This is a genomic window from Streptomyces sp. NPDC001270, from assembly GCF_042896695.1.
In the GTDB taxonomy this organism is placed as follows: Bacteria; Actinomycetota; Actinomycetes; order Streptomycetales; family Streptomycetaceae; genus Streptomyces.
The window spans coordinates 507,871-564,413 of record NZ_JBIAXM010000001.1 but is presented as its reverse complement, the minus strand read 5'-3'; the positions used below and the strand labels follow the sequence as shown (position 1 = coordinate 564,413).

Below are 56,543 nucleotides of genomic sequence, written 5' to 3'. Positions count from 1 at the left end.
TCTCCCCGCGCGGGGCGGCCCGGCTGGACGAGGTGCGCTCCTCCAGGCGCCAGTTGATGGCCGAGCTGACACACGACTGGGCGGCGGAGGAGCGCGAGTCGTTCTGTGCGCTCCTGACGCGCTTCAACAGCGCTCTCTCCGCCCGGACGGCGGTACCGGGCGTCGCAACGGAGGAGACTCCCCCGGTCTCCTGACGACCGGAGTCTTGACCTTGGGCCGCCGCTGTCCTCATATGAGACCGGGGTCCCGCGGCGTATCCGGCGCCACATCCCGCCGTACCGGGTGGGGCCCCGTACGGGGGGAGGCACGGTGCGCGAACGGCAGGCGTCGCAGGGCGCCCGCCGGGCCCGGGAGTTCGAGGCGTTCGTCGCGGGCGCGGCAGGGCGGCTGCTGCATGCCGCGACCCTGCTCACCGCCGAGGACCCCGGCGACAACCCGCGCGCGCGGCGCCTGCTGACGCTGGCGCTCGCGCACACGTACGCGTGCTGGCACCGGCTGCGCGGCGAGGACCCCTACGACCGGGCCCGCCAGTACCTCGCCCTGCGCTTCGCGCGCACGGCCTGGCACCAGTACGGCGGTTTGGGGCGTGCCCGCGCGCATCCCGCGAGCCCGATGGCCGTGCTCGCTCCCCAGGAGCGTCTGATCCTCGTCCTCAGGCTGTACGAGGGCGTCGCCGAGGAGCAGGCGGCGGCCCTGCTCGGGCTTCCGGTCGAACGGGTCCACGCGATCTGCGAGCGGGCGACGGCCACGCTGCTGCATCCGCCGCGGGTGGCCACGGCGGGTGCCGTGGCGGAGCCGGCGCCGTCCTGAGGCGGGGGCCGGTGCGGAGGTGAGAGGGACGAGCGGGGGGAGAGACGGGTGAACCGGCCGGAACGGGAGGCCGCCGCACGGCGGATCATGGAGCGGGTGCCGCCGCCGGTGCCGCCCGACCTGTACCCGGAGGCCGTACGGCGCGGGAGGCGCGAGCTGCGGCGCAGGACCGCCGCCCGGCGCCTGCTGTGGCTGGTCCTGTGCGCCGGGGCCGTGGCGTTCGCGGTCTGGGCGGTGACGGCGCGCCCCTGGGTGGAGCCGCCGTCCCGGACGACTCCACCGCTGACCGGCTGGTGAGCCCCTTCAGGGTGCCGCCGAACCGCGGCGGCCCTCGCCCGGCCGGGTCAGCCCAGCGCCTGCTTCAGGTCCTCCAGGAGGTCGTCGACGTTCTCGATGCCCACGGAGAGCCGGACCAGGTCGCCCGGGACCTCCAGGGCCGAGCCGACCACCGAGGCGTGCGTCATCCGGCCGGGGTGCTCGATCAGTGATTCGACCCCGCCCAGCGACTCGCCGAGGGTGAACACCTTGGTGCGGTTGCAGACCTCGACGGCCGCCTCCTCGCCGCCCTCGACCTGGAAGGAGACCATGCCGCCGAACGCCTTCATCTGCTTCGCGGCGACCTCGTGACCGGGGTGCTCGGGCAGGCCCGGGTACAGAACGCGCGTCACGCGCGCGTGCCGGCCCAGCATGTCGGCGATCTTGGTGGCGTTCTCGGTGTGCCGGTCCATGCGCACCGCGAGCGTCTTGGCGCCGCGCAGCACCAGCCAGGAGTCGAAGGGTCCGGCGACCGCGCCCATGGCGTTCTGGTGGAAGGCCAGCTCCTCGCCCAGCGCCCGGTCGGCCGCGATCAGCGCGCCGCCGACGACGTCCGAGTGCCCGCCCATGTACTTGGTGAGCGAGTGCACGACGACGTCGGCGCCGAGCGCCAGCGGCTGCTGGAGGTAGGGGGTGGCGAAGGTGTTGTCGACGACGAGCCGCGCACCGGCGTCGTGGGCGACCTGAGCGACGGCGGCGATGTCGGTGATGCCGAGCAGCGGGTTGGAGGGGGTCTCCACCCATACGGCCTTGGTCCGCGGGGTGAGGGCGGCCCGCACCGCTGCCGGATCGCTGGTGTCGGCGACGGACCATTCCACCCCCCACCGGGCGACGACCTTGGAGAAGAGACGGAACGTACCGCCGTACGCGTCGTTCGGGATGACCACGTGGTCGCCGGGGCTGAGCAGCGTACGCAGCAGGGCGTCCTCGGCGGCCAGGCCGGACGCGAAGGCCAGACCGCGGCGGCCGCCCTCCAGCGCGGCGAGGTTCTCCTCCAGCGCGGTCCTGGTGGGGTTGGCGCTGCGGCTGTACTCGTACCCCTCGCGCAGACCGCCCACGCCGTCCTGTTTGTACGTCGAGACCTGGTAGATCGGCGGGACGACCGCCCCGGTGCGGGGATCGGCGGTGTTGCCCGCGTGGATCGCGAGTGTCTCGAAGTGCTGACTGATGTGCCTGTCGCTCATGGGCCCCGAGCGTAGTGCGCCGAGGGGCCCGCCGCCGGGTCATGGCTCGCCCGGTCCTGACGGAAGGGTTCTCCCGGTTCGCGGGTGGGTGGTCCTGCGGTTCGCGGGTGAGTCGTCGTGCGGGCCCCGCGGGGGGTGCGGTGCCGGGGCGCGGGTGGTTTTCCACAGGGGATCGAACGGGTTCGCCAATTGTCGGCGGCGTCTGGTTCGCTTGAGGCATGTCGATTCTCTGGGTCCTGATGGCGCTGCTCTTGCTGAGCTTCGTGGCGATTCCGTTCCTGCGGCGCAGGCGCGCCGGGATCGAGCGCGTCTCCCCGGACCACCCGGACGCGGCGGACCCGGCGACCTACGGCTTCGTGCGCCAGGAGGACCTGGACATCCGGATGCCCGGCCCCGACCAGGACCTCCTCGACGTCCTCGACCTGGTGCAGCGCACCCAGGACTACCGGGCGGCGGCGCAGTTGCTGGCCGGCACCGAGACGGCGGGCGAGCTGCGCTGGCAGCGCGTCCAGGCGTTCGCGGGCGCGGCGGCCCTGGAGTTGCAGCAGCGGCCGGGCGGGGTCCACGAGACGCCGGGCGGCCAGTGGCTGCGGGTGTGGCGGGCCGAGCAGCCCAAGGACGCGGGCGGCGCCGCGGTGCACGCGGAGTTCCTGGTGCAGCAGGCGTGGCGCACGTCCACACCGGGGACGGACGAATTCCGGATCATCATGGAGGAGGCCGGAAACGCCTGTGGGCAGGCTGCGCTGCTGGCGCCCGGTGACCCGGTCCCGTACATCGTCGAGCTGTCGGTGGCCCGCGGACTGGCGTATCCGCGCGCGGAGTTCGAGCAGCTGTGGCTGAAGATCCTGGACCGCGCCCCGGCCCACATGGGCGCCCACCTCGCGGCGCTGCACTACTGGTGCGAGAAGTGGCACGGCTCGCGCGAGCTGGCGTACTCGTTCGCCGAGGCCGCCGCCGCCCGCGCCCCGCAGGGCTCCCTGCTGGCCGCCATGCCCCTGTTCGCGGTCTTCGAGCACCTGCCCGAGGTGAACCTGGTCAGCAGCTTCTACCAGAGCGAGGTCGTCACGAAGGCGATGCACGGCGCGCTGTACGCGGTGCACGCGGCCCGCTCCGACGACCCGATGCTGGCGCACGTCCGCCATCTGCTGGTGTTCTTCCTGGTCCGCGCCGAGCGCTGGGCGGAGGCAATGAGCCAGCTGGTGCACGTGGACGGCCATGTCGGCGCGCTCCCCTGGACGCTGTCCGCCGAGCCGGCCGCGGAGTTCGCCGTCTACCGCGCCCTGGCGGTCGCGGGTTTCGAGGCGAACGGCGGCAGCCCGGCGTCGCTGCTCAACTGACGCCCCCGGACGGGGAGTCGGCGGGCGGGCGGCAGCGGTGCCAGGGGCCGGGGGCGCTGCCTGCCGGAGTGATCCGCCCGAGTCCGTGCCCGGCGCGGACCGGGGCGACGGACAGGCTCGCCGCATGGACCTCGGGACAGACATGGACATCCGCGTGGACATCGCCCGGGAAGCGAGTCAGGAACTCGTCGACGCGTTCGCCCGGTTGCTGCCCCAGCTGTCCTCGACGGCCAGGCCCCTCGACCACGAAGCGATCGACCGCATGGTGACGTCGGACGCGACCACGGTGCTGCTCGCGCGGATGTCCGACGCGATCGTCGGCACCCTGACCCTGGTGCTGCTGCCCCTGCCGGCCGGGCTGCGGGGCCGCGTCGAGGACGTCGTCGTCGACGAGGCCGCGCGGGGCCGGGGAATCGCGGGGCTCCTGCTGCGGGAGGCGGTGCGCATCGCCACGGAGGCGGGTGCCCGGACGGTCGATCTCACCTCCCGGCCGGACCGCGCGGCGGCGAACCGCCTCTACGAGCGCCTCGGCTTCCAGCCCCGGCACTCGACGGTCTACCGCTTCCCGGTCGACCGGTAGGAGATCACCGGCCGCCGCCGGGCCCGCGGCGGCCGGGGCGGGTTCAGCGCGACTGGAGTGCGTCCAGCGCCACGGCCTGCGCGAGCACCAGCCGCCGGTCGTAGCGGTCGTCGTCCATCCGTACGACGTAGTGGTCGCGGAAGCGGGTCTTCTTCTCGAAGGAGCCCACCTTGCGGCCGTCCGCGTCGATGAAGTCGAAGTGGTACTTCCAGATGAACGGCAGGTCCCCGATGTACGGGAGCACCCCCCACACCCGCCGGAAGACGGCGAGCGCGGCGTTGCGTTCCTGAACCGTGACGGTGGGCAGCCCCGGCTGGTCGAGCTGCCAGGTGGAGCGCAGCAGCGACTTGCCGAACTTCTTGCCGAACACGCCGATGGGCCCGCCCTCGCCGGTGACGTCGTAGGCGCTGGCGAGGTCGACGACCTTGCGGGCCTTGAACGCGGCGACGACGGACTGCTTCGACTCGTCGGTGTAGAGGGTGACCTCTTCCTTGAGCTTCATGCGCTTCTGCTCGATGAAGGCGACCTGCGTGCCGGGTGCGCCGGCGCCGTCGTCGGCGAACACCTCGTAGCGGTTGATCATCATGGTCACCCGCTGGTGGATGTGGAACTGTCTCTGGGTCTGTATCGCGACGGCGTTCATGGTCCCCTCCCTGGGATAGAGCGGCGTCAGCGTAGCGGGCGGCGTCCGCCGCGTCACTTCGGTGCCCATCCGGGCGCCGGGGCCCGGTGGGCGGACCCGGCCGACGCCCTTCGACGGCCGCCCGACCAGCGGCGTCACCGTGCGGGGTGAACGGTGCGCCCGCGCCCCCACATCACCGCGTCCGGCCCACCGCGCAGAGCTGACCGCACGCTCCGCTGGACGGGCCGGGACACGACCTGTGGGCGGGCCGTGACCCGGAGCACCCCCGCTGAAGGCCACCGGGAACTCCGCTAACCCAGCCGCTCCGCCAGGAAGTCCTCCCAGGTGCGCTTGCCCGTGTCCGCGTTCTGCGGGGCGAGGTTCGCCCCGGCCCGGTAGGCGCGGCCCGCCTTCCCGGGGATGCGGACCGGCAGGGTCGGGCGCCGGCGCCTGCCGCGCAGGTCGAGGTAGGGGCGGGCGAGCGCGCCGAGGTCGTACGGGCGCGGGCCCGCCAGGTCCGGGACCAGGCCCGCGGGGGCGCCGAGGGCCAGGTCCACCAGGCGGGCCGCCACCTCGCGGGAGTCGACCGGCTGGAGGCGCAGGCCGCCGGGGACCGGCAGGACGGGCAGTTTCGTCATCTTCTCGACCACGGTGAACGCCAGGTCGTGGAACTGGGCCGCGCGCAGCGTCGTCCACGGGATGCCGGACTCGGCGACCGCCCGTTCCGCGGCCAGCTTCGCGCGCAGCCAGGCCAGCGGCACCCGGTCCGCGCCGATGACGGAGATGTACACGAGGTGGCGTACGCCGGCCGCTGTCGCCGCCCGCACCAGGGTCCGGGTGGCCGTGTCGTCGCCTTTGGGGCCGCCCGCCAGGTGCAGCACGGTGCGGGTGCCGGCGACCGCCGCCGCCACTCCCTTGTCGGCCAGCAGATCGCCGGTGACGTGGGTGATGCCGGGCACGGACGGCCGGGGCCCGCGGCTGAGGATCCGCACCTCGTGGCCGGCCGCCCGCAGCAGCGGGACGACATGGCCGCCCAGGGTGCCCGTGCCGCCCGTGACCAGGATCGGTGATGCCGAGGACGTCGTCATGGCTGCTCCCTCGTCGGGTCGAGTGGGGCCTCCTGCGGGCCCCTCCTGCCGCTATGAACCGGCCTGACGAGGGAATGTGACAGCCCGTCCGCGTCTTTTCGCGTTTCTCTTCGCTGTCTTGTCGCGCTTCTCTTCGCTTCGTTCTATGACTGAATGCGCCGGTCTACGGTTTCTGCCCGGTTCAGCTCCCGCTGCCGTACGGCCGGGTGAGGATCTCCAGGTTGTGGCCGTTGGGATCCTCGAAGTACGCCCCGCGGCCGCCGTCGTTGGTGTTGATCTCGCCGGGCCGGCTGTGCGCCGGGTCCGCCCAGAAGGTGAGCCCGGCGTCCTTGATACGGGCGAATATCGCGTCGAAGTCCTCCTCGGAGACGAGGAAGGCGTAGTGCTGGCTGGTAACGGCGTCGGCCGTCTCCATGTAGTCCAGCGTCACGCCGTTGGGAATCTCGACCGGCGCGAACGGACCGAATTGTGGGCTGACTTGGAGCCCCAGGATGTCAGCGAGGAACTTGGCCGATGCCTGCTTGTCCCGCGCGGAGACGATGGTGTGGTTCAGGTTCACGGTCATCGTTGAGACCTCCTTGTAATCCAAGATACTCCGACACCAGTTAAGGTAAGGCTTACCTTATTTGGTGAACGGAGTGCTGGTCGTGCGTATGTTGGGGTCGAAGGCCGTCCTGGCCGTGTGCATAGCCGGAGGTCTGCTGGCCGGTTGTTCCTCGACGGGCGGCGGCAAGGGGGACGCCGGGGGCGGCGGGTCGCGCAACCTCGTCGCGGGCGCCTCCCAGGGCCCCTCGGCCGCGCCGGGCACGCTCGCCGACGGGATGGGCGCGGACCCCGCCGAGGACGGGGTGTTCCCGCGCACGCTCACCCACTTCGAGGGCAGCACCGTCCTGAAGACCGCGCCCGCGAAGATCGCCGCGTTGAGCACCGGGCAACTCGACGACCTGCTCTCCCTCGGCATCGTCCCGTCCGTCACCACCCGCGCCGAGAACGCCGGACTCGTCCCGGACTACCTGTCCGACGCGTTCCCGCAGTACGAGAAGCAGCTCGCCGCGATGTCCGACGCGGGCACCAGAGCCGCGCCCAACCTGGAGTCCCTGGCCGCCGCCAAGCCCGATCTGATCCTGGTCAACGACTCGCTCGCCGACCTCTACCCCAAGCTGTCGAAGATCGCGCCGACCGTCGTCACCGCGGGCCAGGGCATCAACTGGAAGCGGGACCTGCTGCTCGTCGGCGCGGCGGTCGGCAAGGGGCAGCAGGCCCGGAAACTGCTCGACGGGATCGCCGGCGAAGCCGTCGCCGCGGGCCAGGGCCCCGGGAGCACGACGGTCTCGATGGTGCGCTTCACCCCGGACCGCACCCGGATGTTCGGCGTGTCCTCCTTCACCGGTTCGCTCGCCGTCGACATGGGGCTCGCACGGCCCGCCTCCCAGCGGTTCACGGCCATTTCCGAGGACATCGGCGCCGAGAGCATCGACACCGCGGACGCCGACTGGATCTTCTACTCCGTGCAGGGCGACCCCGGCGGGACCGACGCCGGGGCCACCCTCGCCGGGCCGCTGTGGAAGTCGATGAAGGCCGTGCGGGCCGGGCACGCGGTCAAGGTCGACGACGACCCGTGGTACCTCAACGCCGGTCCCACGGCCGCACGTCTGGTCGTACGACAGCTCGCCGGGCACCTCGGCAAGTGAGCCTCCGTACGGCCCTTCCGCTGGCCGCCGTCACCGTCGCCGCCGCCGCGCTGCTCAGCCTCGCCGTCGGCACCCGGCCGGTACCGCCCGCCGCCGTGCTGGACGCGCTGCTGCACGGCGGGAGTTCACCCGACGCCCTGGTCGTCCGGTCGCTCAGGCTGCCGCGCACCGAGATCGGACTCACCGCGGGCGCCGCGCTCGGGCTGGCCGGGGCGGCGCTCCAGGCGGTCACCCGCAACCCGCTGGCCGACCCGGGCGTCCTCGGGCTCAGCCAGGGCGCGGCGGCCGGCGTGGTGCTCGCCGTCTCGCTCGGTCTCGCCGACGGCTTCGGCGGCTACGTCTGGTACGCCTTCGCCGGTGCCGTGGCCGCCGCGTGCCTGGTGTACGGCATCGCCGCCCGCGGCCGGGGCGGGGCCGCACCGGTGAAACTGGCGCTGGCCGGGACCGCGCTGGCCGCGATGACCACGGGCGCCACCACCGTCGTCCTCACCTCGTCCGCCGCCACGCTCGACCAGTTCCGCTTCTGGCAGGTGGGCGCGCTGAGCGGACGGGACGCGGGCGCCGTCGCCCGGATGCTGCCGTTCCTGGCGGCGGGCGCGGTCCTGGTGCTGTGCTGTGCACGCGGTCTCGACGCGCTGGCGCTCGGCGACGAGACGGCCCGGACGCTCGGGCACCGGGTCCCGCTGGTACGGGCGTCCGCGGCGCTCGGCGCGACGCTGCTGACCGCCGCCGCGGTCGCCGCGGCGGGCCCGATCGTCTTCGTCGGACTCGCGGTCCCCCAACTGGCCGGGCGGCTCGTACGCGGCTCCGGGCACCGGGTGCTGCTGCCGCTGTCCGCCCTGCTCGGCGCGGCGCTGCTGCTCGCCGCCGATGTGGCGGGCCGGGTGGTGCGCGCCCCGGCGGAAGTACCGGCCGGGGTGATGACGGCACTGATCGGGGTGCCGGTCCTGGTGGTGCTGGTGCGGCGGACGTACGGACGGAAGGGGACGGTGGGATGAGGCTTCGGCCCGCCGCGGCACCCGGTGCGGCTCCCTCCGGGGTCACCGTCCTGCGCGCCCGGCCACGCGTCTCGATCCTGGTGCACCGGCGGTCGGCCGCGGTGGCCTGCGTGCTGGCGCTGGTGCTGGCGGCCGTGCTGGTCACCTCGGCCTGCGCCGGCCAGACCTGGGTCTCGCCGGGCGAGGTGTGGCGCACGCTGCACGGCGCCGACACGCCCGACCGGCTGGTCGTCGCCGAGTTGCGGGTGCCGCGCATCGTCCTGGGCGCGCTGGTCGGCGCCGCGCTCGGGCTGTCCGGCGCGCTCGTGCAGACGGTCACCCGCAATCCGCTGGCCAGTCCCGACGTCATCGGCGTCGGGCACGGGGCCGCCGCGGCGACCGTCCTCGCGCTGGCCGGCGGCACGGTCACCGCCCCCGGTGCCCTGCCGGCCGTCTCGGTGGCGGGCGGTCTCGCCGCCGCCGCGCTGGTCTACGTGCTGGCCTGGCGGCGCGGCATGCAGCCCGGCCGGTTCGTACTCACCGGCGTCGGCATCGGCGTCGCCCTGTCCGCGATCGTGCAGCTGTACCTCACCGGCAGCGAACTCGACGCCGCCGAGCAGCTGAAACTGTGGCTGACCGGCAGCCTCAACGGGCGCGGCTGGGACCAGGCGGTGCCGCTCGCGGCCGTCCTGGCGGTCTGTCTGCCGGGGCTGGTGTGGGCGAGCCGGACGGCCCGGCCGCTCGGTCTCGATCCGGAGACGGCGGCCGGGCTCGGCCTGCGGGTCGAGCGGGCCCGGCTCACGCTGACGGTGCTCGGGGTCGTCCTGGCCGCGACCGCGACGGGCGCGGCCGGACCGATCGGGTTCGTCGCCCTGACCGCGCCCCAGCTGGCCCGCCGCCTCACCCGCACCGCGCAGCTGCCCCTGCTCTGCTCGGCCCTGACCGGCGCGGCGGTGCTGGTGGGCGCCGATCTCGCGGCGCGCACCCTGCTGCCGCCACTGGAGATCCCGGTGGGCGCGCTGACCTCGCTGGTCGGCGCGCCGTACCTGCTGTGGCTGCTGGGGCGGTCCGGGATCAGGCAGTGATCAGGTACTGACCGGACAGTGGTCAGATGGTGGCGGCGTCGATCACGAAGCGGTAGCGGACGTCGCTGGCGACGACCCGGTCCCAGGCCTCGTTGACCTGCTCGGCGCGGATCAGTTCGATCTCGGCGCCGAGGGCGTGCTCGGCGCAGAAGTCGAGCATCTCCTGCGTCTCGGCGATCCCGCCGATCAGGGACCCGGCCAGCTTCTTGTTGCCCATGATCAGCGAGAAGAGGTTGACGGAGACGGGGTGCTCGGGAGCGCCCACGTTCATGAGCACTCCGCCGGTCTTCAGCAGCGACAGGTAGTCGTCGAAGTCCAGCGCCACCGAGACCGTCGACAGGATCACGTCGAAACTGCCCGCCAGCTGGTCGAAGGTCTTCTGGTCGCTGGTGGCGTAGTAGTGGTCGGCGCCCAGCTTGAGGCCGTCGTTCTTCTTGCGCAGGGACTGCGACAGGACGGTCACCTCGGCGCCCATGGCGTGCGCGATCTTGACGGCCATGTGGCCGAGGCCGCCCATGCCGAGCACCGCGACCTTCTTGCCGGGGCCGACGCCCGCGCTCCGCAGCGGGGAGTAGGTGGTGATGCCGGCGCACAGCAGCGGCGCCGCCACGTCCAGCGACAGTCCGTCGGGGATGCGCAGCACGTAGTTCTCGTCGACGACGATCTTCTGCGCGTACCCGCCGTAGGTGGGCTCGCCGTCCCGGCCGCGCGCGTTGTACGTGCCGACCATGCCGAGGGACCCGGTGCAGTGCTGCTCCAGACCAGCCTTGCAGTTGCCGCACTCGCGGCAGGAGTCGACCATGCAGCCGACGCCGACGTGGTCGCCGACCGCGAACCGCGTCACGCCCGGACCCACCTCGGCGACCACACCGGCGATCTCGTGGCCGGGGACCAGCGGGAAGAGGGCCGTGCCCCACTCCTCGCGGCCCGTGTGGATGTCCGAGTGGCAGATGCCCGCGTACTTGATGTCGATCAGCACGTCGTACTCGCCGACCTCGCGGCGCTCGATCGTGGTCCGCTCCAGCGGAGCCTTCGGTGCGGGGGCGGCGTATGCAGCAACGGTGGTCATGCCGAATATCTCCTTGCGGGGGGAGTGCCCGGTTGCCTTCCGACCGGGAACGCGTCCCAGCGTGCTGCGCGGCAGGCATTTCACCCAGACCACCGTTTTGCCTACGTCCGCTGTTCCTACTACTGACCGGGTCAGCCTCCTGTGCGTAGCACTGCGGATTACGACCGATACTGGGCCCATGGACGTACCGCCCGAATCCCCAGGCCGTCCGCTGGACCGGCGTGCCGAACTCAGCGAGTTCCTGCGCACCAGGCGGGCCCGGCTGAAGCCGCAGGACGTGGGACTGCCCGACTTCGGCCGGCACCGCCGCGTGCCCGGACTGCGCCGCGAGGAGCTGGCCCAGCTGGCCGGGGTGTCGGTGGCCTACTACACGCGCCTGGAGCAGGGCAACGGGCGCAACGTCTCGGTGGAGGTGCTGGACTCGATCGCCCGCGCGCTGCGCCTCGACGACGCCGAACAGGCGCATCTGGTCCACCTCGCCAAGGGCAAGCAGCACAAGAAGAAGGCGCTCGGCCGGCCCCAGCAGGTGCGGCCCGCGCTGACCCAGCTGCTGGAGACGATGGAGGGCGTACCGGCGTACGTCATCGGGCGGCGCTCGGAGATCCTGGCGTGGAACCGGATGGCGGCGGCGGTCTTCGGTGACTGGGCGGAACTGCCGCCCGGCGAGCGCAACTGGGCCCGGCTGGTGTTCCTGCGGCCCGACTACCGCAGTCTGTTCATCGACTGGGAGCAGAAGGCGATCGACATCGTGTGCACCCTGCGGATGGACGCGGGCTGCTATCCCGACGACCCGCGGCTGTCCGCGCTGATCGGTGAGCTGTCGGTGAAGAGCCCGGACTTCCGGCGGCTGTGGGCGAGGCACGACGTCAAGGAGAAGAGCCACGGCGTCAAGCGGCTGCACCATCCGCTGGTCGGGGAGCTGTCCCTGCGGTACGAGACGTTCCGGATGCCCGCCGACGGTGACCAGTCGATGGTCGCCTACCACGCGGAGCCGGACTCCGCGTCGGCGGAGGGCCTGCGGCTGCTGGCCAGCTGGGGCACGGACGCGACCCGGGTGGCGTCGTCCTCGTCCCCGTGAGGCGCGTTCCGCCGAGGTTCCCGTGCGGCGCGTACTCGTGCGGCGCGTTCCCGTGAGGTAGTTCCCGTTCCGTGACGGCGGAGAGGGGCGTGGCGGACCGGATCCGCCACGCCCCTCGGGCCTACCGAGTACCTGTCGTCGGCGCTCGGCTACTTGCCGTAGTACGCGTTGTAGATCGACAACGCCGACTTGTTGCCCTTCTTGTCCGTGATGTCGGCGCGGAAGGAGATCGCCTTCGCCTTCGCCGGGTTCTTCACGGTGATCTTGCCCTGCCTGACGGTCGTCTTCTTCCAGGTCCTGCCGGAGTCGTACGACACGTACACCGTCAGCGACTTGAGGTTGGCGCCCGCGGCGGCACCCTCGACGGTGACCGGGAAGGTGACCGTGCGGCCCGCCGGGACCTTGCTGTCCAGCCCGGTCCTGGCCTTGAAGCGGAGGGTGGAGACCGGGAGCCTGGCCGCCTCGTTGACGGTCGGCTTCTTCGAGCGGAAGGTCCAGCTCGCCGTGATCCGGGTGGAGGCCGCCGCGACCTTGGTGCTGCGCTGCACCGAGGTGGTCAGCTTGTACGCGGCGTCACCCGCGGGCACCTTGAACGTCTCCAGGCCGAACAGCGGGTCGTGGTTGGAACCCACCTTGGTGCTGCCCCGGTACAGGGTCGTGGTCACCGCGGTGAAGTCCGAGGAACCGGCGTTCCCGGCGCCGTCGGTGAACAGCGGCACCATGCCGTAGATCTCGTTGCCGTCGCGGAACACGCCGTAGTCGGCGTTGAGGTGCGGCCCGAAGACCGCGGTGTTGACGGTCTTCGTGTAGGTCTGGCCGGCCTTGAACGTCTGCGCCTGGCCCAGCGTGACCAGGGCGTCCGTGATCGGGAAGCCGTCCGCGTCGACGCCGCTGATCTGGTCGAAGCCCAGTTCCCACTTGGCGCCGCCCACCGCGGACAGGTGCAGGGTACGGGTGCCCGGAGTGCGCTGCGGCACGCCGATGGTGAAGGCGTCGGAGCTGCCGGGCAGCCAGCCGTACGCGCTGACCGCGCCCTTCTTGCCGCTCGCCGACGCGCCCATGCCGATCTTCACCGTGGCCAGCTCGGCGGCCTTGTAGTGCTTGGTGTAGCCGGTGGCGAACTGCTTGACGGTGCTGCCGGCGGTGACGTCGTACTGCTCCGTGCCGCCTTTGCTCCAGTGCGCTTCCCAGTGCTGGTAGAGCGAGCCGTCGGTGATCTGCGGGCCCAGACCGGCGGTGCGGAAGTTGTCGTACGAGTCCAGGATCCAGCCGTAGGCGTAGTCGCCGCCGCCCGTCATGATGTCGAACGAGCCCACGGCGAGTTCCGGCTTGACGGTGGCGGGCACGGTGATGTTCACCGGCTTGGCCGTGCGCGCGTCCAGGGTGATCGTCTGGTCCTTGGTGACGCTCAGCTTCGGCTGGGCGATCCAGTCGACGCCCTTGGTGAAGTCCTCCGGGTTCACGTAGACCGCGGAGTTGAGGATGTACGTGCCCTTGGGCACGCGCACCGTCACCGTGCCGGAGGCGTCGTACGGGTGGAACGACTTCTGCGCGGCCAGACCGGCGACGCCGTCCAGGCCCGCCTCGTAGTACGGGGCCGGCTTGCCGTCCCGTCCGACGGCCTTCAGCGTGACGTCGTACGACTCGACCTCGCGCTGCACCGCGGCGGCCGTGCGTACGTTCTGGCCGCCGCCGGTCGCCGTCACATAGGCCGAGTAGGCGCCGTCGAGGGTGCCGCCCAGCTTGGTGTTCACGGTGAGGTCGACGGATGCCTTGCCGCCCGCCGGGACGGTCACCTGGGTCGCGCCGAGGGTGAAGAAGCCCGCCGGGGCCGGCCGGCCCTTGGGGTCGAGGCCGGTGGCGGCGAGGTCGAGGGTGACGTCCTGGTCGCCGAGGTTGCGGTACGTCACCTGCTGGGTGACCGGCTGGTCGTCGGTGTGCGGCCACTGCTGGGTGGGGAAGCTCACCGACACCGGGTCGGCGACCACCGACTGCCCGATGGCCTTGTCCACCTGGATGCGGCCCGAACCCTGCTCGAACGGCGTGTAGTTGCCGCCCTTGGTGGAGCCGGTCAGGGCGCCCTTCAGCTCGGCGTAGCCCCAGTCGGGGTGCTGCTGCTTGAGGAGCGCGGCGGCGCCCGCGACGTGCGGGGTGGCCATCGACGTACCGGAGATGGTCAGGTAGCCCGGCGGCTTCTCGCCGACCTCCTTGTCGATGACGCTGCCCGGGGCCGCGGCGGCGGTGATGTCGACGCCGGGCGCGGTGACGTCGGGCTTGATGGCGCCGTCGCCGACCCGCGGCCCGGTGGAGGAGAAGTCGGCCAGGGCGTCCTTGTCGTCGACGGCGCCGACGGTGAGCGCGGCGTCCGCGCTGCCCGGCGAGCCGATGGACTCGGGGCCCTCGTTGCCCGCGGCGATCGCGAACAGGATGCCCTTCTGCTCGGAGAGCTTGTTGACCTCGGCTTCGAGCGGGTCGATGCCGGGGCTGTCGGGGCCGCCGAGGCTCAGGTTGACGATGTCGGCGCCCTGCTGGGCCGCCCACTCCATGCCGGCCAGGATGCCGGAGTCGTCGCCGAAGCCGCTGTCGTCGAGCACCTTGCCGTTGAGGATCCGGGCGTCGGGCGCGACACCCTTGTACGTGCCGCCGGACTTGGCGCCGGTGCCGGCCACGATGGACGCGACGTGCGTGCCGTGGCCGAAGTGGTCGGTGGCGTCGGCGGCGGCGCTGAAGTTGGCGGACGTGACGACCTGGCTCTTGAGGTCCGGGTGGCTGGTGTCGACGCCGGTGTCCAGGACGGCGACCTTGACGCCCTTGCCGGTGTAGCCGGCCGCCCACGCGGTGGGGGCGCCGATCTGCGGCACGGACTTGTCGAGGCTGGCCTCGCGGACGCCGTCGAGCCAGACGTGGGAGATGCCGGCGGCGGACCGGTCGCCGTCGGTGATCGCGTCCCACAGCCGCGGGACGGCCGCGAGCGTGGTCTGCACGGCGTCCGCGTCGAGGGCCGTGAGGCGGTGGCGCAGGGTGCCCGCGTCACGGACGTCGGCCTTGGCGGCGGTTGCCGCGCCGCGGTAGCCGACGATGACCTTCAGGCCCTTCCGCTGCGCCTTGCGGGTGGCGGCCTTGTCGAGTTCGGTCACGTCGAACAGCCGCTGGTCCAGCGTGCCGGAGGCGATCAGGCGGGCCGCGTCGGCGGGCACGACGAGGGTGTGCCCGGCGGCCTTGCGGATCTCGTACGGTATGTGCTCGCGTCCCTTGGCCCGGTCCAGGCCGACGACCCGGCCCTTGGCGTCGAGGGCGACCCGGTCGCCGGTGATCAGGGTGACGCGGTGCTCGGCCGTGAACGAGCCGGCGGCGGCCCGCTGCTGACCGGGCTTCGCCGACGCCGGGGTGGTCATTCCCGCGGCTAGGGCGACGGCGGCGGCGGTGGCCACGGTGGCCACCGCCGCCCTTTTCATGTGTCTGCGCAAGACTCCCCCTGGGAGATGGAGTACCGGGTGAATTCCCCGTTCACCCGTCCGGGGGTATTTCCGTACGCATGCGCGTCGCCCCCCGGCATACGGAGTATGACGGGGGGTGATCAGCGCGCTCAAGAGATGAGAGAAGGGTGAGAAAACCGCGCGGAAAATGTTACGCCGCGGCCGGAACACCGTTACGAAACCGCGTGGTTGACGGGCCGTCATCGGTGCTAGGCGGCCACCGTGCGGTCAGGCGCCGGCATTCTCCTTGACGGTGATCTTCCCCTTGCGGATGGTCGCCAGGCGCGGGGCCTTCTTCGCGATCGACGAGTCGTGGGTGACCATGATGAAGGTCAGCCCGTGCTCCTTCCACGTGCGTTCGAGCACGTCCATGATCTCGTCGCGCATGCTCTCGTCGAGGTTGCCGGTGGGCTCGTCGGCGAGCAGCACCTTGGGCTGCTTGACGAGCGCACGGGCGATGGCGACGCGCTGCTGCTGGCCGCCGGACATCTCGGAGGGCAGATGGCCGCGCCGTTCGCCGAGGCCGACCGACGCCAGCGCCTCGGCGGCCCGCTCCCGCCGGTCCTTCGTGTTCACGCCGAGCGGGACGAGGGCGGTCTCGACGTTCTCCTGGGCGGTCAGCGTCGGGATCAGGTTGAACGCCTGGAAGACGAAGCCGATGTTCTCGCTGCGCACCTTCGTCAGCTTGGCCTCGGACAGCTTGCCGAGGTCGACGCCGTCCAGGATCACCTCGCCCGAGGTGGGCCGGTCGAGGGCGCCGAGCATCTGCAGCAGCGTCGACTTGCCGCCGCCGGTGGGGCCCTGGATGACCAGGCGGTCTCCGTCCCCGATGGTCAGGTCGACGCCCTGGAGGGCGTGCACGGTGTCCTTGCCGCGCGTGTAGCGCTTGGTGACGTCTCTGAGTTCGTACATGGTGGAACAACTCCTGGAAAACGGGTGGGGGTTGGGTCGGTGGCGGGGCGCCGGCCGGCGGTTCGCCTACTCGACCCGGCGCAGCGCGTCCGCGGGACGCAGCCGCGACGCCCGCCATCCGCCGAACCCGCCCGCGATCAGTCCGCCGGCCACGGCGAGGCCGACCGCGACGACGATGGTGGTGACGCTGACCGGCGCGGTCAGGGCGACCTCCAGGGACTTCGAGGCGGTCTGCCGGGCCTGCCCGAAGCCACCGCCGCCACCGCCGGGACCGCCGCCCGCGTTGCCGGCGGTGCTGCCGAGCTGGGCCTTCAGGGTCGGGCTGATCGCGTTGACCACCTCGGCACCCGCGATACCGATCACGATGCCGAGGACACCGCCGACCAGTCCGTTGACGATGGCCTCGCCGACCACCTGCCGGGTCACCCGGCTCGACTTCCAGCCCAGCGCCTTCAGCGTGCCGAACTCGCGCACCCGCCGCGAGACGGCGGACGAGGTGAGCAGACCGGCCACCAGGAACGCCGCGATGAGCACGGCGATCGACAGCCACTTGCCGACGCTGGTGGCGAGGCTGGAGGCGGTGGACAGCGAACCGGAGACGGTCTTGGCCATGTCGGCGGAGGTGGTGACCGTCGTACCCGAGACGTTCTTCTGGATGTCGCTCTTGACGGCGTCGATCTGCTGGGAGTCGGCCGACTTGACGTAGATCGTGGTGACCTTGTCCTTCTCGTCGGACAGCGTCTGGGCCTGCTTGAGCGGGATGTACAGGTTGGCAGCCGAGTCGCCGCTGTCGGCGGTGGCGATGCCGATGATCTCGTACTTGGTGTCCTTGACGGTGACGGTGCTGCCGACCTTGTAGTCCTTCTCCTTGGCGTAGGCCGAGTCGGCCACGGCCACCTTGGCATCGGTCTCGGAGGTCTTGAAGGTCCGGCCGCTGGTGATCTTCGAGGAGGTCAGCGGGCCGAGAGCGGTCTGGGTGACGTCGGTGCCGTAGACCGAGTACGAGTTGATGTCGAAGTTGGCTCCGCCGCCCTGGACCGAGCCGCCACCGCCGCCCATGCCGCCGCGCATGCCGCCACCGCCGCCGCCGTTCTCCTGGAACTGGCCGCGCGTGAACTGGCCGCTGACCTTCATCACGTTGAGGTTGAGACCGCCCACGGCGTTCGAGACGCCCTTCTGGTCCTTGACCTTGGTGATGGTCGAGTCGGACAGGGTGGTGAAGCCCTGCACCATGACCCGGTCACTGCTCTGGGTCTTGTCGGAGCCGCTGTCCTGGGCGTCGAAGTTGAAGCGCGGGCGCTGCGAGTCGCCGGTGCTGGGGTCCGATGCCTTGGTGACGGTCATGTCGGTGCCGAGGCCGTAGAGCGACTGGAGCACCTTGTCCTGTGCCTTCCCCATGCCGTTGGACACGGAGTTGACCACGATGACGAGCGCGATGCCCAGCGCGAGCCCGGAGGCGACGACGAGGGCCGCCTTTCTGCGGCGGCGCAGTTCGCGCCTCAGGTAGGTGAAGAACATGCCCGCAAAGTAGGGACGGACCGTGATGGCAGCATAAGGCCGAAATAAAAGAAGGATGAGAAGACCGCCGCCGCGGTTCCAAACCCCTTGACTTTGCCCGGACATGACCGATGCCACCCCGGAGGGTGGCATCGGTCACGGAACGGTCGGCTGCCGCGGAGCCCGGCCTCAGACGGCCGAGCCCGCCTTCCACTGCGCCCAGTCCATGTTCCAGCCGTTCAGGCCGTTGTCCGGGGCGACCGTCTTGTCGCCGGTGTTCTGGACGACCACGACGTCACCGAGGATCGAGTGGTTGTAGAACCACGAAGCGGGCGTGTTCGGGTCGTTCGCGCCCTTGGTGTCGGACAGGCCGACACAGCCGTGGCTGGTGTTCACCGAGCCGAAGATCGACTTCGCGCCCCAGTAGTTGCCGTGCACGAAGGTGCCGGAGTTGGTGAGCCGGATGGCGTGCGGCACGTCCTTGATGTCGTACTCGCCCTTGCCGTCGTCGTCGGTGAAGCCCACGGTCGCGCCGTTCATGCGCGTTTCCTTGTACTTCTCCGACATCACCATGATGCCTTCGTACGTCTTGTTGTCGGGCGAACCGGCGGAGATCGGGATGGTCTTGACGGTCTTGCCGTCCTGCGTGATCTTCATCTGCTTCGTCTGCGCGTCGACGTAGGTGATCTGGTTGCGGCCGACGTGGAAGGTGACCGTCTTCTGCTGCACGCCGAAGACGCCGTTCGCGCCCTCGACGCCGTCGAGGGCGAGCTTCAGGGTGACGGTGGAGTTCTCGGCCCAGTAGTCCTGCGGGCGGCAGTCCATGCGGTTGGCGTTGAACCAGTGGCAGGCGACCTCCTGGCCGCTGCTGGTGGAGACCGTGATGCCCTTCTGGACGGCGGCCTCGTTGGTGATCGCCTTGTCGAAGTTGATCGACACGGGCATGCCGACACCGACGGTGGAGCCGTTCTCCGGGGTAAAGCTTCCTATGAAGCTGTTGCCCGGGGAGACCGTGGTGAAGGAGCCGTTCTCGTGGGCGACGCGGCCCTCGGAGTCCTTGGCCGTGGCGGCGACCTTGTAGGTGGTGGAGCGCTCCAGCTGGGCGCTGGGCTGCCAGCTCGTCCGGTCGGCGGAGAGCTTGCCCTGGACGGCCGCGCCGTCGGCCGTCGTCACCGTCACATCGCTGAGCGTGCCCTTGGCCACCTTGACGATGCCGGAGTTGTTGATGGAGGCGTTGTTCGAGCCGTCCTTGGGCGTGATCGCGATCTGGGCCTCGGACGTCTTCTTGGCCGCGGCCTCGTCGACCTTGGCCTGCGAGGTGTCCTGGTTGCCGTCGGCGCTGGCGTCGCTGCCGGAGCATCCCGAGAGCACCAGCACACTGCCCAGCAGAGCGGACGCGGCCATCAGGCCCCTGCGCCGCTTACTGTCCGTCATCACACGCTTCTCCATCATTGCCGATTCCGCGAAAACCCCGAGAGCTCCATGAGAGCTTTTAACGCTACGACCGGTTCGTCCGGTTCCACACCCTTCGGGGGTGTGGGGCACACCACGTTCGCCGGAGCCAGCGGTGCCGTACCGGTCCGCGCGCTCCTTGAGACGACAAAACCCCGGACGGCGGTTGCCGTCCGGGGCAACGAATTCCCCCGAACGCTCAGCCGATACGGTCCTCTTCGTCGTCCTCCCCACCATCATCCTCGTCGAGGTCCCACTCGGGCGAATCCGGGTCGTACGCGATCCGCTCGCTCGACCAGGACGCCTGCTGGAGTTCGACCCCCGGCACCTCATTGACCAGGTCGAACGGATCCACGAGATAGGCAAGGGCCTCGGCCGTGTCTTCCGTCACAGCGCCCTCGGCCTGCGTGCGCTCGTCGTCCGGCAGCTCCGGGTCCTCGGCGACCCGGCGCACGGCGGCCTTGGTCACCGCGTCCGCGTCCTCCACTTCGAGGACCAGCTCCACCCGAAGGCGCACAAAACGTGATGTCTCTGGAGTGCTCATGACGGGAGGGTACGGCCGAAACCTCCCGTGACTTTCCCGTGACCCGCCACTTTCACTAACATCGCTCCGCACGGCCAATTCGCCAGCGCCACAAGGGGATCGATATTCCGTGTCATCCGCTCGCCGTTCGCTGCTGACCGCCACTGCCGCGGGCACCCTCCTGGGGGCCCTGTGGTTCGTCCCGTCCGCCACCGCCACGCCGGACACCCCGGCGCGCGCCGACTTCGCGACGACGCAGGTCACCCAGCAGGCCAGAGCCGTGTCCGCGGCGGACACCCGGACCGCGGACGGAACCGGGGACGGAACCGGCGAGCAGACCGGGGACGGCGTCCGGCTGGCCGACACCGGAAGCTTCGACACCACCCCGTACGTGGCCGCGGGCGCCGCGCTCCTCGTCGTGGGCGCGGGCTTCGTGGGCTACTCGATACGGCGTGAACGGCTCGATTTCTGAGCCCGCTTGACGCCGCGTCGGCACCGGGGTGACGGGCCGGGAGCCCGGACGCCGGCACCCGGCCGCCGCCCGCCGGCTACTGCAACGGCCCGGTGACCGTCTCCACCGCGGCGACCAGCCCCCCGCTGCGCACGAACGCGTCCGCGGCCGCCAGGTCGGGCGCGAGGAACCGGTCCGGACCGGGCCCCTGCACCCCCGCCGCCCGCACCGCCTCGACGACCGCCTGCGACGCGGGCGCCGGGGCCGCCCCCTCGCGCAGTTCTATGGCCCGGGTCGCGGCGTACAGCTCGACGGCGATGACCCGGGAGAGGTTGTCGACGGCGGTACGCAGCTTGCGCGCGGCCGACCAGCCCATGGACACGTGGTCCTCCTGCATGGCGGAGGACGGGATGGAGTCCGTGGAGGCCGGTACGGCGAGCCGCTTCATCTCGCTGACCAGGGCCGCCTGGGTGTACTGGGCGATCATCAGCCCGGAGTCGACACCGGCGTCGTCCGCGAGGAACGGCGGCAGGCCGTGGCTGCGGTTCTTGTCGAGCAGCCGGTCGGTGCGGCGCTCGGCGATGGAACCGAGGTCGGCGGCGGCGATGGCGAGGAAGTCGAGGACGTAGCCGACCGGGGCGCCGTGGAAGTTGCCGTTCGACTCGACGCGCCCTTCGGGCAGCACGACGGGGTTGTCGACCGCCGAGGCCAGTTCCCGCTCGGCGACCAGCCGCGCGTGCGCGACGGTGTCCCGCCCGGCGCCCGCGACCTGCGGGGCGCAGCGCACGGAGTAGGCGTCCTGGACCCGGGGCGCCTCGTACGGGATGGAGCTGCCGCCGGTGCGGGCGGCGCCGGCCGTCCGGGGGAGGCCGGTGAGCTGGGAGCCCTTGAGCACGGCGAGCATGTTGGCGGCGCTCGCAGCCTGGCCGGGGTGCGGCCGGATGGCATGCAGTTCGGGCGCGAGCACCCGGTCCGTGCCGAGCAGGGCCTCCAGGGACAGGGCCGCGGTGACGTCGGCGGACTTGTAGAGGGTGTCCAGGTCGGCGAGGGCCATGAGCAGCATGCCGAGCATGCCGTCGGTGCCGTTGAGGAGGGCGAGGCCCTCCTTCTCGCGCAGTTCGACGGGCCGGATGCCGTGTTCGGCGAGCAGCTCGCCGGCGGGCCGGACACTCCCGTCGGGCCCCTCGGCGTCGCCCTCGCCCATCAAGGTCAGCGCGCAGTGCGACAGCGGGGCCAGATCACCGGAGCAGCCCAGTGAGCCGTACTCGTGGACGACCGGGGTGATCCGCGCGTTCAGCACGTCGGCCATGGTCCGGGCGACCTCGGGCCGCACGCCCGTGTGTCCCGTGCAGAGGGTCCGCAGCCGCAGGAACATCAGGGCCCGTACGACCTCGCGCTCCACCCGCGGACCCATGCCCGCGGCGTGCGAGCGGACGATGTTGCGCTGTAGCCGGCCGCGCAGCTCGGGGCCGATGTGCCGGGTCGCCAGGGCGCCGAAGCCGGTGCTCACGCCGTAGACCGGGTCCGGTTCGGCCGCCAGCGCGTCCACGATCTCGCGCGCCGCCGCGAGGGCCGCCACCGCCTCCGGCGACAACTCCACCCGGGCGTCACCGCGCGCCACGGCGAGAACGTCGGACGCGGTCACGCCGGATGTCCCCACCACCACAGTATGCATATCCATATTCAGGAGCGTACGCATTGAATGTCTTGGTGTCACTAGTGGTGGACAGGTTCACCCCTTACCGCGGGACGCCCTGCTGGAGGAGTCTGCGCCGCCGTACCTCCGGGCCGCCGCACCGCCCGCTCACGGCCTGCGCCCGCGGAAGCGGCGCCGCTCGGCCCGCGCGGGCGACGGCTCGTCGGCGAGGCGGACGACCGGGTCGTCGGGGCCCTCCCCGCCGGCGACGACCGGCCGGTCCGCCCGCACCGCCTTGGCCCGGTACTGGGCCGCGTCGGCGAGCCGGAACAGCCGGCGCGCGGACCGCACCGGGCCTATGGCGTGCGCGGTCGAGGCGACCCCGCACGCGACCCCCTCCCCCAGTTCCAGTTCGGCGGCGCGCCGGCACAGTTCGTCCGCGACCTTCACCACGTCGTCGGCGGGCGGCCCGACCGCCAGCAGACAGAACTCGTCGCCGCCCAGACGGGCCACGAGGGTGCCCGGCAGTATCGCCCCGCACAGCGACAGCACGGAGCCGAAGCGTTCGAGGAGACGGTCCCCGACGGCGTGCCCCTGGGTGTCGTTGACCCGCTTGAGCCCGTTGAGGTCGCAGACGACGAGGCTGACCACGACGCCCTCCGCGCGGTGCCGCTCGATGGCCTCGTCCATGCGCATGTCCACCGCCCGGCGGTTGGCGAGCCCGGTGAGCGCGTCGGTGTACGCCAGCCGCTGGGCCTCCTCCAGCCGCTCGGTCTGCGTGATCCCGGCGGCGACGACCGCCGCCAGCACGGTGGCGAAACCGGCGTCGGACCGGTCGAAGACCGGCGCCCCGACTGCGCGGGCCACGTACAACTCGCCCCAGGCGCGGCCGTGCAGCACGACCGGCGCGACCACGCAGCAGCCGCGCCCGCGGCGGCGCAGCGCGGTGACCCGCTGGTGGTGGTAGCCGGGGCGGCCGGCCGCGGTCCCCTCGGCGGTCTCCACCCAGGCGTGCGGGCCGCCGCCGAGCGCCCAGCGCTCGTGCAGGAACTCGGTGATCTCCGGGAACTGGTGGACGGGATAGGTCTCGTTCTCCGGGAACTCCTCCTCGTCCGGGGCCCGCTCCCCCACGTTCACGAGGACCCGCAGCCGGCCGCGTTCGCGCTCCCACACCGACAGCGCGGCGAAGCTCCCGTCCAGCGCCCGGCACGCACCGCCCGCCGCGGCCCGCCAGGACTCCGCCGGAGTGTGCGCCGCCGCCATCCCCTGGGCCAGCGCCACGACAGCCGCGAGCCGCTTGTCCTCACCCATCACTCCAGGTTAGGGACGTTTGGTATGAATGGGGACATCGGAGTGCCGAACAGGTGTTTTTAAGAGGCGCCGTCCGGTCGGCCCGTCACCCGGCCGCTCCCCGCCCCGGTCACTCGCCCGGCCACCGGGGCGTCCGCTTCTCGTTGAACGCCGCGACCCCCTCCGCCCGGTCCCCGGAGAACGCCACCGAGCGCCAGGCCGCGTCCTCGACCTCCAGCCCGGCCCGCAGGTCCAGCCCGTGCCCGAGCCGCAGCGCCCGCTTGGCCGCGCGCAGGCCGACCGGCGAGTTCCCCGCGATCCGGGCCGCCAGGGCCAGCGCCTCCTCGCGGTCCCGGCCCTCGTCCACCAGCTGGTCCACCAGCCCCAGCTCACGGGCCTCGGCCGCCGCCACCCGCCGCGCCGAGAAGATCAGCTCGGCCGCCCGCGCCGCACCGACCCGGCGCGGCAGCAGCTGGGTCCCGCCGCCACCCGGAATCACCCCCACGGACACCTCGGGCAGTCCGACCACGGCCGTGGCGTCGGCCACGATCAGATCGCAGGACAGCGCCAGTTCGAAGCCCCCGCCGAGCACGAAACCGTGCACGGCGGCGATCGTCGGCACGGGCAGCTCCAGTACGCCGGTGTAGGCGCCCCGCGCGACCGGCCGCTGCCGCACCAGGTCCGCGTCGCTGAAGGAGTTCCGCTCCTTGAGGTCGGCCCCGACGCAGAACGCGCGCTCGTGCGACGACGTCAGCACCACCACCCGTACGTCCCGGTCGGAGGCGAGCGCCGCGCAGGCGCCCGCAAGGGAGCGGGCCATCTCCGTCGAGACGGCGTTCATGGCCTTGGGCCGGTCCAGCACCAGCTCCGCGACGTGCTCGTGCCGCCGCACCAGTACGAACTCCCCGAACCGCTCCTCGCTCATGACACCCTCCGGTTAACGCGGGTTAACTCCTCGACGCACCGATCATCGCAGTCGGCCCCCGCCGGGGAAAGAGGCGGCCCCGGCTCCTCGTTCGAGTGACAATCCGCCCGACTCCGCCTCGACCGCCCAGGGGAGCGCATAGCGTGCGCTCCGCCACGGCGCATCGGGGGCGCGAGCGGGGAGGGACGCGATGACGCAGACGCACACGGGTGCGCACACGGACGACGCAGACGACACGGCCGCCATACCCGAGGCACCGGTCGCTCCGACCGGACCGGAGGCCGCCGCCGGGACCGAGACCCAGACCGGGACCGGTGTCGACGTCGACACCGACATCGATACCGACACGGTCCGTCCGGACGGACCGGATGACCCCGCCGGTCCCGCCGCACCGGCGGGGTCAGGGGTGGCAGGAAGGCCGGACGCCCTGCCCGAAACGGCGGAAGGACCGGGGAAGGGCCCACGAGGCCCAGGGGGGCCAGGAGGTTCGGAAGGTGCGAAAGGACCGCCCGTCAGGGGTGGGGGCCGCCCCCTGCTCGTGACCCGGCGCGGGCGGCACCGGCGGCCCCGCCGCCGCCCGCTCCTGCTCGCCGTCGCAAGTCTCGCGCTGGCCGTCGGCGTGCTGGGCCTCGTACGGGTCGCGCCCGAGCCACCGCCCGGCAGTCCGGTCACCGCGGAGGCGGATTCCCGGCCGGGTCGGGCCGCCACTGCCGAACGGCCGCCGCACGAGTCCGCCGCCGGGGTCGGCACCTCCCCGACGGATCCGTCCGCGACCTCCGCCCAGGGCCTGGCCGACGGTGCCCGCGTCCCGGCCGCCATGTCACCCGGCGCCCCGGTGGGCCCCGCTGCGGGGAGGGAGTCGGCCCCGGTCCCGGGCACGGTCCCGCGGGCGGATCCGTCCGGCACCGCGTCCGGCACCTCGACGTCCCACACCACCCCGTCGCCGTCGGCCGCTCCGAGCATCCCGCACCGGCCCGCACCGGCGCCGAGCCGGACATCCGCCACCCCGGCTCCGGCCCCGAGTCCCAGGCCGAGCCGGCCGGGCGGCGTGTGCGTGCCGATCATCCGCCTGTGCATCGACACGCCGCTGGCCGGGAGGCGGTGACGGCGGCTCCGGTCAGCCTTCGCCGTCGCGCCGGGTGAGCAGCCAGGGCTCGACCACACCGAGCCCGCGGACCGGGCGCTGCCACATCGGCTGGAGCGCGAAGCGGTACGCCGGCGGTTCCTCGCCCTCCTTCTCGGCGGTCGCCGCCGCCTCGGCCGCCTCCGCCTCCGAGGCGGGCGCCTCGGAGGTGCGGATCAGTTCCTCGGCGAACGCGCTGTCGACGAGGACCGCGTCGCGCGGCGCTATCGAGGTCAGCCGGGAGGCGAGGTTCACCGTCGTACCGAAGACGTCGCCCATGCGGGTGGTGACCGTGCCGAACGCCATGCCGACGCGCAGCTCGGGCATGGTCTCGTCGTTGGCCATCGTCTCGATGAGGCGCAGGGCGATCTCGGCGGCGGTGCCCGCGTCGTCGGCGGCGTACAGCACCTCGTCGCCCAGGGTCTTGATGAGCCGGCCGCCGCGGGCGGCGACCAGGTCGGCGGCGGTGGTCTCGAAGGCTTCGACGAGTTCGCCGAGTTCCTCCTCCTCCATCCGGCGGGTCAGGCGGGTGAACCCGACGAGGTCGGCGAAGGCGACCGCGAGCCGCCGGTCCACCATCTCCTCGTCGTCGCCGGCCTGCACGACCCGGCCGGTGGCGGCGGCGAGCTGCCGGCGCCAGACGTAGACCAGGAACTCCTCCAGCTCGGGCAGGAGCAGCTCGACCAGGGGATACGTGACCTCGGTGCGGGTCATGCCGGGCTCGGGCGGTTCGGTCAGCCCCTCCAGGAAGGAGTCGATCTGCCACTCGGCGAGCCGCGCGGTGGTCTGCCCGGTGGACCGGGCCACCTGCACGGCCATGGCCTCGCTGAGCAGGCCCGCCTCGACAAGGCCGGCGAGCCGGCGCAGCGCCAGGACGTCGGCCTCGGTGAGGGCCTTGGCCTGGCCGATGTCGGCGAAGCCCATGGCCCGCCAGAAGCGCGAGGCCAGCTCCATCGAGACACCGGCGCTGCGGGCCGCCTGAAAGGGGGTGTAGCGCCGCTCGGCCCCCAGGATGAGTGTTTCCAGCCGCAGGGTGAGCGGGTCCTCGCCGGCGCCGAGGTGCTGGGGTTCCCCCCGGTCGAGAGCGGCCGGGGCCGGCTGGTCGTCCTCCCGGTCGAGCGAAACCGGGCGGGAGCCCTCCCGGTCGAGCGGGGCCGGGCGGGAGCCCTCCCGGTCGAGCGGGGCCGGGCGGGAGTCCTCCCGGTCAAGTGGAACCGGGTGGGAGTCCTCCCGGTCGAGTGCAGCCGCGACCGCGGGCGGATCCACCCGGCGGCCCGCGTCCGCACCGGAGCCCGTGTCGTCGACGGTCACGCCTGCTGCCCTTCTGATCTGCCACGGTCACGTATCGACCGGCCTCAACTCTACGGCAGGTGTGCGCCAGCTCACTCCGTCAGGTTCCGCGGGATGGCACACCGCCCGGTGCCGGCCGGTCGGGTCCGGACCTGTGGTGGACGCCCACCGGGGCTCGCGGCCCCAGGCCCCCCGCCATCAGTCTGCGGGCACCGGCCGCCGTACGCAGCCGCAGGCCCGTCGTGGCCGTACGCGCGGTTCCCCGCGCCCCTTCGAAGGCGGGCGGCGGACCGCCCTCGCCAAGGCAGCGGCCCGCCCTCGTCGTCCTTCGGCCGCGTCAGGCCGGCCGCAGGTGCACGATGTCCCCGGCGCCCACCGGCTCCTGCACGCCCTCCGCCGTCGCGATCACCAGGCGGCCGTCACCGTCCACCGCCACGGCCTCACCCGTGATCGCCCGGTCGCCGGGCAGCTCCGCCCGCACGGTGCGGCCCAGCGTCGCGCAGCCCGCCGCATAGGTCTCCTGGAGGCCGGCGGCGGCGGGATCGCCGCCTGCCGAGCGCCAGCGGCCGTACCAGTCCTCCAGGGAGCGCAGCACGGCCCGCAGCAGCGGGTCCCGGTCCGTGCTCACCGCCCCGGCCAGCGCCAGCGACCCGGCCTGCGGCACCGGAAGCTCCGCGGCCCGCAGGGTGACGTTGATGCCGACGCCGACGACCACGCCGTCGTCCCCGGCCCGTTCGGCGAGGATGCCGCCGGCCTTGCGCTCCTCGCCGCCCACCGTCACCAGCAGGTCGTTGGGCCACTTCAGCGCCGTGTCGACGCCCGCGGCCCGAGCCAGTCCGGTGGCCACGGCCACGCCCGTGAGCAGCGGCAGCCAGCCCCAGCGGGCCACCGGCACCTCGGCGGGCCGCAGCAGCACCGAGAAGAACAGGCCGGAGCGGGCGGGCGCGGTCCACCGGCGGTCCAGCCGGCCCCGGCCCTGCGTCTGCTCCTCGGCGACGAGCACCGCGCCCTCCGCCAGGCCGCCCGCCGTGGCCCTGGCCACCAGGTCGCTGTTGGTGGAACCGGTGCGCTGCACGACCTCCAGGTCGGTCCACAGGCCGCCCGCGCGCAGCAGTCCGCGCCGCAGCGCCGTACCGTTCAGGGGCGGGCGGTCGAGGTCGGACCACCGGTTGTCGTTCGCGTCTGCTGGATCTCGCGGCGTCATGCAAGCCACCCTAGGTGTGGTAAACACCGCACTGCCGACCGGTAGGGCCACCACTACTCTACGGATGAGTAACCGTCCCCACTCTTTTGAGCAGGCAGGGAGCCGCATCCCGATGTCCGAGCCGGAAGCGCGTCAAGAGATCGACATTCATACGACCGCCGGGAAGATCTCGGATCTGCGGCGCCGTATCAAGGAGGCGACGCACGCCGGCTCCGCTCGCGCCGTCGAGAAGCAGCACGCCAAGGGGAAGCTGACGGCCCGTGAGCGGATCGAGCTGCTGCTGGACGAGGGCTCGTTCGTCGAACTGGACGAGTTCGCGCGGCACCGCTCCACCAACTTCGGCCTCGACCAGAACCGGCCGTACGGGGACGGCGTCGTCACCGGCTACGGAACCGTGGACGGACGCCCCGTCGCCGTCTTCTCCCAGGACTTCACCGTCTTCGGCGGGGCGCTGGGCGAGGTCTACGGCCAGAAGATCGTCAAGGTGATGGACTTCGCCCTGAAGACCGGGTGCCCGGTCATCGGGATCAACGACTCCGGGGGCGCGCGGATCCAGGAGGGGGTCGCCTCCCTCGGCGCCTACGGCGAGATCTTCCGCCGCAACACCCACGCCTCCGGGGTGATCCCGCAGATCAGCCTGGTCGTCGGTCCGTGCGCGGGCGGCGCCGTCTACTCCCCCGCGATCACCGACTTCACGGTCATGGTCGACCAGACCTCGCACATGTTCATCACCGGCCCGGACGTCATCAAGACGGTCACCGGCGAGGACGTCGGCTTCGAGGAGCTGGGCGGGGCCCGCACCCACAACACCGCCTCGGGCGTCGCCCACCACCTGGCCGGTGAGGAGAAGGACGCCTTCGAGTACGTCAAGCAGCTGCTGTCGTACCTGCCGTCCAACAACCTCAGCGAGCCCCCGGTCTTCCCGGAGGAGGCGGACCTCTCCGTCACCGACGAGGACCGCGAGCTGGACACGCTGGTGCCGGACAGCGCCAACCAGCCGTACGACATGCACACGGTGATCGAGCACGTCCTGGACGACGCCGAGTTCTTCGAGACGCAGGCGATGTTCGCGCCGAACATCCTCACCGGGTTCGGCCGGGTCGAGGGGCGCCCGGTCGGCATCGTCGCCAACCAGCCGATGCAGTTCGCGGGCTGCCTCGACATCGACGCGAGCGAGAAGGGCGCGCGGTTCGTGCGCACCTGCGACGCCTTCAACGTCCCGGTCATCACCTTCGTCGACGTGCCGGGCTTCCTGCCGGGCGTGGACCAGGAGCACACGGGCATCATCCGGCGCGGCGCCAAGCTGATCTACGCCTACGCGGAGGCGACCGTCCCGCTGATCACCGTGATCACCCGCAAGGCGTTCGGCGGGGCCTACGACGTCATGGGCTCCAAGCACCTCGGCGCGGACATCAACCTGGCCTGGCCGACCGCGCAGATCGCGGTGATGGGCGCGCAGGGCGCCGTCAACATCCTGCACCGCCGCACCATCGCCGAGGCGGACGACGCCGAGGCGACCCGGGCGCGGCTCCTCCAGGAGTACGAGGACACCCTGCTCAACCCGTACGTCGCGGCCGAACGCGGTTATGTCGACTCGGTGATCCTGCCGTCCGACACGCGCCGTCACATCGTGCGCGGGCTGCGTCAACTGCGCACCAAGCGGGAATCCCTGCCCCCGAAGAAGCACGGCAACATTCCGCTGTAGAGATCCATCCTCTCCAGATTCCCCTCTGGACCCGTTGGGAGGCGGCATGAACATCAAGGTCGTACGGGGCAATCCGACCCCGGAGGAGCTGGCCGCCGCCCTGGCGGTGGTCCAGGCCCGCGCCGCGGCGGCGGCCGCCGAGCCGTCCGGCGCGGCAGCCCCCGGGGACGCGTGGTCCGACCCGTCCCGCATCACCACCGCCCACGTCCCCCACCCCGGCCCCACGTCCTGGACCCGTACGTACTGGCCGTCCTAGAGAGCCCCCGGCTCCGGAGGGGTCGCGGGGCCCCGTTGCGCGGGCCGCGCGACCCCTCGGGGGGCGCGAGGAACCGCGCACAGCACCCCAACACCGGCCAGCACTTCCCCACCCCCCAAGGGGCGCGAGGAACCGCGCACGGCCCTGCAACCCCGCCGACCGACCAAGCGCCCCCGGCCCCCACACACCCAGCGGCCCAGCGGCCCGGCGGCCCGGCGGCCCAGCGATTGAGTACCCGTACTCAGGCGCCCGCCCCGCCCCGGCCCCACCCTTGGTGGCATGCTGTGGTCCGACCCGGAGAACGAACCGCCCGAGGAACTGCGTCACACGCAGGCCATGCTGCGGCGGCTCGGTCTCCTCGTGGCGCTGGCGATGGTGCTCGCGATGCTCATCGCGGGCCTGAGATGACCCGTCCGGGCCCGTCCGGACCGGCGAGAGCGCGCCGGATCCACGCCGTTACGCTGACCGCATGACAGACCATCCGCGCCGTCGGCTCGTGCTCGCCTCCCAGTCCCCCGCCCGGCTCGGTCTGCTCAGGCAGGCCGGGTTCGACCCCGAGGTGATCGTCAGCGGCGTGGACGAGGACGCGCTCAGCGCGCCGACCCCCGCCGAGCTGGCGCTCGCGCTGGCCGAGGCGAAGGCGTCCGTGGTGGCGGCCCGGCCGGAGGCCCAGGGCGCGCTGGTGATCGGCTGCGATTCGGTGCTGGAGCTGGACGGCCGGGCGCTGGGCAAGCCCGCGGACACCGAGGAGGCCACCGCCCGCTGGAAGTCGATGCGCGGGCGGGCCGGGATCCTCCAGACGGGGCACTGCGTCTGGGACACGACGAGCAAGCGGTACGTGTCGGCGACCGCGTCCACGGTCGTACGGTTCGGCGAGCCGACGGACGCCGAGGTCGCCGCCTACGTCGCGTCGGGGGAACCGCTGCACGTCGCCGGAGCGTTCACCCTGGACGGCCGTTCGGCCCCGTTCATCGACGGGATCGACGGCGACCACGGCAACGTGATCGGCCTCAGCCTGCCCCTGGTGCGCCGGCTGCTGTCCGAACTGGGCGTCAGCATCACGGAGTTGTGGGCGCCCACGCGGTGACGCCGGAGGCGGCCGACGCGGGCACGTCGTCCTGCGGCTCGGGCTCCGCGGCGTCCCGTGGGCGTCCGGCCCCGGCCGCCGGGTCCCCGGTCCCGGTCGCCGGCTCCCCGGCCCCCGCCCGTGGGCCGTCCACGGCCCGCGGCGCGCCACCGCCGTCGCCGGGATCGCCGCCGCCCGCCGGCTGCGCCGGACCGGGCAGCCCGTCGTGCGTCATCAGCAGCAGGACGACCAGGGCCAGCACGAACACCATGAGCAGGAACGCCCCCACGCCCAGCAGCCCCCAGACGACCGCACCCAGCAGCCCGTGCACCACGGCGACACTGACCAGCAGGGCGCGGCCGAGGCCGGACGGGGCCCGGTCGCGGATCGCGACGAGCAGGGCGACCAGGCCGCACAGCGCGAAGTAGACGGCGAGGACCACTCCGCCGATCTCCGAGGACGTCACCATCACACCCGGGTCGAGGCCGGCCAGGGACATGTCCTGACGGTCGACGACCACCGCCAGGATCCAGTTGAGCGCCACGACGGCCACCGCCTCGACGAAGAGGACGACCGCCACGATCCACGCCACCGGTCGGCGTACCACCGGCCCCACCCACTTTCGGCCCACCCGGGCAAGAATTGCTGTTACCCGGAGTACGTCGGGGACGTCGCGAACGCTACTCACCGGTAAACCGGGGCACAAGGGTTCTGCCGACGCCAGTAAACCGTTGGGCCATTCGTAGGGACTCCACAAAGAAACGAAGTGCGCCGCAGCACGCTCTCACAGAGACCTTGACCACATGACAGGACTAGGGTTTTCCGGTGGAGTCCTGCGTACCGCGGTGCGACTAGGGCTTTCGTGGGTCGAGCGGGCCTCGTATCACGCTCCGTGTGGGCAAGCTCACCAGTGGGGACGGGTCGAAGTGCCGTGTCGGCAGTCCCTAAACTCGGCTTGTTTCAAGGAGGGAGCCTCAATCGTGCGCAAGGTGCTCATCGCCAACCGTGGCGAAATCGCTGTCCGCGTGGCCCGGGCCTGCCGGGATGCCGGGATCGCGAGCGTGGCCGTCTACGCGGACCCGGACCGTGACGCTCTGCATGTCCGCGCCGCGGATGAGGCATTCGCCCTGGGCGGTGACACCCCGGCCACCAGCTACCTGGACATCGCGAAGGTCCTGAACGCGGCGCGCGAGTCGGGCGCGGACGCCGTCCACCCGGGCTACGGCTTCCTCTCCGAGAACGCCGAGTTCGCCCAGGCGGTCCTGGACGCGGACCTGATCTGGATCGGCCCGCCGCCGCAGGCCATCCGCGACCTGGGCGACAAGGTGGCCGCCCGGCACATCGCGCAGCGCGCGGGCGCCCCGCTGGTCGCCGGTTCGCCCGACCCGGTGAACGGCGCCGACGAGGTCGTCGCCTTCGCCGAGGAGCACGGGCTGCCCATCGCGATCAAGGCGGCCTTCGGCGGCGGCGGACGCGGCCTGAAGGTCGCCCGGACCCTCGAAGAGGTGCCCGAGCTGTACGACAGCGCGGTGCGCGAGGCGGTCGCCGCCTTCGGCCGGGGCGAGTGCTTCGTGGAGCGCTACCTGGACAAGCCGCGGCACGTGGAGACCCAGTGCCTGGCCGACCGGCACGGCAACGTGGTCGTCGTGTCGACGCGTGACTGCTCCCTCCAGCGCCGCCACCAGAAGCTGGTCGAGGAGGCCCCCGCGCCGTTCCTGTCGGACGCCCAGCTCGCGCAGCTGTACTCCGCGTCCAAGGCCATCCTCAAGGAGGCCGGCTACGTCGGCGCCGGCACCGTGGAGTTCCTGGTCGGCGCGGACGGCACGATCTCCTTCCTGGAGGTCAACACCCGCCTCCAGGTCGAGCACCCGGTCACCGAGGAAGTCGCCGGCATCGACCTGGTACGGGAGATGTTCCGCATCGCCGACGGCGAGGAACTGGGCTACGGCGACCCGGAGCTGCGCGGCCATTCCTTCGAGTTCCGTATCAACGGCGAGGACCCGGGGCGCAACTTCCTGCCCGCGCCGGGCACCGTCACCCGTTTCGACCCGCCGACCGGTCCCGGTGTCCGCCTGGACGCCGGGGTCGAGGCGGGCTCGGTCATCGGCCCCGCCTGGGACTCGCTGCTCGCCAAGCTGGTCATCACCGGCCGTACCCGCAAGGAGGCCCTGGAGCGGGCCGCCCGCGCCCTGGACGAGTTCCAGGTCGAGGGCATGGCGACGGCGATCCCGTTCCACCGCGCGGTGGTCAGGGACCCGGCGTTCGGGCCCGAGCTGACCGGCTCCGCCGCGCCGTTCACCGTCCACACCCGGTGGATCGAGACCGAGTTCGTCAACGAGATCAAACCGTTCGCGGCGCCCGCCGACGTGGAGACGGAGGAGGACGGCGCCCGCGAGACCGTCGTCGTCGAGGTCGGCGGCAAGCGCCTTGAGGTGTCGCTGCCCGTCTCACTCGGCATGAGCCTGGCCCGTACGGGTCTGGCCGCGGGCGCCAAGCCCAAGCGCCGGGCGGCGAAGAAGTCCGGGCCGGTGGCCTCCGGCGACGCCCTCGCCTCCCCGATGCAGGGCACGATCGTCAAGGTGGCGGTCGAGGAGGGCCAGGAGGTCAAGGAGGGCGACCTGGTCGTGGTCCTTGAGGCGATGAAGATGGAGCAGCCCCTGAATGCGCACAAGGCGGGGACCATCAAGGGGTTGAGCGCCGAGGTCGGTGGGTCTCTCACCTCCGGTGCGGTGATCTGCGAGATCAAGGACTGAGTGGTTGCGCGTTTGCGCGTCCGCGCGTTTGCGGTTGTGCGTACGCCCCACGGACCGATGGGATCGGTCCGTGGGGCGGTTCCACTCCGTGGGGGTGGTGGGTACGTGCGGGTGCGTGGGGGGTTATCGCGCAGTTCCCCGCGCCCCTGAGAAGGGCTGGGCAGTGAGGGCGGGTGCGGGTGCGTGGGGGCTTGTCGCGCAGTTCCCCGCGCCCCTGAGAAGGGCTCGGCAATGAGGACGGGTGCGGGTGCGTGGGGGCTTGTCGCGCAGTTCCCCGCGCCCCTGACAGGGGCTCGGCAGTGAGGGCGGGTGCGGGTGCGTGGGGGCTTGTCGCGCAGTTCCCCGCGCCCCTGACAGGGGCTCGGCAGTGGGGACGGGTGCGGGTGCGTGGGGGCTTGTCGCGCAGTTCCCCGCGCCCCTGACAGGGGCTCGGCAGTGGGGACGGGTGCGGGTGCGTGGGGGGTGCGCTGTTCCGCGCGCCCCTGACAGGGGCTGGGTGGGGTTGGTGGGGGCGGTGGCATGCTGGGGGGAGTTTTGGGGTGGGAAAAGGGAGGGTGGCATGGCGGGTGTGATCGTCCAGGAGGCCGGCGGAGCCCCGCGCGCCATGCGTGCCGATGCCCGACGCAACTACGAGCGGCTGCTGACGCAGGCCCGTGCCGCGTTCGCCGAGCACGGTACGGACGCGTCGCTGGAGGACGTCGCCCGGCGCGCGGGGGTCGGGATCGGCACGCTGTACCGGCACTTCCCGAACCGGCACGCGTTGCTGAGCGCGGTCTTCGAGGACGCGGTGGGCGAACTCGTCGCCCGCGCCCGTGAGCTGCTGCACGCCCCCGAGCCCTGTTCGGCCCTGGTGACGTGGCTGCGCGAGGTGGTCGCGCACGCCGGGGCGTACCGCGGTCTCTCGCTGGCGCTGATGTCGGTGTCGTCCGACTCCGCCGACCCCGGTTCGGCGCTCGCCCGTTGCGGCGCGCCGATCCGTGAGGCGGGTGGCGCGCTGCTCGGCCGGGCCCGGGATGCGGGCGCCGTACGAGCCGAGGTCACCATCGGTGACCTGCTCCAGCTCACCCATGCGATCGGGCTCGCGGCGGCGGAGTCGCCGGGAGACCCGGCCCTGGCGGACCGGCTCCTGCGGCTGACGCTGCGCGGCCTGACGCAGTAGGAGGACGTCGGCCGCGCGCCGCGAGCGGCGGCGGCCCGGTGGTGGGGTTCGGCACCCGGGCCGGACCGTGGTTCAGCGTCGGCGCAGGTCCGCGACGCGGGCGCGGTCCGCGGCCGTCGGCGCTTCACCGCCGAGCACGGCGGCCGTACGCAGCCCGGGGGTCGGGACCTGGCCGCGCCGCTGGCCGGGCAGGGGCACGTCCCGGCGCTGCTGGCGCGCCGGGACCTGGTCACCCCCCGGGCTTCCCGACGCCCCGGCCACGGCGATCTGCACCCCCTGGTCGGCCAGGGCCTGGAGTTCGGTGCCGGCCCGGTCGTCGTGGGCCAGGGGCTCGTCGGTGACCAGGCGGGTGATGACATCGGTCGGCACCGTCTGGAACATCGTGTCCGTACCCAGCTTGGTGTGGTCGGCCAGCACCACGACCTCCGCCGCGGCCTGCACCAGCGCGCGGTCGACGGACGCCGACAGCATGTTGGACGTGGACAGTCCCCGTTCGGCGGTCAGGCCGCTGCCGGAGAGGAATGCCTTGGAGACCCTGAGCCCTTGCAGCGACTGCTCGGCACCGGAGCCGACGAGGGCGTAGTTGGAGCCGCGCAGGGTGCCGCCGGTCATCACGACCTCCACGCGGTTGGCGTGCGCCAGCGCCTGGGCGACCAGCAGCGAGTTGGTGACGACGGTCAGTCCGGGCACCCGGGCGAGCCGACGGGCCAGCTCCTGCGTGGTGGTCCCGGCGCCGACCACGATGGCCTCGCCCTCTTCGACGAGTCCCGCGGCGAGATCGGCGATGGCCGTCTTCTCGGCGGTCGCGAGATGTGATTTCTGCGGAAAGCCGGACTCCCGCGTGAATCCGCCCGGCAATACCGCACCGCCGTGCCGGCGGTCTAGGAGTCCTTCTGCCTCCAGTGCGCGCACGTCCCGTCGTACGGTCACTTCGGAGGTCTGGACGACGCGGGCGAGTTCACGGAGCGACACGGCTCCGTTCGCTCGCACCATTTCAAGGATCAATTGGCGACGTTCTGCAGCGAACACGAAACTGACAGTAACCCCAACGACCGTCTGCTTTCAGCAGTTTGCGCCGAATAACAGAAGTTGTTCGCAACACTGGTCGCGAGGTGGTATAAGCACTGTCAGCACCGACTATGCCGTACGCATGCTCGCCAACTCCCCGTGACCGGCGGGGAGTCGGGCCGCCCGGCGTCAGCCCTCGCCGGTCTCCTTGCGGGTGTGGAGCTGGCGGGCCACCTCGGCGATCGAACCCGAAAGCGACGGGTACACCGTGAAGGCGTTCGCGATCTGCTCGACCGTCAGATTGTTGTCGACGGCGATCGAGATGGGATGGATCAGCTCCGAGGCGCGCGGCGCCACCACCACACCGCCCACCACGATCCCGGTGCCGGGGCGGCAGAAGATCTTGACGAAGCCGTCCCGGATGCCCTGCATCTTGGCGCGCGGGTTGCGCAGCAGCGGGAGTTTCACGGCCCGGGCGTCGATCTTGCCGGCGTCGACGTCGGCCTGGGTGTAGCCGACGGTGGCGATCTCCGGGTCGGTGAAGACGTTGGAGGAGACCGTCTTCAGGTCCAGCGGGGCCACCGCGTCGCCCAGGAAGTGGTACATGGCGATCCGCCCCTGCATGGCGGCGACGGAGGCGAGGGCGAAGACGCCCGTGACGTCACCGGCCGCGTACACGCCGGGGGCGGTCGTGCGGGACACCTTGTCGGTCCAGATGTGCCCGGACTCGCTCAGCTTGACGCCCGCCCCCTCCAGGCCGAGTCCGGCGCTGTTCGGGATGGCGCCGACGGCCATCAGGCAGTGGGTGCCGCTGATGACCCGCCCGTCCGCGAGGGTGACCTCGACGACGTCGCCGACCCGCTTGGCGGCGGCGGCGCGCGAGCGGGCCAGGACGTTCATGCCGCGGCGGCGGAAGACGTCCTCCAGGACGGCGGCGGCGTCCGGGTCCTCCCCGGGCAGCACCCGGTCGCGGGAGGAGACGAGGGTGACCCGGGAACCGAGGGCCTGGTAGGCGCCGGCGAACTCGGCGCCGGTGACGCCGGAACCGACCACGATCAGTTCCTTCGGCAGTTCGGTGAGGTCGTAGACCTGGGTCCAGTTCAGGATGCGCTCGCCGTCGGGCCGGGCGTCGGGCAGCTCGCGCGGGTGACCGCCGGTCGCGATGAGCACGGCGTCCGCGGTGAGCGTCTCCTCGCTGCCGTCGGCGGCGGTGACGACGACCTTGCGGGAGCCGTCGAGGGCCTGCATGCCCTCAAGGCGGCCCCGGCCGCGCATGACCCGGGCGCCGGCCCGGGTGACGGACGCGGTGATGTCGTGGGACTGGGCGAGCGCGAGCCGCTTGACCCGGCGGTTGACCTTGCCGAGGTCGACGCCGACCACCCGGGCCGCCTGTTCCAGCGGCGGGGTGTCGTCGGCGACGATGATCCCCAGCTCCTCGTAGGAGGAGTCGAAGGTGGTCATCACCTCGGCCGTGGCGATCAGGGTCTTGGACGGCACGCAGTCGGTCAGCACCGACGCGCCGCCCAGGCCGTCGCAGTCGACGACGGTCACCTCCGCGCCGAGCTGCGCGGCCACCAGCGCCGCTTCGTATCCGCCGGGTCCGCCACCGATGATCACGATCCGAGTCACGTACTCCATTGTTCCGCACCCATCAAAGGAGTACGGGCCGGGGGCGGCGGTGGTGTGCGTTCCGTTATCTGGGGCACGGAGGTACGGGGCGGGGGGACAGCCCGTGGGGAAGCGACCGCGGCGCGCCCGGCCCGGCTGCGGGCGGCGCCGAGCGACGGCATCGTGCACGGAACCCTACGGTCCGGCGGCTGGAGGACGTCATCCACCGGTCCACGGGCACCATGGGGAGCGAGCAGGCCGAAGAAAACACCAGAAACAGGTACACAAGGGGCCCCCGGGACTCGCGGGACGGATGTTTCCGCTGCCGTACCCTCGACCCATGTCGCTCTATGCCGCATACGCCGGCAATCTCGACGCGCGGCTGATGTCCCGCCGCGCCCCGCACTCGCCGCTGCGCGCCACCGGCTGGCTCAACGGCTGGCGGCTGACCTTCGGCGGCGAGCAGCTGGGCTGGGAGGGGGCATTGGCGACGATCGTCGAGGATCCGCTCTGCCAGGTCTTCGTCGGCCTGTACGACATCGCGCCCATGGACGAGGAGCCCATGGACCGGTGGGAGGGCGTGGGGCTCGGCATCTACCGGCGGCTGCGGCTGAGGGCGCACACGCTGGACGGGGAGGAGATGGCGTGGGGGTACGTGCTCAACGGGTACGAGGGCGGGCTGCCCGCGGCCCGCTATCTGGGTGAGATCGCCGACGCGGCGGAGTCCGCGGGCGCGCCCCACGACTACGTGATGGAGCTGCGGAAACGCCCGTGCTGAGGGAGAGCCGCACGGTCCGGCTCACCCAGAACACCCGGCTCACTCAAAACAGCTGACTCACCCGGGACATCCGGTGGAGTACACGGTCGGCCGCGGACGTCCGCCGATCTTCGTCGTCGAGGTTCGACGACAAGGACGTCCTCGTCGCGGACGTCCGAGCCGCCCCGCACAGTGTTTTCGTTGGAAACGACAAGACAACGATCGCACTTCTCATACACCCTTCATCTACGCGCGTAGGCCCGAACCGGCTACCCTCGTCCGCGTGAACGCATCTCTTCCTACGGACGACATCCAGGGCGACCCGCACGCCGCCGCCGACGCCGCCGCCGCGCGCCTGCGTGAACTCACCGGCGCCGAGACCCACGACGTCGCCCTCGTGATGGGCTCCGGCTGGGGTCCCGCCGTCGCCGCCCTGGGCGCTCCCGACGCCGAGTTCCCGGTCACCGAACTGCCCGGCTTCCCGCCGCCGGCGGTCGCGGGACATAGCGGCAAGGTCCTCTCGTACGCCGTCGGGAACCGGCGGGCGCTGGTCTTCGTGGGCCGTACCCACTACTACGAGGGCCGGGGCGTGGCCGCCGTGGCGCACGGGGTGCGCACGGCCGTCGCGGCGGGCTGCAAGACGGTGGTGCTCACCAACGGCTGCGGCGGACTGCGCGAGGGCATGCGGCCGGGGCAGCCGGTGCTGATCAGCGACCACATCAACCTGACGGCGGCCTCCCCGATCGTCGGGGCGAACTTCGTCGACCTGACCGATCTGTACTCGCCCCGGCTGCGGGCCCTGTGCAAGGAGATCGACCCGACGCTGGAGGAAGGGGTCTACGCGCAGTTCCCCGGTCCGCACTACGAGACGCCGGCCGAGATCCGGATGGCCCGGGTGATCGGGGCGGACCTGGTGGGGATGTCGACGGCCCTGGAGGCCATCGCGGCGCGCGAGGCGGGCGCCGAGGTGCTGGGCATCTCGCTGGTGACGAACCTCGCGGCGGGCATGACCGGTGAACCCCTCAACCACGAGGAGGTCCTCCAGGCCGGCCGGGACAGCGCGACCCGGATGGGTTCGCTGCTGACGCAGGTGCTGGGCCGACTGTAGGGCGGCAGGAGCGGGTCGCGGCGGGCGTCCGGGGCGGCGGGCCCCGGACGCCCGCCGTGGCCCGCACGCCCCCGTCGGCAAGACGCCCCCCGGCTCGTCGAGCGGGGGTACCCCGATGTGCCGGACCTGTTCGACCGGCATGCACGAGCAACGGAGGTTGACCGACCGTGCACGACGAACTCCTCGCGCGGGCCCGAGCGTGGCTGGCCGAGGACCCCGACCCGGACACCCGCGCGGAACTCGCCCGGCTCATCGACGCCGGTGACCACGCGGAGCTGGCCGCCCGCTTCAGCGGCACCCTCCAGTTCGGCACCGCGGGCCTGCGCGGTGAACTGGGCGCCGGGCCGCAGCGGATGAACCGCTCGGTCGTCATCCGGGCCGCCGCCGGTCTCGCCGCGTACCTGAAGCAGCAGGGCCGGACCGGCGGACTCGTCGTCATCGGCTACGACGCCCGGCACAAGTCCGCCGACTTCGCCCGCGACACCGCGGCCGTGGTGACCGGCGCCGGGCTGCGCGCGGCCGTGCTGCCGCGGCCCCTGCCCACCCCCGTCCTCGCCTTCGCGATCCGGCACCTGGGCGCCGTCGCCGGCGTGGAGGTCACCGCCAGCCACAACCCGCCCCGGGACAACGGCTACAAGGTGTACCTGGGAGACGGCTCGCAGATCGTGCCGCCCGCCGACAGCGGGATCGCCGCCGAGATCGACGCGATCGCCTCCCTCGCCGACGTCCCGCGCCCCGAGGCGGGCTGGGAGATCCTCGACGACTCCGTCCTGGACGCCTATCTGGCCCGTACGGCCGCCGTGCTCACCGACGGCTCGCCGCGCACCGCGCGCACCGTCCACACGGCCCTGCACGGCGTCGGCACGGAGGTGCTGTGCGCCGCCTTCGCCCGCGCCGGTTTCCCGGCCCCCGTCCTCGTCGCCGAACAGGCGGAGCCCGACCCGGACTTCCCGACCGTCGCCTTCCCCAACCCGGAGGAGCCCGGCGCCATGGACCTGGCCTTCGCCCAGGCCCGCGCGAGCGAACCGGACCTGGTCATCGCCAACGACCCGGACGCCGACCGGCTCGCCGTCGCCGTCCGGGACGGCGGCGCGTGGCGCATGCTGCGCGGTGACGAGGTCGGCGCCCTGCTCGCCGCGCACCTCGTACGGCACGGCGCCACCGGCACCTTCGCCGAGTCCATCGTGTCCTCCTCGCTGCTCGGCAGGATCGCTGGACGGGCCGGGCTGCCGTACGAGGAGACCCTGACCGGGTTCAAGTGGATCGCCCGGGTGGCCGGCCTGCGCTACGGCTACGAAGAGGCCCTCGGCTACTGCGTCGACCCGGAGGGCGTGCGGGACAAGGACGGCATCACCGCCGCCCTGCTCGTCACGGAGCTGGCCTCCGAACTCAAGGAGCAGGGGCGGACCCTGCCGGACCTCCTCGACGACCTGGCCGTGGAGCACGGGCTGCACGCCACCGACCAGCTCTCGGTCCGGGTGCGGGACCTGTCGGTCATCGCCGACGCCATGGCGCGGCTGCGCGCGCACCCGCCGGCCCGTCTCGGCGGCCTCGCCGTCACCCGGGCCGAGGACCTGTCCCGGGGCACGGACCGGCTGCCGCCCACCGACGGCCTGCGCTACACCCTGGACGGCGCCCGGATCGTCGTACGGCCCAGCGGCACGGAGCCCAAGCTGAAGTGCTACCTGGAGGTCGTCGTCCCGGTCGCCGACCGCGCCGGACTGCCGGACGCCCGTGCCCGCGCGGCCGGGCTGCTGGCCGGTCTCAAGCGGGACCTGTCCGAGGCCGCCGGCATCTGAGGCACCGGTCGTCCCTTTCGGGGTGCGCCGGGGAGCGGGGGGCACCCCAAAGGGTGATTTCGGGGCTACGGCTGCTGCACCGGCCGCACTCCGGCGCGCTCTGCGGGAACGGTGAACCGTACCGCCGCCCGCCGAGTACTGGAGCCGCCGCGTGTCCTCGACCGCCCCCGAAACCGCCCCCAGCGGACACATCCCGGGCACCCGGCGGCCCCCCGTCCCGGCCGGCACGCCCTCCCGGGCGCTGTGGCGCGGGCTGCGGCGCGCGGCGCCGGCGCTGGCCGCCTTCCTCGCCGTGCACGTCGCGGGGCTGCTGTTCCTGGCCGTCTGGGCGCACGAGCGGGGGCGCGGCGTCTGGCCGATGCTGGCGACGGAGTGGGACTCCCGCTGGTATCTGGGGATCGCCGGCCACGGGTACACACACGAGCTGGGCGTCGCGTTCGACCACAACAACCTGGCGTTCTTCCCGCTCTACCCGCTGCTGGTGCGGGCCGTCGCCGTGGTCACGCCGGGCAGCCTGGCCAGCACCGGGCTGGGGATCGCCGTGCTGGCGTCGCTGGTCGCGGCCTGGGGTGTGTTCGCCGTCGGTGACCGGCTGGCCGGGCGGACGGCCGGGTTCCTGCTCACCACGCTGTGGGCGGCGCTGCCGGTCGGCCTGGTGGAGTGGATGGGGTACACCGAGTCGCTGTTCACGGCCTTCGCGGCGTGGACGCTGGTCGCGATCCTCGACGAGCGCTGGCTGTGGGCCGCCGCGGGCGCCTGTCTGGCCGGGCTGACCCGGCCCACCGGGATCGCGCTGGCCGCCGCGGTCTCCGTGGCCGCCCTGCTCTCGTTGCGCCGCCGGTTCTCGGGCCGGGCCCTGGCCGCCGCGCTGCTGGCTCCGGCCGGCTGGTGCGCGTACCTCGGCTGGGTGGGGCTGCGGCTCGGCCGCTGGGACGGCTACTTCGCCGTGCAGCGGATGTGGCACAACGACTTGGACGGCGGCCACGAGACCCTGCGCCGGCTGCGCGAGCTGTTCAGCCACCAGTCGCGGCCGGAGCTGTTCCTGATCGTGGTCACCCTGACGATGCTGGTGTCGGTGGTGCTGTTCGCGCTGACGGTGTGGGACCGGCAGCCGCTGCCGCTGCTGGTGTTCACCGGGGTGCTGCTGGTGATCGTCCTGTTCAGCGGCGGCGTGTACTTCCCTCGTGCCCGCTTCCTGCTGCCCGGTTTCCCGCTGCTGCTGCCGCTGGCCGTGCATCTGGCGCGGGCCTCCGACCGCTACCGGGCGCTGGTGCTGGCGACGGCCGTGGCGGGCTCGGCGTACTGCGGCGCGTACATGCTGCTGGTGTGGCCGAGCGCACCCTGATCCGCGGCGGGGGCGGGGCGGGGCCGCGGCTGGGGTTGCCGACGGCCCGGGTTTCCCCCGGGTGGCCGAGTCCCGGCGTCCCGGGGCTTCGGCGTTCCAGGGCTTCGGCGTTCCGGCGTTCCGGGCCCCCGTCCGCGTGGTCGGGGGCCCGGACGTTCAGCCCGCTGCCGGCGTGCCGGTGCTCCGTTCGGAGGCCGCGGGGCCGGTGGTGTCGGTCGGGGTGGGCTCGGCGGTCGTCCCGGTGGGTGCCGGGGCCGGCAGCCCGGCCTCGGCCGCGACCCGCTGCTGTGCCGAGGAATCGGCGGCCCGCCCGTCCCACGCCTTCTCGGCGCCCGGCGCGCCGTTCAGCGGCGGCAGTTCGACGTGGTAGGAGTCGTCACCCTGCGAGGGCACCTTGGGCAGCGGGGCGTCCGGGGCCACGAATCCACCGGGCACGCTCGGGCCCTCGTCCTGCCGCGCGCCGGTCGCCGCGGCCGGCCCCGGTGCCTGGGAACCCGCGGTGAGCAGGGCGGCGGCGACCGTGGCGCAGGTGGCGACGGCGCGCGCCGCGCAGGCCGCGCCGGGTGCGCGGCCGTTGGCCCGTTCGGCGGAGGTTCCTGGTGAGCGGACGGGTCATGAAGCCACTCCTGAGAGTCGGGAGTGGTGGGTTCACGGGCGCCTTCGGGGGGCCGGAGGCGTACGGCGGGGGGTGACGTGTCGGTTCCGGTTGCGTGCCCGACGCTAGTGCCTCGGCAGGGGGCGACGGCGGTAGGGCCCCTGGCGGACTCCGAGAGACCAAGCGGAGGTGAACACCTGTGGAAGGTGACGGTGGTGTCCCCGCGCCACTCCTCCGGTCGCGGGCGCGGCCGGCCGGACACCGCGGGCTCAGAGACGTACGAGGTAGCTGAAACCGGTGTCCGGCCCCACGCACGACTGGAGGGTCAGGTCCCCCCAGTACAGGCCCGCGGCGGGGGCGCCCCGGCCGGGGGTGAGGTAGCTGGCGTACACCTCGTAGGTCCAGGTCCCGTGGACGGTGCTGAGCGTGATCCGGGTGCCCTTCGGCAGGGTGGCGAAGCGGTCGAAGCCGTTGCAGTAGTCGTGGCCGACGATCACCACGGTGCTCATCTCGTACCCGTCCTCGGTGCCGATCTCCGGTCCGGTCCACTGCACGGCGTCCCGGCAGGCGTCCACCTCGTCCTGGCCGCCGCGCATGACGTACGAGGACCAGTCGCCGATCCGCAGGACGGCTCGGCCCGGTTTCGGGGCCGGGCCGGCGGCGGCGCGCTTCGGGGCGGTGGACGGCGACGGCGACCGGGAGGGCGGCCGGGAGAGGTCGGGGCCCTTGGTCCGGCCGGTGGCGGCGGGGGCCGGCACCGGGGGTGTGCGGGGGCCGGCCGGGTCCGGCGCGGGCGGGCGCGCGGTACCGGTGGGACGCGCCGGGCGCGTGGCGGGCGCGGACCCGGTGGCGGGCGCGGCCGGGGCCGGCCCGCTCCGCTCGTCGGCATCGCCGGAGGGATCGGCGGCGAGGCCCGGCGGGACGCCGGTGGCCTGCGCCCGCGCGGCCGGGACCCCGGACGGGCTGCCGCCCTGGCCGCAGGCCGCGAGCAGGACGGCGGCGAGCAGCCCGGCCGGCGCACGCAGGACGGGACGGCGCCGGGTGCGGGAGGTGCGACGGTGCGGGCCCGTCACCCGAACCGTCCGTTCACGTAGTCGGAGGTCCGCTCGTCCCGCGGGGCGTTGAACATCGCGTCCGTGTCCCCGTGTTCGACGATCACGCCGGGCGTGCCGTGCGAGGCGAGGAAGAAGGCGCAGGTGTCCGAGACGCGGGCGGCCTGCTGCATGTTGTGGGTGACGATGACGATGGTGACCTCGGACTTGAGTTCCGCGATGGTCTCCTCGATGCGCCGGGTGGAGGTCGGGTCGAGGGCCGAGCAGGGCTCGTCCATCAGCAGCACCCGGGGGCGCACCGCCAGCGACCGGGCGATGCACAGCCGCTGCTGCTGACCGCCGGAGAGGGCACCGCCCGGCTGGCGGAGCCGGTCCCTGACCTCCTTCCACAGGCCCGCCTTGGTGAGGCACTCCTCGACCAGGTCGTCCTTGCCGTCACGGGTGGCCTTGATGGCGTTGAGCTTGAGCCCTGCCAGCACGTTGTCGTAGATCGACATGGCCGGGAAGGGGTTGGGCTTCTGGAAGACCATGCCGATCTGCCGGCGGGCGTGGGTGATGCGCCGCCCACGGTCGTAGATGTCCTCCTCGTCGAGCAGCACCCGGCCGGCCAGCGAGGCCGTGCCGATCAGTTCGTGCATGCGGTTGAGGATGCGCAGGAAGGTCGACTTGCCGCAGCCGGAGGGGCCGATGAGCGCGGTGACCTCGCGGGCGGGCATGGTGAGCGAGACCCGGTCGAGGACCTTGTGGTCGCCGAACCAGGCGGAGACGGAGTCGGCCCGCAGGGTGGCGGGACCGTCGGCGAAGAGGGTGCCGGTGGCGCGGCGGTCTCCGGCGGTCTCCCTGACGGGCGGCTGGACGGCGGTGTCGACGAGGTCGGGGTTCTCGGTGGTGGACATGTCCTGGTGTCACCTTCCGTGCGGGGTCCGGTGGTTCAGAGCAGGTTCGGCAGGAGTGCGGTGATGGCCCGGGAGTCCGCGAGGCCCAGGGCGAGCAGCAGCGGGCCCGCGCAGATCCAGGTCTGCCAGCGGCCCCAGACGCGGAAGGAGAACACCGCGAGCAGGGCGGCGATCAGCAGGCCCTGCGACCACAGGAAGACGGCGAGCCAGGCGCCGGAGTCGGTGCCGAGCGCCTGCTCGGAATCGGCGATCCAGCCCGACTGGAGGTCACGCGGCGGGTTGGGCTGCACCGGCGTGATCAGCTTGGCGTCGACCCGGATCACCCCGCTCGGCGTGTACGGCGCTCCGGTCGCGGTGATGAGGGTGAGCCGTCCCCGTCCCCCGGTGACCGGGGCGGGCAGTTCGTCGCCGGCCCGGCGGACGCCCGTGACCTCGTAGACCGGCTTGCCCTGGCCGGTGGTGATCTCGATGCGGGATCCGACGGGCAGCTTGTGCAGGTCGAGGAAGGGGCTGCCGTACGCCCACTGGCGGCCCATGACAACCGATGTGCCGGCCTGGCCGGGCAGCGGGGTGTCCCGGCGGTGGCCCGGTCCGGCCATCAGCACCTCGGAGGTGGTGCCCTCCGCGACGACCTCGTTGAGGCCGAGGGCCGGGATCTTCAGCAGCGCCACGGGCGCACCCGGCTTCAGGAGCTTGCCCTCGTAGTCGCGCTGGCCCACCGGGGCGGTGCCCAGGGCGAGTTCTCTGCGCAGTTCGTCGTAGGCCGTCTGCTGGTCACGGGCGTGCTGGAGGTGGCCGACGATCGTCAGGTTCGCGGCGAAGCCGAGGAGCACGGCGGCGAGAACGCACAGGGCCGCCCCGGCGAGTGCGAGCCCGGGGCGGGCGGGGGGCCGCGGGGTTTCCTGGCGCGGCTCTCGGGCGGTCGGGGGCGGTGGTGGTGCGGGCGGGCCGTCGGTGGGCGCCGACGCGTCGGCCGGGGGCGGGGCGAGCGTGGTCACGGGGTGCGCTCCTCGAAGCGGGACGGTTTCCTTCGTACGAGGCCACTCGTCCGGCGTGTCCCGTACGACGGGTTTCGTACGGCGTGTTGCCTACGACGGGTCTCGTACGGCGTGTTGCGAACGACGTCCGTACGAGGGGTCTCGTACGGCGGCCGGACGGGCGGGCCCGGGGGCGCGTCGGGTGCGCGCCCCCGGACCGCCCGGCCGGTCAGTGGTGCTGCGGGGTGTCGCCGCCGAAGGTCAGCAGGCCCTTGCGGCGCATGTGGAGCACGAGCGCCGAACCCGCGGAGAGCAGCGCGAGCGAGGCCAGGCCGATCGCGCCGACCTGGGCGCCGGTGGACGCCATGGAGCCACCGCCACCGCCACCGCCGCTGTCGCCGCCGGACAGGCCGCCGGGGTCCGCGCCGCCGCTGCCGGTGCCGCCGCTGCCCGTGCCGCTGGTGTCCGTGGCGGACGGGCTGGGCTCGGGCGACTCGCTGGAGCCGGCACCGGTCGTGAAGGCGAAGTCGAGGCTGTGCCCGTCGGTCTTGTCCTCGGCGAGCGTCAGCGTGTGGTCGCCGTCGGCGATGTCCTTCGGGACGGTGAACTCGTACGTGTCGACGGTCCCGGCGGCGTTCGCCTTGGCGTCGTCGAACGTCGCCTCGCTGTCGGCGAGGGTGACCTTGACCGTGGCGTCCGCGGTGTAGCCGCGCGCGGTGATCTTCACGGTCTGGCCGGGTTCGAGGTCGGGGTTGTCCGCGAGCGCCTTGCCGTCGGCGTCGGTGACGTCGAGGTCGGGGTTGTCGGTCGGAGGCGGGGAGGAGGCTTCGTCGGTGCTGACGAAGGTGAAGCTCGCCCGGTTGTTGGCCGAGCCGCCTTCGGCGAAGTACACGTTCGTTTCGCCTGGGATGCTGCGGTCGGGAACCGTGAACGTGTAGTCGACGACCGTTCCGTCGGCGTTGGCGGTGGCGTCCGGGAGCTGCGCGTCGGACGACTCCTGGATCACCTTGACCGTGGACCCGGGGGTGAAGCCCTGGATGGTGATCTTCGCGCTCTGGCCGATGGCGAGGGTCGGCTTGTCCCCTAGGGGGGCGCCGCCTGCGTCCTTGGCGGTGAGGAGGTACGTGATGCCCGCGGGATCACTGCCCGTCGCGTCGGTGTAGGCATCGGGGTCGGAGGTCGTGAAGACGGCCGTGTAGGTGTAGGCGCCTCCGATGGCCGGTGCCTTGACGGTGAGTTCGGCCTTGCCGCCGGTCACCGGAGCGGTTCCGAGTGAGGTGTCACCCTTCTTGAACTCCACCGAGCCCGGGGCGCCCGCCGGTACCACCGTCGCGGTGAGTTTGAGATCGCCGTTGACGGGGATGCCGTCGGGTGCGTCCAGGGCTACGGTCGTGGGCTGCTGCTGGAGCAGAGTCCACGTATCGCCCGCGACCCGGACCTTGGCAAGGAACTGGGCCGCAGTGCCGAGTCCACCCCTGCACAGCAAGGCCAGCGTGTATGTGCCGTCCAGTGACGGTGCGGTGACATAGCTCCGCAGCGCCGTCTCCAGGCTCGCCGGCTCGAAGGGCGACTTGAGGTTCACGGTGAAGGCGTCCGCGCCGTTCGGTATCTTCGCCGTGGCCTGGGCGACAGCTGTCCCGCTGTCCGCCTTCTGCGGATCGAGAACGAAGAGCCAGGGCGAGTTCCCGCTCTGTCCGTTTGTCGGGTCCGGGCAGCCCGTGCTCGACGTCGCGGACGTGGCCATGAGAGTGTCGGAGATCTTCCCCGTGGCCGGGCTGAGTGTGAACGAGCCGAGGCTGGTCCCCGCGGCGTTGGCCCTGCCCGCGAAGGCGACGATCCCTGCCAGGGTGGCGCACAGCAGCGCGAAGCATGACAGCAGTGCCACGGGTGATCTGAGTTGTGCCGGACGATGGTTCACGTGGTGATCCCCCCAGGGGGTTTGGATTGCGGATGAATACGCCGCCGGGCCGGGCACCCACTGGGTGCCCGGCCGTTGTGCGGGGTTACTGCGCGGTGATCAGTTCTCGCCCTTGAGGGACGTGTTGCCGCAGGTGGAGACGGTGCCGAAGCCGAACTTCGTGATCGTGGCCGTGGCCTGGCAGACCTTGGAGCCCGAGCCGACGAAGGTGGCGGCGATGGTGGCGTCGGTCAGCTTGGCGCTCGGAACCACGTTGTAGACGTCACGGCTGTACTGGCCGCCGTCGATCGTGCCCAGGACGGTGTCACCGTGCACGTCGTCGATCAGACCCTTGACCTGGGAGGTCCACTTCGCCACCGAGTACGGGGCGATGTCGGAGCCCTGGGTGAGCGCCTCACCGTTGTGCTCCTGCATCTCGTGGACGCAGGAACCCAGGGTCGGGTTGCCGATCTGGGTGAGGAAGAAGCTACGGGTACCGGAACCGCTCTGCGGGATCAGCGGGGTCACGGGGCGGTCGACGCCGCCCACGGTCACCGTGGTCTTGGTGCACGCGTAGATGGCACGCAGGTCGGCCGTGGAGACGTTCAGGTTGGCCAGCGGGCCGTCCGCGCGGGTCGCGACCGTCAGCTTGTCCGACGCGAACGGGATCCAGGTCAGGTCCGTGCCGGCGGTGGCGACACCGCGCGAGGAGCGCGCGAAGTCCAGGCAGCCGGTCTTGTTGTCGATGGCGGTGTTCAGCGCGGTGATGCCGTTCGACGAGCCGTTCGGACGGTCGATCTCACAGCCGGTCGCGCGGGTCTTGATCTTGGCCGAGCCGGTCGCGTCGTACGACGCGACCAGCGAGCCGCCGTCGATGTCGTTGCCCAGGCCGTTGACGACGTCCTCCGTCGTGTCGGAACCGACACCGGCGAGCACACGGTAGACGCCGGGGGCCGGGTCGGCCGAGGCGACGGGGGCCATGACGGTGAGACCCAGGGCGGCGGCACCGACGACGGCACCGGCGAAAGCACGGGACTTGACGTTCACTTCTGTTCTCCTCCGTGGAAACGGATTACGAGCATGGGACGGTCAAGCGGAATCCGGATTTCATTGCTTTTACCGGCCCGTCGGCCGGCGGCTAAAAACTTTCCATGGATCCGCACCGGCAACCACCAATTCCAGTCGCTCATCAGGTTACGAGACCATTTCCTAGGCGAATCCAAGGGAATTCACAGAACGGTGTACGGATTCCCCGGGACCGGATTGCGCCCCGGGGAATCCGGATGCCGCGGAATGGTCAGCCGCCGCCGGCCGCCCGACGGGCGGAGAGCCGGAGCATGACCGGGCCGGCGAGGGCCGCCACACCGCCCGCGATCAGGACACCGAGCAGCACCCAGCGGATCAGCCCGAGCACCTCCGACGGCGTGAGTCCGCCGGACTGGGCCACGTTCTGCTTGGCCGGGTCGGTCTCGCTCGGCACGGGGGAGGGCCGGCCGCTGCCGGACGCGCCGCCGTCGGACGCGGCGCCGGCCGACCCGGCTCCGGTACCGCCGGCCAGGCCACCGCCCGACACCCCGCCGCCGCCCGGTGCGCCGTTGCCGGTGCCGCCGACGTCGCTCCCGCCGGCGGTGCCGCCGGAGGAGGATCCGCCGGAGTCCGGCACGCCCTTCTCCAACCGGTCGGCGGCCTGCTCCGCCTGCCGGCGCAGCGCCGTGGTCAGCGGGGCGTATCCGTAGGGCAGCCGGCCCCGCTCGGCGCCCTGGGTCTGGCCCTGGCCGGCCGCGTACCGGATCACCCTCGCGTAGTCCTGGCGCGCGTCCTTCGCCTGGTCCAGCGGGGCCGCCGCGTACACCAGGGCGGCCAGCGGATAGGCGCCGTCCTTCATCTTGGCGGGATCGGCCTTCCTGACACCGGTCACGCCCGAGTCGGGCATCTCGGCGACCGCCTTGAGCAGCGAGTCGTTGGTCGGCTGGACGTAGTCTCCGTCGGCGTTCGGCAGAGCTGCGGTGCCCAGCTGGTAGCGCACGGCGGACGGGTTGTCCACGACGCCCATCTGGCGCTGGTCGACCGGGGACGGCCGCCCGAGCTTCGTCAGGCCGGCGGTGGCCGTGTTGGCCATGCACTCGTAGGCGGTGCCGATGTCACCTTGGCGGATCTCCACCGCCGCACTGTGCATGCTGTCCGCGTAGGGAACCACGTCAAGACCGCTGCGGTTCAGTGTCTTCGGGGCATGGGGACCGCCGTTCTTGCAGGGGACGGCCGTGGCCGTGAGGTCCGCCTTCGGGAAGTAGTCCAGGGAGTCCGAGATCACCCCGTCCGCGAGGTAGGCGGGGTTGACCTTCATGCCCCAGGGGTCCTTCTGCCCTTCGAGGAACTTCCTCGCGTCCGGGTCCGCCAGAATGTAATTCCAGAGCATGCTGGCCGAGTCGGTGTTGTCATCGCTGACGACCAGACCGATCGGCGATTGGTAATCATCCCCCACGAAATCGGGGTTGAGCTTCCTGAATTCCGGATCCCCTCCGATATAACCCGGATTTCCGGACAGGTAGTCGGGCTTTCCTTCGATCCGGGGGAGCAGGCTACTGGCGTAGGACTGGGTGAGTACCTTGGCCAGCAGTCTCTGGTTGAGTTTCAGCTTTTTCAGCGGTACGTACTCGAAGGTCGACTTCTCGAACATCCAGACGAAGCCGATCGTCACGCCGGTGATCGCGGCAGGTGCGTGCACCACTTGGACCCCGCCCTCGGCCGCCTCGACGGGATTCACCGTCATGGCGAGGCCCCCGGCGCCCGGTGTCGTGATGGCGTCACGTGCCTGCGGCTCACCCTGGGTGGCGTAGGTGAACCTGCTGTCTCCGGTCTTGCACAGTTGGCTCTGCCACGAGGTGACCGCGTCGGTCGCCAGTTCGGAGCCCGTGATCGGGCGCTCCGACTGGTCCGCGGCACAGTTCTGCTCGATCGGCTGGAAATCGAGACGGAAGACGATCCGCCTGTCCCAGTTCGACTGGCTGAGCGCCGAGGTGACGGTCGCCTTGTTGGCCGCCGAGGAGCCGTCCGGCTCGTACTCGCCCCTGGGCACCACGACCAGCCAGCAGGGCTCGATCTCACCGTTCGCGTTCCTGCGCGCCCCGCAGCCCAGGTACTCGGACTCGCCCGCGGACCGCAGCTCGAAGACCATCTCGCCCGATCCGTTGCCGTCGTTGGGGATCCACGAGACGGAATTGGTGTTCTCGGAGCTGAAGTAGGTGGTGTCGTACGCCCCGGCGGTCGTGGCCCCCGAGACCGGCCGGAAGGGCACGAAGGAACCCGCACCGGCGGAATCCTGCGGGAGACTGTCCGACTCCTCGGGGTCGGTCGTGGCCGAGGCCAGTCGCAGGGAGCCCGGCGGCGTCCCTTTCTCCTGCCCGAACTCGCACTGCGTCCGGTCCGGGCCCTTCGCCGGATCGTCGCCCCAGCACTGCATGAACTGCAGGAAGTTCACCTTCTGGGCGCTCTTCGGCGCGGGCGCCCCACCTGTCCACGACACCTTGACGCCCTGCCAGGTCAGGCCCTTCGTCTGATGCACCGTGACCTTGAGACGGGAGAAGTCGTCGTACTTCCCCTTGGTCCCGCTCTTGGTCACCGCCGAGGACCCGGTGGTGGCCGCCTGTGCCTGCTCCGCGCCCCTGGGCAGCGGCAGCACCGCGAGCAGCAGCGCGGACAGCAGGCAGACGACGCCCGCGTTCACCCGCCGCCGCACGGGAGCTGTCCGTATCGTCAACCGTCTCATCACAGCTCTCCCTTGCGGCGCGAACGTGCTGCCAGCACCCGCGCGGTGAGCGGTGGTCCCACGACCACCGCGACGAGCAGTACGGCCGACAGGGCCATCAGGGCGCCGCGCATCCCGAGGGCGTTGTCGGAGGCGAGGCTCACCGGGTTGGCGGCGACGGACGTGTCGCCGGTGCCGGTCCCGTCGCCGCTGACGACTTGGCCGGTGTCGGGGTCGATGACGCCACCGGAGGTGCCGGCGGCAGCCGCGGCGCTCGCGGTGCTGTCCGGCTTCCCGTCGCCGTTGGCGTCCGTACCGCCGGTGCTGCCGCCCGTGGCGGAGGAACCGCCGGAGGACGAGCCGCCGGACGACGAGCCGGAGCCGCCCGAGTCGTTACCGCCCTGCGCGCCCGGCTTCACCGGGGTGTCGGTGCCCGCGGCGCCCGCGGTACCGGTGGTGCACTGGGTGGACCCCTTCTTGTCGCAGCTCTTGGGGTAGGGGGCGTTCTTGATCAGGGTGTTGACGCCGCCCGAGAAGGTGGGGTTGCGGCAGTCGTTGATGTTGATGGAGGCGGTGGGCGCGCCCGGCACCTTGCGGAGCTGGTCGAAGCCCGCCTCGACGAGGTTCTTCGGCAGCGGTGAATAGCCCAGCCGGTCCGCCTGCTGCTGGCCGTCGCACAGGAAGTAACGGCCGAACGTGCCGAGGGAGTTGCCCTTGGCCTTGGTGAAGCCGGCCTCCTCCTTCGTCGGCAGGATCATGTAGCTGTAGCTGGACAGCGGGTAGGTACGGGGATCGCCGTAGGTGTAGACGTTGTCGAGCTTCTGCGTCAGGTAGTTGACGGAGCGCGAGTCCTCGTTGATCTCCGCCTTGGTCAGGGCGACCGCGACACTGGAGGCGGTCGGCTCGACGTAGTAGTCGGCCTTGTTGAGCACCTTGGCCACCGGGAAGTTGGCGTTCCTGGCGTAGGAGTACTCGACGTAGGTGATCGCGCCCTCGCCGGACGCCTGGCGGACGAAGCCGGCGACGTTGAGCGAACTGGCCTTGGAGATCATCGCGGACCCGCCTAGCAGCGGGTAGTTGGAGGTCATGCCGCAGTTGCCGCTGCCACGGCCGGTGCGGGAGCAGTAGTCGCCCCACAGGTCCGGGTACTCCTTGGACATCCACATGGTGAACTGGGCGCTGGTACCGGAACCGTCGGAGCGGACCACCGGTACGACCGGCGTGGGCGGCAGGTTCAGGCCCGGATTGTCCGCGGCGATCGCCCGGTCGTTCCAGCGGGTGATCCTGCCGGTGAAGATCTTGGTGATGACGTCACCGGACAGCCGCAGGTTGGTGACCATCTTGCCGTTGATCTTGAGGTTGTACATGAACGCCGTACCACCGGCCACGATCGGCATGTAGGCGTAGCCACGCCTCGGCGGCACTTCCGTGACGCCCTGCTCCTTGAGGCCGTAGGGGATCTCGGAGACCGCGAAGTCGGTGGTGTTGTTCTTGAACTGCTCACGGCCCGGCGAGGAGCCGTTGGCCGAGAAGTTGACCGTCAGGCCGTAGTTGGCCTTGACGTTGGTGATCCATTGCTGGAGAGCGTTGGAACTCCAGGTCGAACCGGAGCCGGTGATCTTGGCGTAGGTGGCCGCGCCGGCGGACGGCGTCTGGACGGCCAGCAGGGCGCACAGCAATGACAGCACGGTGGCCGCCAGACGGAAACGAGTGGCGGGTTTCACGACGAACTCCCGGGTTCGGTACGGAGGACGGAGTGCGGGGTGGGTGCGGGGGGCGCCGGGCGTTCGGCGAATCGACGCGCGTCACGCCGCGAGGCGAGTACGCGCCGGTGTTCCTGACGGCGGGACAGCCGGCCCGGTCCGCGGCCGCCGATGACGCGGGCCGCGACGAACAGCAGCAGTACCAACGCCAGCAGCAGGGCCGCCGTGCCGAAGCCGCGCGAGATCATCGTCGGCTCGGGCGACTTGACGAACTCGAAGGTGGCGAGCGGCAGGGAGACCATCGGGCCGTGCAGCGGATCGAGGTTGAGTTCGTTCGTGAAGCCCGCGGTCAGCAGCACCGGGGAGGTCTCGCCGATGCCGCGTGCGGTACCGAGGATCACGGAGGTGGTCAGGCCGGAGCGGCAGGTCGGCAGCACCACGTGCCAGACCGTGCGCCAGCGGCTCGTGCCCATCGCGTAGCTGGCCTCGCGCAGGGTGCCGGGCACCAGCCGGATGATGACGTCGGCGGCCCGGATGATGATCGGCAGCATCATCACCGAGAGGGCCAGGGCGGCGGCGAGGCCGGACTGGTCCAGGCCCAGACCCAGGATCGCGGTCGCGTAGATGAACAGGCCGGCGACGATCGACGGCAGCGCGGTCATCGCCTCGACGATGGTGCGCACGAACCGGGCGAACGGACCGGGCACCTCGCTCAGGAACACCGCGCAGACCAGTCCGACCGGCACTGTGATGACCAGCGCGATCGTGATCATGATCAGGGTGCCGGCCGCCGCGTGCAGCGCCCCGCCCACGCCGAGCGGCTCCAGCGGGCCGGCCAGCTTCATGTCCTCGGTGAAGAAGTTCAGGTGCACGAGCGCCTTGCGGCCCTCGACGAGCGCGTAGAACACCACGAACGCGAGGATCGCCACGAGCAGCAAGCCCAGCGACCGCACGACCGCCGCCGCGATCCGGTCGACGATGGCGGGCCCGTCCTCGTCGAAGGAGACCACCAGGGCGTAGATCAGGAGGAAGAAGCCGTACGCCATGACGACGAAGCCGACCACGCCGTTGAACGGCAGCAGCCAGGCGAACAGCAGCCAGGTCAGTGACAGCGCGGCGCCGACGGCGCCGACCATCGCGTAGGTGTCGGTGGCACGCAGCTGCGTCAGGACACGACGGCGCTCCCCGCCGGGTTCGGCGCTGCGGGCCGGACCCGGCAGCGTGGTCCGCGGGCGGCCGGTCGCCTGACGCGCACCGGGCGCTTCAGGGGCAACGGTCATGGTCGCTCATTCCTGTGTGGCGTAAGGGACTGCGGGCGCGCCGTGGGGGGTTGGCGGTGCGGGAGAAGGAGCCGCGGCATCAGGCGTCGCTCGCCGCGCCCGAACGGGAGCGGGCGACGATGGTCGAGGCCACGAAGTTGACGATCAGCGTCATGACGAACAGCGTGAAACCGGCCGCCATCAGGGCGGACATGCTGAACTCGCTCGCCTCGCCGTAGCGCAGGGCGATCAGTGAGGAGACCGAGCTGGTGCCGGCCTGGAGGACGTGCCACTGGATGTCGAAGGTCAGCGAGATGATCATGTAGACGGCGATCGTCTCGCCGAGCGCGCGGCCGAGCCCGAGCATCGTGCCGCCGATCATTCCGCCGCGCCCGAAGGGCAGCACCACGCTGCGGATCATGCCCCAGCGGGTCGCGCCGAGCGCGTAGGCACCCTCGCGTTCACCGGCGGGCGCCTGGGAGAAGACCTCCCGCATGATCGAGCAGACGATCGGGGCGATCATCATGCCGACGACCAGTCCCGCGATGAAGGTCGAGGAGGTGTAGACGCTCGGGGATGCCAGCGGATCGTCCGGCTCGGCCCCGTTCACATGGAAGACGGGGATCCAGCCGAAGTACGCGGAGATCCAGCGGGCGGTGGGCAGGACCTTGTCCTGGAGGAAGAACGCGCCCCACAGGCCGTAGACCACCGACGGCACCGCGGCCATCAGGTCGACGACGCTGATCAGCGTCTGGCGCAGCCGCGGCGGTGCGTACTCGGCGATGTACAGCGCCGCACCGGTGGCCAGCGGCACGGCCACCAGCACGGCGACGACGGCGATCAGCACGGTGCCGACGAGCACAGCCGCGATGCCGAACCGTCCGGCGTCCGGCGCCCACTGCGCGGTGGTCAGGAACGACAGGCCGGCCTTGTCCAGCGCCAGCCAGGCCCGGTAGAGCAGGAAGCCGCCCACGAGCAGCATGACGGCCAGCACGAAGCCACCGCCAAAGCGCAGCACCCAGCGGAAGATCCGGTCGGGCAGGCCGGGGTCGGCGTACAGGCGTCTCGGTACGTCATCGGCCCCCGCGGACGCGGGCAGGGGCTGTCTCTTCAACATGGGCACGCCCCCGACGCTGCGGTCGGCCCATTGACATGCGCATCCCGAGAGGTTAACTACAGCCCCCTTAAGGGCAACATCCGGCACCCTCCGCCGCGCCCCACCCACCCTCAACCGGCGCCCGAACAGGGCCGGTTGGGACACGGGCGCCGCACGGCCACCGTCCGGCACCCGGACTCCGCCCGCGCCGGCAGCCCCGCACGGACCGCCCACGCGAGCGGTACGGGGGTCCGGGCGGCCGGTACCGGGCCGGGCCGGTGCGTCGGCTCAGCCAGGGCCCGTCGCGGGGCCTGCCGGTACGCCGGTACGCGGGAACGCCGGTACACAGGAATGCCGGTACACGGGAATGCCGCAACACGGGAATGCCGCAACACCGGTCCATCGGCAGGCCCGCTCATCCGGGCGGCGCACCGCCGCGTCCCGGCGGGCGGGCTACTCCCCCCACAATTCGGGCCCCGCCACAGCCAGTTCCACCAGCAGGGCGCGGAAGCGGTCGTAGGAGGCACGGCACGTGGCGTGCCGTTCGTAGGTACGCGCCGAACCGGCGAGATGCCGGCCCGACTGGTCCCACACGGCCCACACCCAGCCGCCGCCGTCGGAGCTGTGCTGCACACCACCGCCCATGTCGGCGTGGCACGTGCACAGCCGGTGTAACGCGGCGCGACACCGGGCGTGGGTGTCGTGCCAGGTGAGCGACACCGCCACCGACCGCCCGTTGGGCGCCACCAGACGCCAGCCGAATCTGCCCTGACCGTCGATGTCGACCTGACATCTCATTCCCGCCGCGGCGACGGCGGGTCTCGCCGTCTCTCCGGACCGCTCCATGTCCCCACCCCCGCCGCCCAATAGAAGAGTAAAACCCGCAGGTACGGCGTTATGGGCGACAGATGCAATCTACTGAGACAGGAGTACGAGCGCGCGGACAAAACTGACGGCCGCGGCCACGCTTCATCCGGATGTATCCCCTTGGCAACCCCTAGGAAAGACACGGGGAAAGCGCTCACCGAGGCGTCGGGACAACGTTGCCGCGCGGACGGCCGACGGCCCCCGGCCGCGCATGGAGCGACCGCCCCGGGTCAGCCCATGGCGAGCAGGATCGCCAGCAGGACCGCCCCGGCCACCG

51 protein-coding genes (2 of these 51 only partly in view) are annotated in these 56,543 nt (G+C 72.1%); 21 read left to right on the top strand and 30 right to left on the bottom strand.

Annotation, left to right across the window (positions count from 1 at the left end):
* The 3 genes from ACFY2B_RS02605 to ACFY2B_RS02595 all read left to right on the top strand — a co-directional run.
* On the top strand, positions 1–194 hold the final stretch of the coding sequence (locus ACFY2B_RS02605) for a MarR family winged helix-turn-helix transcriptional regulator (protein ID WP_390761529.1). Its footprint begins 313 nt before the window's first position; 194 of the gene's 507 nt are visible here — the last part of the coding sequence; its start codon lies beyond the left edge, outside the window; its stop codon occupies positions 192–194.
* Between the two features lie 115 nt (positions 195–309).
* Positions 310–810 (top strand): sigma factor-like helix-turn-helix DNA-binding protein, encoded by a 501-nt coding sequence (locus ACFY2B_RS02600; RefSeq protein ID WP_390761280.1) that lies wholly within the window; start codon positions 310–312, stop codon positions 808–810.
* Positions 811–858: 48 nt separating this feature from the next.
* Positions 859–1,107, top strand: a complete 249-nt coding sequence (locus ACFY2B_RS02595) for a hypothetical protein (protein ID WP_390761279.1) — start codon at positions 859–861, stop codon at positions 1,105–1,107.
* Positions 1,108–1,154: 47 nt separating this feature from the next.
* Here the strand turns inward: ACFY2B_RS02595 and ACFY2B_RS02590 are convergent, their stop codons facing one another.
* Positions 1,155–2,309 (bottom strand): cystathionine gamma-synthase, encoded by a 1,155-nt coding sequence (locus ACFY2B_RS02590; RefSeq protein ID WP_390761278.1) that lies wholly within the window; start codon positions 2,307–2,309, stop codon positions 1,155–1,157.
* A gap of 218 nt (positions 2,310–2,527) precedes the next feature.
* Here ACFY2B_RS02590 and ACFY2B_RS02585 point away from each other — a divergent pair, with 218 nt between their 5' ends.
* Positions 2,528–3,646, top strand: a complete 1,119-nt coding sequence (locus ACFY2B_RS02585) for a hypothetical protein (RefSeq protein ID WP_390761277.1) — start codon at positions 2,528–2,530, stop codon at positions 3,644–3,646.
* A 124-nt stretch (positions 3,647–3,770) separates the two neighbouring features.
* Positions 3,771–4,226 carry a GNAT family N-acetyltransferase gene (locus ACFY2B_RS02580; protein WP_390761276.1) on the top strand — a complete coding sequence of 152 codons (456 nt, stop codon included), beginning with the start codon at positions 3,771–3,773 and terminating at the stop codon, positions 4,224–4,226.
* Positions 4,227–4,269: 43 nt separating this feature from the next.
* Here ACFY2B_RS02580 and ACFY2B_RS02575 read toward each other — a convergent pair whose 3' ends face one another.
* The 3 genes from ACFY2B_RS02575 to ACFY2B_RS02565 form a co-directional block, all read right to left on the bottom strand.
* Positions 4,270–4,869 carry a hypothetical protein gene (locus ACFY2B_RS02575; protein ID WP_390761275.1) on the bottom strand — a complete coding sequence of 200 codons (600 nt, stop codon included), beginning with the start codon at positions 4,867–4,869 and terminating at the stop codon, positions 4,270–4,272.
* Positions 4,870–5,159: 290 nt separating this feature from the next.
* Positions 5,160–5,936 carry an SDR family oxidoreductase gene (locus tag ACFY2B_RS02570; RefSeq protein ID WP_390761274.1) on the bottom strand — a complete coding sequence of 259 codons (777 nt, stop codon included), beginning with the start codon at positions 5,934–5,936 and terminating at the stop codon, positions 5,160–5,162.
* A 181-nt stretch (positions 5,937–6,117) separates the two neighbouring features.
* Positions 6,118–6,501, bottom strand: a complete 384-nt coding sequence (locus ACFY2B_RS02565) for a VOC family protein (RefSeq protein ID WP_390761273.1) — start codon at positions 6,499–6,501, stop codon at positions 6,118–6,120.
* Positions 6,502–6,589: 88 nt separating this feature from the next.
* Here ACFY2B_RS02565 and ACFY2B_RS02560 point away from each other — a divergent pair, with 88 nt between their 5' ends.
* From ACFY2B_RS02560 to ACFY2B_RS02550, 3 genes are read left to right on the top strand one after another with little or no spacing between them, the layout of a single operon-like run.
* The gene (locus ACFY2B_RS02560; RefSeq protein ID WP_390761528.1) at positions 6,590–7,627 is read left to right on the top strand and encodes an ABC transporter substrate-binding protein; all 1,038 of its coding nucleotides are present in this window, start codon (positions 6,590–6,592) and stop codon (positions 7,625–7,627) included.
* The gene (locus ACFY2B_RS02555; protein ID WP_390761272.1) at positions 7,624–8,625 is read left to right on the top strand and encodes a FecCD family ABC transporter permease; all 1,002 of its coding nucleotides are present in this window, start codon (positions 7,624–7,626) and stop codon (positions 8,623–8,625) included. Before ACFY2B_RS02560 ends, ACFY2B_RS02555 begins: the two co-directional genes overlap by 4 nt.
* Entirely contained in the window at positions 8,622–9,689 is a 1,068-nt protein-coding gene (locus tag ACFY2B_RS02550; RefSeq protein ID WP_390761271.1) for a FecCD family ABC transporter permease, read from the top strand. Before ACFY2B_RS02555 ends, ACFY2B_RS02550 begins: the two co-directional genes overlap by 4 nt.
* A 22-nt stretch (positions 9,690–9,711) precedes the next feature.
* Here the strand turns inward: ACFY2B_RS02550 and ACFY2B_RS02545 are convergent, their stop codons facing one another.
* Positions 9,712–10,758, bottom strand: coding sequence for an NAD(P)-dependent alcohol dehydrogenase (locus ACFY2B_RS02545; RefSeq protein ID WP_390761270.1), 1,047 nt, complete (start codon positions 10,756–10,758; stop codon positions 9,712–9,714).
* A gap of 178 nt (positions 10,759–10,936) precedes the next feature.
* Between ACFY2B_RS02545 and ACFY2B_RS02540 the strand changes: the two genes are divergently transcribed.
* Complete coding sequence (locus ACFY2B_RS02540; protein WP_390761269.1) at positions 10,937–11,836, top strand: helix-turn-helix domain-containing protein; 900 nt, start codon at positions 10,937–10,939, stop codon at positions 11,834–11,836.
* Between the two features lie 149 nt (positions 11,837–11,985).
* Here ACFY2B_RS02540 and ACFY2B_RS02535 read toward each other — a convergent pair whose 3' ends face one another.
* The 5 genes from ACFY2B_RS02535 to ACFY2B_RS02515 form a co-directional block, all read right to left on the bottom strand.
* Positions 11,986–15,291 carry a S8 family serine peptidase gene (locus ACFY2B_RS02535; RefSeq protein ID WP_390761268.1) on the bottom strand — a complete coding sequence of 1,102 codons (3,306 nt, stop codon included), beginning with the start codon at positions 15,289–15,291 and terminating at the stop codon, positions 11,986–11,988.
* Positions 15,292–15,540: 249 nt separating this feature from the next.
* A complete protein-coding gene (locus tag ACFY2B_RS02530; RefSeq protein WP_390761267.1) occupies positions 15,541–16,224 on the bottom strand; it encodes an ABC transporter ATP-binding protein in 684 nt (227 codons plus the stop codon).
* Positions 16,225–16,290: 66 nt separating this feature from the next.
* Positions 16,291–17,742, bottom strand: coding sequence for an ABC transporter permease (locus ACFY2B_RS02525; protein ID WP_390761266.1), 1,452 nt, complete (start codon positions 17,740–17,742; stop codon positions 16,291–16,293).
* A 168-nt stretch (positions 17,743–17,910) separates the two neighbouring features.
* A complete protein-coding gene (locus ACFY2B_RS02520; protein WP_390761265.1) occupies positions 17,911–19,155 on the bottom strand; it encodes an Ig-like domain-containing protein in 1,245 nt (414 codons plus the stop codon).
* A 217-nt stretch (positions 19,156–19,372) separates the two neighbouring features.
* The gene (locus ACFY2B_RS02515; RefSeq protein ID WP_390761264.1) at positions 19,373–19,717 is read right to left on the bottom strand and encodes a hypothetical protein; all 345 of its coding nucleotides are present in this window, start codon (positions 19,715–19,717) and stop codon (positions 19,373–19,375) included.
* 109 nt (positions 19,718–19,826) lie between these two features.
* Here ACFY2B_RS02515 and ACFY2B_RS02510 point away from each other — a divergent pair, with 109 nt between their 5' ends.
* Positions 19,827–20,168 (top strand): LAETG motif-containing sortase-dependent surface protein, encoded by a 342-nt coding sequence (locus ACFY2B_RS02510; RefSeq protein ID WP_390761263.1) that lies wholly within the window; start codon positions 19,827–19,829, stop codon positions 20,166–20,168.
* Positions 20,169–20,244: 76 nt separating this feature from the next.
* On the opposite strand, the gene hutH is transcribed toward ACFY2B_RS02510, so the two are convergent.
* The 3 genes from hutH to ACFY2B_RS02495 all read right to left on the bottom strand — a co-directional run bounded on the left by hutH (position 20,245) and on the right by ACFY2B_RS02495 (position 23,998).
* Positions 20,245–21,822, bottom strand: a complete 1,578-nt coding sequence (gene hutH, locus ACFY2B_RS02505; protein WP_390761527.1) for a histidine ammonia-lyase — start codon at positions 21,820–21,822, stop codon at positions 20,245–20,247.
* A gap of 129 nt (positions 21,823–21,951) precedes the next feature.
* The gene (locus ACFY2B_RS02500) at positions 21,952–23,094 is read right to left on the bottom strand and encodes a diguanylate cyclase domain-containing protein (protein WP_390761262.1); all 1,143 of its coding nucleotides are present in this window, start codon (positions 23,092–23,094) and stop codon (positions 21,952–21,954) included.
* A gap of 109 nt (positions 23,095–23,203) precedes the next feature.
* Complete coding sequence (locus ACFY2B_RS02495) at positions 23,204–23,998, bottom strand: enoyl-CoA hydratase/isomerase family protein (protein ID WP_390761261.1); 795 nt, start codon at positions 23,996–23,998, stop codon at positions 23,204–23,206.
* 538 nt (positions 23,999–24,536) lie between these two features.
* Here ACFY2B_RS02495 and ACFY2B_RS02490 point away from each other — a divergent pair.
* Positions 24,537–25,103, top strand: a complete 567-nt coding sequence (locus tag ACFY2B_RS02490; protein ID WP_390761260.1) for a hypothetical protein — start codon at positions 24,537–24,539, stop codon at positions 25,101–25,103.
* A gap of 12 nt (positions 25,104–25,115) precedes the next feature.
* On the opposite strand, the gene ACFY2B_RS02485 is transcribed toward ACFY2B_RS02490, so the two are convergent.
* Together ACFY2B_RS02485 and ACFY2B_RS02480 are read right to left on the bottom strand one after the other, a co-directional pair.
* Positions 25,116–26,432, bottom strand: a complete 1,317-nt coding sequence (locus tag ACFY2B_RS02485; RefSeq protein ID WP_390761259.1) for an adenylate/guanylate cyclase domain-containing protein — start codon at positions 26,430–26,432, stop codon at positions 25,116–25,118.
* Between the two features lie 316 nt (positions 26,433–26,748).
* Positions 26,749–27,615 (bottom strand): biotin--[acetyl-CoA-carboxylase] ligase, encoded by an 867-nt coding sequence (locus ACFY2B_RS02480; RefSeq protein ID WP_390761258.1) that lies wholly within the window; start codon positions 27,613–27,615, stop codon positions 26,749–26,751.
* A gap of 112 nt (positions 27,616–27,727) precedes the next feature.
* Between ACFY2B_RS02480 and ACFY2B_RS02475 the strand changes: the two genes are divergently transcribed.
* The 4 genes from ACFY2B_RS02475 to ACFY2B_RS02460 all read left to right on the top strand — a co-directional run bounded on the left by ACFY2B_RS02475 (position 27,728) and on the right by ACFY2B_RS02460 (position 30,663).
* Positions 27,728–29,320 (top strand): acyl-CoA carboxylase subunit beta, encoded by a 1,593-nt coding sequence (locus ACFY2B_RS02475; protein WP_390761257.1) that lies wholly within the window; start codon positions 27,728–27,730, stop codon positions 29,318–29,320.
* A gap of 46 nt (positions 29,321–29,366) precedes the next feature.
* Positions 29,367–29,576: an acyl-CoA carboxylase subunit epsilon gene (locus tag ACFY2B_RS02470; protein WP_390761256.1), complete on the top strand. Its 210-nt coding sequence runs from the start codon at positions 29,367–29,369 to the stop codon at positions 29,574–29,576.
* A gap of 279 nt (positions 29,577–29,855) precedes the next feature.
* Positions 29,856–29,984 (top strand): morphogenic membrane protein MmpB, encoded by a 129-nt coding sequence (mmpB, locus tag ACFY2B_RS02465; RefSeq protein ID WP_390761255.1) that lies wholly within the window; start codon positions 29,856–29,858, stop codon positions 29,982–29,984.
* Between the two features lie 61 nt (positions 29,985–30,045).
* Positions 30,046–30,663, top strand: coding sequence for a Maf family protein (locus ACFY2B_RS02460; protein WP_390761254.1), 618 nt, complete (start codon positions 30,046–30,048; stop codon positions 30,661–30,663).
* Here the strand turns inward: ACFY2B_RS02460 and ACFY2B_RS02455 are convergent.
* Positions 30,635–31,234, bottom strand: coding sequence for a hypothetical protein (locus ACFY2B_RS02455; protein WP_390761253.1), 600 nt, complete (start codon positions 31,232–31,234; stop codon positions 30,635–30,637). The genes ACFY2B_RS02460 and ACFY2B_RS02455 overlap by 29 nt on opposite strands.
* Before the next feature lie 388 nt (positions 31,235–31,622).
* On the opposite strand from ACFY2B_RS02455, the gene ACFY2B_RS02450 reads away from it, so the two are divergent.
* Entirely contained in the window at positions 31,623–33,395 is a 1,773-nt protein-coding gene (locus tag ACFY2B_RS02450) for an acetyl/propionyl/methylcrotonyl-CoA carboxylase subunit alpha (protein ID WP_390761252.1), read from the top strand.
* A 559-nt stretch (positions 33,396–33,954) separates the two neighbouring features.
* On the top strand, positions 33,955–34,554 hold the full coding sequence (locus ACFY2B_RS02445) for a TetR/AcrR family transcriptional regulator (protein ID WP_390761251.1): 600 nt from the start codon (positions 33,955–33,957) through the stop codon (positions 34,552–34,554).
* A 72-nt stretch (positions 34,555–34,626) separates the two neighbouring features.
* Here the strand turns inward: ACFY2B_RS02445 and ACFY2B_RS02440 are convergent, their stop codons facing one another.
* Together ACFY2B_RS02440 and ACFY2B_RS02435 are read right to left on the bottom strand one after the other, a co-directional pair.
* The gene (locus tag ACFY2B_RS02440; RefSeq protein ID WP_390761250.1) at positions 34,627–35,583 is read right to left on the bottom strand and encodes a DeoR/GlpR family DNA-binding transcription regulator; all 957 of its coding nucleotides are present in this window, start codon (positions 35,581–35,583) and stop codon (positions 34,627–34,629) included.
* A 168-nt stretch (positions 35,584–35,751) separates the two neighbouring features.
* Positions 35,752–37,200: an NAD(P)H-quinone dehydrogenase gene (locus tag ACFY2B_RS02435; RefSeq protein ID WP_390761249.1), complete on the bottom strand. Its 1,449-nt coding sequence runs from the start codon at positions 37,198–37,200 to the stop codon at positions 35,752–35,754.
* Between the two features lie 310 nt (positions 37,201–37,510).
* Here ACFY2B_RS02435 and ACFY2B_RS02430 point away from each other — a divergent pair, with 310 nt between their 5' ends.
* The 4 genes from ACFY2B_RS02430 to ACFY2B_RS02415 all read left to right on the top strand — a co-directional run bounded on the left by ACFY2B_RS02430 (position 37,511) and on the right by ACFY2B_RS02415 (position 42,179).
* Entirely contained in the window at positions 37,511–37,948 is a 438-nt protein-coding gene (locus ACFY2B_RS02430; protein ID WP_376524289.1) for a gamma-glutamylcyclotransferase, read from the top strand.
* Positions 37,949–38,210: 262 nt separating this feature from the next.
* Positions 38,211–39,035, top strand: a complete 825-nt coding sequence (locus ACFY2B_RS02425; RefSeq protein ID WP_390761248.1) for a purine-nucleoside phosphorylase — start codon at positions 38,211–38,213, stop codon at positions 39,033–39,035.
* 167 nt (positions 39,036–39,202) lie between these two features.
* Positions 39,203–40,834, top strand: coding sequence for a phospho-sugar mutase (locus ACFY2B_RS02420; protein WP_390761247.1), 1,632 nt, complete (start codon positions 39,203–39,205; stop codon positions 40,832–40,834).
* Between the two features lie 151 nt (positions 40,835–40,985).
* Complete coding sequence (locus ACFY2B_RS02415) at positions 40,986–42,179, top strand: hypothetical protein (RefSeq protein ID WP_390761246.1); 1,194 nt, start codon at positions 40,986–40,988, stop codon at positions 42,177–42,179.
* 156 nt (positions 42,180–42,335) lie between these two features.
* Here the strand turns inward: ACFY2B_RS02415 and ACFY2B_RS02410 are convergent, their stop codons facing one another.
* From ACFY2B_RS02410 to ACFY2B_RS02355, 12 genes are all read right to left on the bottom strand, one after another.
* Positions 42,336–42,614, bottom strand: coding sequence for a hypothetical protein (locus ACFY2B_RS02410; protein WP_390761245.1), 279 nt, complete (start codon positions 42,612–42,614; stop codon positions 42,336–42,338).
* A gap of 429 nt (positions 42,615–43,043) precedes the next feature.
* The gene (locus tag ACFY2B_RS02405; RefSeq protein ID WP_390761244.1) at positions 43,044–43,847 is read right to left on the bottom strand and encodes a hypothetical protein; all 804 of its coding nucleotides are present in this window, start codon (positions 43,845–43,847) and stop codon (positions 43,044–43,046) included.
* Complete coding sequence (locus tag ACFY2B_RS02400; protein ID WP_390761243.1) at positions 43,844–44,722, bottom strand: phosphate ABC transporter ATP-binding protein; 879 nt, start codon at positions 44,720–44,722, stop codon at positions 43,844–43,846. The genes ACFY2B_RS02405 and ACFY2B_RS02400 overlap by 4 nt, the downstream gene beginning before the upstream one ends.
* A gap of 35 nt (positions 44,723–44,757) precedes the next feature.
* Positions 44,758–45,720, bottom strand: coding sequence for a sortase (locus tag ACFY2B_RS02395; RefSeq protein WP_390761242.1), 963 nt, complete (start codon positions 45,718–45,720; stop codon positions 44,758–44,760).
* A 208-nt stretch (positions 45,721–45,928) separates the two neighbouring features.
* Positions 45,929–47,617 (bottom strand): hypothetical protein, encoded by a 1,689-nt coding sequence (locus ACFY2B_RS02390; RefSeq protein ID WP_390761241.1) that lies wholly within the window; start codon positions 47,615–47,617, stop codon positions 45,929–45,931.
* Positions 47,618–47,716: 99 nt separating this feature from the next.
* Positions 47,717–48,643, bottom strand: a complete 927-nt coding sequence (locus tag ACFY2B_RS02385; protein WP_390761240.1) for a substrate-binding domain-containing protein — start codon at positions 48,641–48,643, stop codon at positions 47,717–47,719.
* Between the two features lie 250 nt (positions 48,644–48,893).
* Positions 48,894–51,362 carry a hypothetical protein gene (locus ACFY2B_RS02380; protein ID WP_390761239.1) on the bottom strand — a complete coding sequence of 823 codons (2,469 nt, stop codon included), beginning with the start codon at positions 51,360–51,362 and terminating at the stop codon, positions 48,894–48,896.
* On the bottom strand, positions 51,362–53,065 hold the full coding sequence (pstS, locus tag ACFY2B_RS02375; RefSeq protein ID WP_390761238.1) for a phosphate ABC transporter substrate-binding protein PstS: 1,704 nt from the start codon (positions 53,063–53,065) through the stop codon (positions 51,362–51,364). The genes ACFY2B_RS02380 and pstS overlap by 1 nt, the downstream gene beginning before the upstream one ends.
* Complete coding sequence (pstA, locus tag ACFY2B_RS02370; protein WP_390761237.1) at positions 53,062–54,324, bottom strand: phosphate ABC transporter permease PstA; 1,263 nt, start codon at positions 54,322–54,324, stop codon at positions 53,062–53,064. Before pstA ends, pstS begins: the two co-directional genes overlap by 4 nt.
* Before the next feature lie 79 nt (positions 54,325–54,403).
* Complete coding sequence (pstC, locus tag ACFY2B_RS02365) at positions 54,404–55,420, bottom strand: phosphate ABC transporter permease subunit PstC (protein ID WP_390761526.1); 1,017 nt, start codon at positions 55,418–55,420, stop codon at positions 54,404–54,406.
* Positions 55,421–55,852: 432 nt separating this feature from the next.
* Positions 55,853–56,245, bottom strand: a complete 393-nt coding sequence (locus ACFY2B_RS02360) for a hypothetical protein (protein ID WP_390761236.1) — start codon at positions 56,243–56,245, stop codon at positions 55,853–55,855.
* A gap of 251 nt (positions 56,246–56,496) precedes the next feature.
* On the bottom strand, positions 56,497–56,543 hold the 3' end of the coding sequence (locus tag ACFY2B_RS02355) for a PH domain-containing protein (RefSeq protein ID WP_390761235.1). 700 nt of this gene lie beyond the right edge of the window; 47 of the gene's 747 nt are visible here — the last part of the coding sequence; its start codon lies beyond the right edge, outside the window; its stop codon occupies positions 56,497–56,499.

Excerpts from the sequence above, each read along its gene's own strand:
- ACFY2B_RS02590 (WP_390761278.1), bottom strand. The coding sequence starts at position 2,309 with ATGAGCGACAGGCACATCAGTCAGCACTTCGAGACACTCGCGATCCAC.
- ACFY2B_RS02585 (WP_390761277.1), top strand. The coding sequence starts at position 2,528 with ATGTCGATTCTCTGGGTCCTGATGGCGCTGCTCTTGCTGAGCTTCGTG.
- ACFY2B_RS02580 (WP_390761276.1), top strand. The coding sequence starts at position 3,771 with ATGGACCTCGGGACAGACATGGACATCCGCGTGGACATCGCCCGGGAA.
- ACFY2B_RS02575 (WP_390761275.1), bottom strand. The coding sequence starts at position 4,869 with ATGAACGCCGTCGCGATACAGACCCAGAGACAGTTCCACATCCACCAG.
- ACFY2B_RS02570 (WP_390761274.1), bottom strand. The coding sequence starts at position 5,936 with ATGACGACGTCCTCGGCATCACCGATCCTGGTCACGGGCGGCACGGGC.
- ACFY2B_RS02565 (WP_390761273.1), bottom strand. The coding sequence starts at position 6,501 with ATGACCGTGAACCTGAACCACACCATCGTCTCCGCGCGGGACAAGCAG.
- ACFY2B_RS02560 (WP_390761528.1), top strand. The coding sequence starts at position 6,590 with ATGTTGGGGTCGAAGGCCGTCCTGGCCGTGTGCATAGCCGGAGGTCTG.
- ACFY2B_RS02550 (WP_390761271.1), top strand. The coding sequence starts at position 8,622 with ATGAGGCTTCGGCCCGCCGCGGCACCCGGTGCGGCTCCCTCCGGGGTC.
- ACFY2B_RS02545 (WP_390761270.1), bottom strand. The coding sequence starts at position 10,758 with ATGACCACCGTTGCTGCATACGCCGCCCCCGCACCGAAGGCTCCGCTG.
- ACFY2B_RS02540 (WP_390761269.1), top strand. The coding sequence starts at position 10,937 with ATGGACGTACCGCCCGAATCCCCAGGCCGTCCGCTGGACCGGCGTGCC.
- ACFY2B_RS02535 (WP_390761268.1), bottom strand. The coding sequence starts at position 15,291 with ATGAAAAGGGCGGCGGTGGCCACCGTGGCCACCGCCGCCGCCGTCGCC.
- ACFY2B_RS02530 (WP_390761267.1), bottom strand. The coding sequence starts at position 16,224 with ATGTACGAACTCAGAGACGTCACCAAGCGCTACACGCGCGGCAAGGAC.
- ACFY2B_RS02525 (WP_390761266.1), bottom strand. The coding sequence starts at position 17,742 with ATGTTCTTCACCTACCTGAGGCGCGAACTGCGCCGCCGCAGAAAGGCG.
- ACFY2B_RS02520 (WP_390761265.1), bottom strand. The coding sequence starts at position 19,155 with ATGACGGACAGTAAGCGGCGCAGGGGCCTGATGGCCGCGTCCGCTCTG.
- ACFY2B_RS02515 (WP_390761264.1), bottom strand. The coding sequence starts at position 19,717 with ATGAGCACTCCAGAGACATCACGTTTTGTGCGCCTTCGGGTGGAGCTG.
- hutH (WP_390761527.1), bottom strand. The coding sequence starts at position 21,822 with ATGCATACTGTGGTGGTGGGGACATCCGGCGTGACCGCGTCCGACGTT.
- ACFY2B_RS02500 (WP_390761262.1), bottom strand. The coding sequence starts at position 23,094 with ATGGGTGAGGACAAGCGGCTCGCGGCTGTCGTGGCGCTGGCCCAGGGG.
- ACFY2B_RS02495 (WP_390761261.1), bottom strand. The coding sequence starts at position 23,998 with ATGAGCGAGGAGCGGTTCGGGGAGTTCGTACTGGTGCGGCGGCACGAG.
- ACFY2B_RS02480 (WP_390761258.1), bottom strand. The coding sequence starts at position 27,615 with ATGACGCCGCGAGATCCAGCAGACGCGAACGACAACCGGTGGTCCGAC.
- ACFY2B_RS02475 (WP_390761257.1), top strand. The coding sequence starts at position 27,728 with ATGTCCGAGCCGGAAGCGCGTCAAGAGATCGACATTCATACGACCGCC.
- ACFY2B_RS02470 (WP_390761256.1), top strand. The coding sequence starts at position 29,367 with ATGAACATCAAGGTCGTACGGGGCAATCCGACCCCGGAGGAGCTGGCC.
- mmpB (WP_390761255.1), top strand. The coding sequence starts at position 29,856 with ATGCTGTGGTCCGACCCGGAGAACGAACCGCCCGAGGAACTGCGTCAC.
- ACFY2B_RS02460 (WP_390761254.1), top strand. The coding sequence starts at position 30,046 with ATGACAGACCATCCGCGCCGTCGGCTCGTGCTCGCCTCCCAGTCCCCC.
- ACFY2B_RS02445 (WP_390761251.1), top strand. The coding sequence starts at position 33,955 with ATGGCGGGTGTGATCGTCCAGGAGGCCGGCGGAGCCCCGCGCGCCATG.
- ACFY2B_RS02435 (WP_390761249.1), bottom strand. The coding sequence starts at position 37,200 with ATGGAGTACGTGACTCGGATCGTGATCATCGGTGGCGGACCCGGCGGA.
- ACFY2B_RS02430 (WP_376524289.1), top strand. The coding sequence starts at position 37,511 with ATGTCGCTCTATGCCGCATACGCCGGCAATCTCGACGCGCGGCTGATG.
- ACFY2B_RS02400 (WP_390761243.1), bottom strand. The coding sequence starts at position 44,722 with ATGTCCACCACCGAGAACCCCGACCTCGTCGACACCGCCGTCCAGCCG.
- ACFY2B_RS02380 (WP_390761239.1), bottom strand. The coding sequence starts at position 51,362 with ATGAGACGGTTGACGATACGGACAGCTCCCGTGCGGCGGCGGGTGAAC.
- pstA (WP_390761237.1), bottom strand. The coding sequence starts at position 54,324 with ATGACCGTTGCCCCTGAAGCGCCCGGTGCGCGTCAGGCGACCGGCCGC.
- pstC (WP_390761526.1), bottom strand. The coding sequence starts at position 55,420 with ATGTTGAAGAGACAGCCCCTGCCCGCGTCCGCGGGGGCCGATGACGTA.
- ACFY2B_RS02360 (WP_390761236.1), bottom strand. The coding sequence starts at position 56,245 with ATGGAGCGGTCCGGAGAGACGGCGAGACCCGCCGTCGCCGCGGCGGGA.